Here is a 54886-nt window from a genome sequence, read left to right on the forward strand (position 1 = left end):
CCGCCGACTTGCCGATCCGCTACGCGCTGGCCGATGCCGGCAGCGCGACATTGACCACCCACGGCTTCAACCTGCTCTTCTCCCGCTTCGGCGTGATGTTCTTCGACGATCCCGTGGCCAGTTTCGCGCATATGCGGCGCTGGCTGCGTCCGGGCGGACGGATCGCCTTCGTCTGCTGGCGGGCGGCGGCGGACAGTGACTGGGTGCGCCTGCCGATGGGCGCGATCCGCGACATCGTGCCGCCGCTGGCCCCGCCCGATCCCGAAGCACCCGGCCCCTTCTCCTTTGGCGATCCGGCACGGGTAACGCGCATCCTGAGCGATGCCGGCTTTGCCGAAATCGACCTCACTGCGCTCGATGGCGTGATCCCCTTCGGCCAGGGCGCAAATCGCGAGGCAGCGCTGGACGATGCCCTCGCCATGGCGTTCGAGGTCGGCCCGCTCTCCCGCGCGCTGGCCGATCAGCCTGCCGATGTGCGGGATCGCGCCGCCCAGGCCGTGCGCAGCGCCTTCGCCGCGCGGCCCGGCGAGACCGCGATCCTGATCGATGGTGCCGCCTGGATCGTGACCGCCACCAATCCGGGCTAGAGTAGCCGCACCGGCCGGGATATAGGCGCGCCATGACCGAGCATCCCGCCTATCGCCAGATCGGCCTCATCGGCACCGGCCGGGTCGCGCGCGCGCTGGGGCTGGCACTGGCGCCGCACAGCGCTGCGCCGATCCTGGTGCAGGGTCGCAATCCGGATCATGCCGCCGCTGCGCTCGAGGCGATTGGCCGTGCGCAGGCCGTTGCCCTGTCAACTTCGCTGTCATCCAATTGCGACCTGATCCTGCTGGCGGTGGCGGACGACGCCCTGCCGGCGGTGATCGCGGATCTGGCCACTATGCCGCTGTCTGCCACCATCTGCCATGTCAGCGGGCGCAGCGGCGCGGCGCTGCTTGACCCGCTGCGAGCGCAGGGCGCGATCACCGCCGCCGTCCATCCGGCGATGACCTTCACCGGCGATCCGGCCGCCGAAGTCGCGCGGATGCAGGGCGCCCGCTTCGCCATCACCGGGGCTGATGCGCCTTCTATCGCGGCGGCGCGCAAGCTGGTCGCGCTGCTGGGCGGCGTGGCGGTCGAGGTCGCGGAAGAACATCGCGCGCTCTATCATGCCGCGCTCTGTCATGCGGCCAATCATCTGGTGACGCTGATCGCCGGTGCCTCCGACGCATTGACGGCGGCCGGCGTGGTAGAGCCCGGCGCGCTGCTGGCGCCGCTGGTCCGGGCCGCGCTCGACAACAGCCTGGATCGCGGGATCCATGCTCTGTCCGGCCCGCTGCTGCGCGGCGACCGACAGACGATCGGCAATCATCTGGCGGCGCTGACCGCACATGCGCCTGACCTGTTGCCGGCCTATCGCGCCATGGCGCTGGCGACGCTGGACGCGCTGGACCGGGACGAGGGCGCGCTGCGCGACGATCTTGGAGCGCTGGCCGATTAGATTGAATCGGCCAGCGCTCCAATTGTCTTTTGTTTTTCGCATTCTGCGAGCCATCGGCTGTTCCAGCCGATTTCAGAACGCTCTAGCTGGCAAAGCGGCTGTTGATCATCCGGGTGGTCGACCAGCCTCCATCCACCGCGATCACCTGGCCATTGATATATTCGCCTTTGTCGGAACAGAGGAAGGCGACGACATGGGCGACATCCTCCGGCGCGCAATCGCGGTAGAAGGGGGTCAGCCCCTGGTTGATCCGCTGGAAGGCGGGATAGTCCCAGGCGGCATCGGTCATCGGCGTGCGCATCACGGTCGGCGCGACGATGTTGGAACGGATGCCCTGTTCGCCATATTGCGCCGCCATCGTCTGGGTGAGGCCGGTCAGCCCCGCCTTGACCGCGCAGTAGATGCCCCCATCCATCCCGCCCATGATGCCGAAAGTCGACCCGATGGTGACGATCGCCGACCCCATGCCCATATGCGGCAGGACGGCCCGGCACAGGCGGAAGGGCGCGCGCAGCGACAGGCCGATCACTTCGTCCAGCATGGCGTCGCTGGTGTCATGCACCGGCGCCCACACCCCCGCGCCGGCATTGTTGACCAGATGATCGACCCGCCCGAACCGTGCCAGTGCCTCCGCCACGATCCTGTCCGGCGCATCCTCATCGCCAATGTCCGCCGCGACGAAGGCAAATGCGGCGTCCTGCGGCAGCGCAGCCGCCAGCGCCGCCAGCTTGTCCGCGCTGCGGCCGGTGCCCAGCACGGCCACGCCATCGGCGCACAGGGCGCGCACGATCGCCGCGCCAATGCCGCCTGCCGCGCCGGTGACGATCGCGACCTTCTGTTCCGTCATGCCGTCATCCTCTGCTGCTCGTGCGCCCGCGCTGCAATGTCCTCGGCTGCGACAAAGCCGAAGGTCAGCGCCGGACCGATCGTCGCGCCGGCACCGGGATAGCAGTCGCCAAAGGGACTCGCGGCGCAATTGCCGGCGGCATAGAGATGCGGGATCGGCCGACCGCCGCCATCCAGCACCCGCGCCTGTGCGTCGCAGCGCAGCCCGCCCTTGGTGCCCAGATCGCCATTGTCGATCGGCACGGCATAGAAGGGCGCGGTATCGATCGGCCCCAGATTGGTGTTGGGGGTGACGCCAGGATCGCCGAAGAAGCGATCATAGATATTGCCGCCCCGGCCAAATTCGGGATCGACGCCGGTCTGCGCATAGCCGTTCATCACCTGCACGGTTTCGCTGAGCGCCTGCGGCGCGACGCCGATCTTCCGCGCCAGTTCCTCGATCGATCCGGCGCGGAAGACATAATGGTCCCACCAATGGCCGGGGATGCGATGGTCGGGCGTATGGACCGTGGGCATCAGCCCGCCGGCGCTGAACTTCGCCCGGAACTTGGCGTCGAAGATCAGCCAGCAGGGCATGTTGGCGCCGGTCTTCAGCTGATCCGCCACCATCGCCTGACCGAACCGGTCATAGCCGGTCGCCTCATTAACGAAGCGCAGGCCCAGCCGGTTGACGCAGACGCTCCAGGGCCGGCCGACATCGAAAGCGGCCTGATGGATTTCGTGGAAATTGGCGGCGCCGGGTGCCGGCAGGGTCATGGTCGGAATCCACCAGCCCTGATCGGTATGGGCGACGGACGCCCCCACGGCCTCCGCCGCGATCAGCGCGTCGCCGCGATTGCCCTCCTCGGGCGTCGAGCTGTGGCGGGCGAGACCGGGGACCGGATAGAAACGCTCGCGCAGCGCCTGATTCCATTCAAAGCCGCCCGCCGCCAGCACCACGCCATGGTGCGCGGCGATCTGCTGCACCTGCCCGAAGCGGCGGACGGTGATGCCCGACACGCGGCCGTCGGCGCCGAGCGTAAGCCCCTCCATCGCGGTTTCCAGCCGCAGTTCGACACCGCGGGCGAAAACCTGCTTGTAGAGCGCGCCCATCAGGCCCGCCCCCTGGGTGAAGCGCCGATCCCGCGCCGACAGCCGCCGCGTGCCGATGTCGAGCCAGTAGCGGCCGATCATCTTTGCCGCCGTCCAGCGCCAGCCGCGCTGCTGCATCATCAGGGCGAAGGTCTGGCCAAGGTCCATCGCATAGCGGCGGAACAGCGTGAACCGGCCATATTGGGCGCGCATCAGCGGATAGCGATCATCACCCAATTGCCGCCCGTCGAAGGTGGGGCAGATGATGGAACGATCGGCCCGCGCGCCGGGTGCTTCGGGAAAATAATCGGGCCAGGCCGCCGCCATGACCGGCACGCCGCTGTCCTTGAGGAAGCGCAGCATTTCCGGCGCGTGGTCGACATAGGCGGCCAGCCGTTCCGCATCGACCGGCACGCCGATGACGCTGCGCAGATAGCGCAACGCCTCGGCCGCGCTGTCGCCCTGATCGCCGTCCAGCCCATGACCTGGCACCCACATCACCCCGCCCGAAGTGGCCGATGTGCCGCCGAACTGATGCGCCTTCTCCACGATCAGGACGGAGAGGCCGAGATCGGCACTGTGCAAGGCGGCCATGGCGCCGGCCGCGCCTGATCCGACGACGATGAGGTCGAAGCTCTCCATCATCAGAAGCTCGGCACCGCTTCGAGATGCGATCCGGGCGGGAAGCAGAAATATTCTAGGAAATGCCCCAGATCGGCGCGCGCATCGAAATAGGCATAGGTGCCGCCCATCGTGTCCCAGGCGATCGGCATCGCCCAGCGCGCTTTGGCCGCCGCGACGGCCGCGTCAAAGGCGGCGCGATCGCCGAAATGCCGGCCCTGATGATGATAATGAAGGCCAAAGCCCTCCGCCGGCAGGCCCCATTGATAGACGCTGATGTCGCCCGACAGGGGCTGGATGATCTCGAACTGCAGTTCATCCTTCGTCGCCAGCGCGAAATGGGCGATCGCCCGCCGGTCCTGCCCGGTGTCGAACAGCGCATCGGGCATTTCCATATAATGGCCGATGCCGTGCAGCCCGCCGATCTCGTCCATCGCCCGGCGCCAGTCGGTGGTCACATAGGCATGCTGATAATAGTCCCGGCGCACGGATCGCCCTCTCCCGCTCTGTTCTGCTGCCAGCCACTATCGAAGGCGGGGCAGGGAAGCGGAATGACCCGAGCGGCAGCGCCGCTTGCACCGGCACGCGCATCGGGTCACGGGCAATTGCCGTGCCAGCCACCCCATGATGAATGGGGCCATGACCATGTTGACCTTTACCGCTGTCGCCCATGTCGATGATGTGCCGCCGGGCACCACCAAGGCCGTCGCCGTCGATGGCGAGAGCATCCTCCTGTGCCACAGCAATGGCCGGCTGTTCGCGGTCGCCAATCGCTGCTCCCATGCCGACGAGCCGCTCGCCTGCGGCCGGGTGCGCGCGGGCTGGATCGCCTGCCCGGTCCATGGCGCACGCTTCGATCTGGAAACCGGCCGCGCCATGAACCCGCCGGCCAAGGCACCCATCAGGGTCTATGAATTGCGGATTGTGGACGACCGGATCGAGATCGCGCGCTAGTCCCTGCGCGGCTGCATCAGGGCCAGGAAATCCGCCAGCGCCAGCCGCGCATCGAGCTGGGTGAAGAGGCGGATCGACCGGCCGGGGATTTCCGCGCCATAGCGGGAATCGTCCAGCAGGCGCCGGCCGGCGATGATCGCGGAGGCACTGCTCTCCGCAGACACGGACGTCAGCAATACCATCGGACTGTCGCCCAGGGTGATGGCGCCGCCCAGCTGAACGAAAGGCGGCAGATCGGCATAGCGGCCATGGAGCCATGCGGTCGTGGGCGACATCGGCCGCAAGGTCGCCGTCATTTCCGCCACCGACATCTGTAGCTGGCGATAGGCGCCGGCCGCTATCTGCCAGATCGGCAGGCGGCTCCGTTCGATCACGGCGCGCGCCGCTTCCAGATCGGTGGACAGATTATATTCGCTGCCGCCCTGCGGATAATCAGCGCCGCCGATCCAGACCAGGGTCATGCGATCGGCGATCGCCGGCTCCAGCAGCATCGCCTGGGCGAGATTGGTGAGCGGCCCGCCACAGGTGAAGAAGAGCGGCAGCGGATCGTCCCGCATCGCCTCCGCCACGATCGCCCGTGCCGCCGCCGATGCCTGTGCCCCGGCGATGCCGAACTGCTCGCTGCCAGCGATCACCGGGCAAGGGTTCGTCAGACCCATGATCTTCATCAGGTCGATCGCCGCCTGTTTGCCCGCTGCGGCGGTCGCGCCGGCCGGCTGCCCGCCCAGCGCCGCCAGCTTCGCGTCGAGCGCCGATGTCGTGACCAGCACCGGCCGGGCCGCCTGCGTCGCCAGTTGATGCGCGAGCGCGATCAGGCCGTCGGGATCGCCGGCAAAATCATTGTCGATGATGATGCGCGCCTTGGGCGACTGCCGGATCACCGGCAGGGCAGATCGGGCGGCCGTGCCGATCATCAGGCTGGCGCCCGCTGCGATGAATCTACGCCGATCGATCGTTGTCCGCATGCCTCTCCCCTGTCTGGGCCGAGGGCTGGCATGGGGCGGCCAAAGGGTCAAATAGCGATTTACGGGTATCCCATAGGCCAGCGCTATGGATCGCTGAGCCGCGCGACCGCGACCGCGCGAATGTCGGTGGCCTTGGCCTTTTCATTGCCGGTCAGGGCGAAATCCGCCTCGTCCAGCAGCAGCACCCGGCGCGGCACCTTGAAGCTGGCCATGCGCGCCTTGAGATGAGCGATCAGGTCGCTTTCCGTCACCCGCGCGCCATCGACCGGGACGATGCAGGCAACCACCATCTCGCCCAGCAACTCGTCGGGCACGCCGACGGTCTGGCTGCGCTTGACGCCGGGGAAGGTGGCGATCGCCGCATCCACTTCCTCGGGCGCGACATTGGCGCCACCGGTCTTGATCATGTCGGTGAGGCGTCCTTCCCAGAAGAAGCGGCCCTGTTCGTCCACCCGCCCGCCGTCGCCGGTGCGGTAATAGCCCTCCGCATCGAAACAATCTTCCGGTGACTTGCCAAGGTAGCCCGACATCAGCGTCGGCCCCTTGATGCACATCTCCCCCGCCTGCCCCACCGGCAGGATCGCGCGGGTCAGCGGATCGACGATCTTGAGGCTGTTGCCCGGCAGCGGCGCGCCGGCACTGCCGCCATAATCGGCGTCGGACATGTCCGCGTCGAACGCCGTGCAGATCGTCATCGTCTCGGTCGTGCCAAAGGCCATGGGCGTGGTCCAGTCGGTATCGACCGTGGGATGTTCGCCGATCAGCTCACCCTTGGTCACATATTTGAGGCTGGAAAGATCCGCGCTGGCCCAATTGTCCGCCGCCTGGACCCGCGCCCATTGGTGCGGCCGTCCGGTGAGGAAGGTGACGCGCTCTTGCTCGATCACGTCGAGTGCGGCGGCGGCATCGAACACCGGTTGCAGCACCGCCGTCCCGCCGGTCGACAGCGCGGTGCCGATCACCAGGCTGATATTGCCCGACCAGAACAGGCCATTGCCGGTCCAGCTCACCACCGGCTCACGCATCGCGAAGACGCGCGGCCAGCGCCACCACTGGATGCAGAAGGCGCGCTGGGCATGGACGATGCCCTTGGGCAGGCTGGTGGTGCCGGACGAGAAGAAGATGCCGCCATGGTCGGACGGGGTGACGGTGGCGGCGCGCTGCGCCACCTGCGCATCGGGCACCGCCGCGCCGCTGGCGAGGAAAGCATCCCAGCCTTCATAGCCCGGCGCTGCCGGATTGGCATCGGTCACGCTGTCGAGCTGGACCAACCGATGGAGAAACGGCCCCTTGTCGATGCCGGCCAGCATGGCGGCAAAATCCTTCTTCATCACCCGCGTGTCGAAGAGGAGGATGCCGATCGCCGAAGCCTTGACCAGATGGCTCAATTCCTCCGCGCTCGAAAAGCTGCTGAGCGCCACGGTGACGCCCCCCGCCATCGCGATGCCGAAGACGCTGGCGAGATATTCGGGCCGGTTCGCCATCAGCACGCCGACCCGGCCATCCTTGCCAAGGCCGGCCGCAATCAGCGCCCTGGCCACCGCCACGGAGCGGGCATGGAGTTCGTCATAGCTCCAGCAGATGCGCCGATCCGCGATCCGCATGATGACCGCGTCGCGCGCGCCGTGCCGCGCCCGCACCGCATCGAGATAGGCGGGGATGGTCTGCACGCCCTGCCCCGACTCCTGCGCCAGCGGAGGACCATGGACCAGCGAAAGCGGCGCGCTCAATAGGGCAACTCCACCTGCGCCGTGCCCTTCAATATCTCCTCGCCATCCTGGGTGGTCATCACCGTGCGGACCTTGACCACCGGCATGCCGAAGGGGGAACGGTCAATCTTCTCCACCACCTCGCCATCGACCCAGGTGACGTCGCCCTCAAACGCGGGGGAGCGGAACTGGGTCTTGCTGTGCCAGACATAGCCGCCATGGCCGGCCCAATAGGCGACCGTGTCGAGATGCCAGGCATTCATCGACGCCCCATAGCCATAGGCGCCGCCCATGCCGACATTCTCCGCCTTCTCGGCATTGATATGGCCCGATGACGGGCCGTGATAGAGGCCGTCGCCCATGCGCGGGTCGATCTTGCGTGCGTCATGGTCATAGCTCATGTCGGCGCCAAAGCCGGCATCCTCGGTCGCCGGATCATGAATGCCTTCGGGCGCGTTCCACGCCCAGGTCCCCCAGATATTCTGGCGATGGGCGCGGCATTCATTGGCGAAGCTGACCACCGAATGCGGGCCGATCACCCGGCGCGGCAGCCGGTCGCCCACCTTTACATCTGCATAGGCGGGCGAATGGCCGTCCCGGTTGGACAGGATCCAGTCGTGGCGTGCCTTGTGAATCTCCGCCAGTTCCGCCTTGGTCCAGCGCCGGGGGCTGCGCTTCTCCTTGGCATAGATGCCGCGCCTGTTCGCTTCGTCGACCAGATAGCGGATCGCGGTCGCCTGTTCCTTGGCCACCAGCGCGCCATGCTGGTTGCGGTGGATGGTGTCGCCGCGCGCGAACATGGTCGGGCCGGCAAAGCCGGTGTCGGCAATCGAATAGCCGTCGAAGCGGCGGCTCTGCACCAGCTTGTCGCCGGGGCGGACCGGGGTGCCGTAGAACCACCATTCCTCGCCGGCGAAGATCAGGTGGGTGCCCGGCACCTTGCCGACGCAGGCGGGGTGGCAGCCATGGCCATAGTCCATCGCCACGGTGAAGCTCTGCGGCGCGACGATGCCGCCGAAGCGGGAGTCGCGGGCGAAATTCTCGTCCCAATGAATCGGATTGGGATAGTCCATCGCCTGCACCCAACGACGAATGTCGGTCGCGTTGCAGGGGTCCCACATCTCGGCGAAGATGACCGGCTTGCCGATCCATTGGTCGACGTCGCTGGTATCCAGCGTCAGCTTGCTGTCCTGCACATCCATATCGGCCATGATGTCCTACCCGATCACTTGCGGCGCGCCGGTGCCGAGATAGTCGGCCAGCACGCGGTGGAAATTGATGATCGCCCGTTCCTCGACCGGGCTGGGTCGCAACCCGTCGCAGCCGCGCGAGCGCAGGCCGCGCTGCACCGCCCCCATGTTGGAGAAATCCTGGCACAGCACCTTGCGCCAGCTCGCCTCGTCCATGTCGGGCTTGTGGAGATTGGCGGGACGCGGCTCGGTGCCTTCGGGGAAGCGTTCGAGCGTATAGACCTCGAAGATGCAGCTATCGGGATCATGGCCGTCGGGCCGTGCGCGATAGCAGAGCGCGAAGGTCGGTCCATGGATGATCACCGTATTGGGGAAGATGTGCCAGACATTGCCCGCCGCCGCGAAATGGGCCGGGTCGATGCGCGGCCAATTCACCCCGCGCTTGGCATCCTCCTCCACCGTGCGGCGCATCAGGTGCATCTGCACCTCGGCGGGCGGCGTGCCGTCGGGCAGTTCATCGACCAGCAGATTGGCGACCCGCACCATCGTCTCGGTGGTGGTGCCGTTCACCTCCTCCCAGAGCTGGTTGAGCGAATCCGCCAGCCCCTGGCGCATGTCCGCCGCGCCGGCCGCCCCAGCAGTCGCGCCGCCCGTGCCCTCGCGCGCCTGCGACCCGAACACGCCATGGATGCCGCGCCCATCGCTCCAGGTCGGCTTGGGCGAATATTTGGTCAGCTGCGGATGGGTGCCGGCAACATGATAGCCCTCGTTGAACGCCTCGATCGCGACCTTCCAGTTGCAGGGGAAATGCAGCCATTGGCGCCAGCGATAGCGCATCTGCTCCAGCTCGAACGGGTCGAGCATCGATGCCGCCGGCTCCAGATAGTCACGCAGCGGCGGCGCGTCCGGGTCCATGCAGACGAACACCCAGCCGCCCCATGTGTCGACGCGCACGTCGCGCAGGCGCAGGTCATCGGCCTTCAGGCAGTCGCCCCAGGCATCCTTGCGGACCACGCCGACATTGTTGCCGTCCAGATCCCAGCTCCAGGCATGGAAGGGGCAGACCAGCCGTTTCGCATGGCCGCACCCTTCGGTCAGTTGTCGGCCGCGATGGCGGCAGACGTTGAAATAGGCAGCGATCCGATCGGGCGCGGCGCGCACGACGATGATCGAGTCATCGACAATGTCGTAGGTGACATAGTCGCCGACCTCCGGAATTTCCTCTTCGCGACAGGCGACCTGCCAGACCTTGGGCCATAGTTTCGTGGCTTCGGCATCGGCATAGGATTGCGAGACATAGGCGTCATTGCCGATCAGCACCGGTGGCTCAGTGATGCTCCCTTGCATGGTCATGCGCCCCTGCCGCTCAATGCAGCGCAACCGGCGGCGGCGGCGCAGCCTCCGCGCGATAGTCGCTGGGGTTGCGGGCATAGACGCGCTTGAACATGCGGCTGAAATGGGCCGGGCTCTTGAAACCCACGGCGTAGGCGATCTCGCTGATCGAGATGCTGGCCGCGTCCGACCGCGCCATCCAGGCCCGCGCCTGTTCCAGCCGGCGCTGCCAGATCAGGTCGGAAAAGCTGGTGCCATTCTGCTTGAGCAGGGTGGTGAGATAGCGCGGCGAAATACCGCAACCCTTGGCCGTCATCGCGGCGGACAGGCCCGGATCGGACAGATGGACCTCGACAAAGCGGCGCACATCGGCAAAGCGTTTTTCCGCGACGGAGGGGCGCGGCGGCACCGCGCGCACATCGTGGCGCAGCCCCTGGCCGATCACCGCGAGCGCCGCTTCCACCAACGTCCGCGTGGTTTCCTCCGCCACATCCGCGTCGCGCTGGAACAGGCCGGCCAGGATGCCATCGGCGATCCCCAGTTCCGCCCGCTGCATCGGCAGCAATATGCCCGCCCCAGCATCGCAATCGACGAAGCCGCGCAGCACATGGGTCGGCACCGTCACATGCAGCACCTCATGCACGCCCTGCGCATCGGGCTGGCATTCGATCAGGAAGGGCGCGGTCGAGCGCGTCATCAGGAAATCGCCATATTGGGCGGCGCGGCTGCCAAGCTGGTTGGAAAAGACCAGTCGGCCACGCTTGACGAACCACAGGACGGTGAGGTCGGTGCCATCCTCGCGGATATGCTGGCGGGTGCGGCGGAAGAAGAGGCGGGTGGCCGATCGCAGCAGGATCGCCGCGCTGGGGCCGGCGGGCTTGCGCCGCGCCTCCACGTCGATGACGGAGCCTTCCTCCATCCAGTAATCGCCGCGATAATATTCCTGCTCGCGCTCGCCGCGAAACAGGTGCTGGCATTCGCGATAATTGCCCCGGTCGAGGGCGAAGAGCGTTTCGATCATCGCATCCGCTCCTTTCAGCGCTGAGCCCGACCGGCGCGGCTCAGCCGCCATTCCGGGGGATAGTTGAGGTCGTTATTCTTGACGGTGTGGGCGATGCCCTGGTCGAAGCCGCCAGCACCCAGATCGATGTCGGTCGGCCGGTCGCTCTTCATCAGCGGCAGCATGCCTTCCAGCCAGCCGGTGAGCAGGCTGCCCATATATTCGCCGCGATATTGCTTATAGGCCTCGATAAAGGTCTTCTGCGCGACCACCACGTCGAGCGGCCGGGTGCGGGCGCAGGCATCGGCATATTTGTCCGTCTCCGCCTCCAGCGCGTCGCGTGGCACGACGGCGTTGACGAAGTTGCAATCCATCATCTCGGCGGCGGTGAAAGGGCGGCCGGTGAACAGCATTTCGGAAAAGCGGCGAATGCCGACCATTTCCAGCCATTGCCACATGCGCGGCCCCCAGCCGGCATAGCGGAAGGAGGGATGGCCAAAGAGCGCGTCGTCGGACGAGACGATCAGGTCGGCATCGGCGCACTGGTAGAAATGCCAGCCATAGCAATAGCCCTTGGCCTCGACGATGCTGATCTTCTTGAATTCCTGCAGCGGGCGATTGCCGGCATAGCCCTTGGCATAATGGTCGGTCAGGCCATGGAGAAAGCGATAGGAGCCGGGCGGCGGATAGCGCACGTCGGGATCGTCAATCTCCAGGTCGGGCAGGAAATCATCATCCTCTCCCGGATGCAGATACATGTCGCCATGTTCGTTGATGTCGCCGCCCGATCCCAGATCCTGGCCGGCGCCGCGGATCACCAGCACCTTCACATCATCGTCGATATTCGCCTTGTGGACGATCTCGCCGAACAGCAGGCGCATGCCGATCGTCGTCGTGTTGGCCTTGCCCGGCCGGTCGAAAGTGACGGTCGCTATCTTGCGCGCCCGGTCCTTCTCATAATGCACGAACTGCGCCGCCTCGCGCTTGAGCGCTGCTGCGCTTGCCCTGGCCATGCCGCACTCTCCCATCTCTCTTATGCCCGGCAGGCTGGCATGGGGCGGCGATGGCGTATTGGCATTAGGCGCAGCTTTATCGATATGATACGCAGCAAAGCGACGACGAGGCAGACAGGCGCGCGATGGAGGAGCAGGATTTTTTCTTCGGGCTGGAAGGCCCGCTGGAGGCGGTGCCGGCCGCCGGCCAGATGCGCGCGGCCAATCTGCGCGGCTTTTCCGACTATGTCCGCGCGCGCGGTGGGGCGCCGCGCCGCATTCTCGCCCAGCATGGCCTAGACCCGATGGTGCTGGCCGATCCCGACAGCCATATCGCCTGCCAGCAGGTGGCGGCGATGTTCGAATATTGCAGCCTGCTGTTCGACGATCCGCTGTTCGGCCTGCACCTTGCCGCCACCCAGGATGCCGACATTTTCGGTAGCGTCACCGCCGTCTGCCGCGCCGCGCCGGACCTGCGCGCCGCGACCGCCAGCCTGATCCGCTATCTGCCGGTCGCCCATTCGCCCGAGGCGCAGCTGGAACTGGTGGAAGATGGCGGCATGGCCGAACTGCGCTGGGTGGTCGGCGCCGATCTCGGCTTCAACGACCAGGCCAATTATCAGGCGATGATGCTGATCCTGCTGCTGTTGCGGACCGTCAGCGGCCAGCGTTTCCGCGCCGCCTGGGTGCAATTTTCCGCCGATCCCAGCCCGCGCGAACTGATCGAGATAGAGGCGTTGCTGGGCACGGCCGTCCGCCCGCGCGGGCCGGGCAGCGCGATCGGCTTTTCCGCCGCCTTGCTCGACCTGCCGATCGCAACGGCCAATCGGCTGACCTATCGGCTGGTCGGCGGCTATCTGGGCCGGCTGCGCCTGTTCAACCATGCCGACATGGCGGAACGGGCGCGATCCTATGTGCGCGGCGCGTTGCCGGCGGGGACATGTGCGATCGAACGCTGCGCCGACCGGATGGGCCTGTCGGTGCGGACGCTGCAAAGCCGGCTTGCCGCCCATGGCCTGCATTTCAGCGATCTGGTCGAGGAACAGCGCGAGCAACTCGCCCGCATCTATCTGCGCCAAACGCCGATGCCGATCGACGAGGTGGCGGAGCGGCTGGGCTATGCCGAACAGACCAGCTTTGGCCGCGCCTTCAAACGCTGGACCGGGCAGACGCCACGGCAATTCCGACAAGGCTAGCGCAGCAGCCGCACCCAGGCATCGGACAGCGCCTCCAGACCGAAATTGTCGATCCGGTCGCCGGGGCGGATCGCGGTGGCGAGATCCAGTTGCCGCGCCAGCGCATCGGCCATCGCCGCCGCATCGGCCGGGTCAACCAGAAGGCCGCACCGTCCATCATCGAGCAGGTCGACGGCGTTGCCGGCGCTGCGCGACGCGACGATCGGCACATCCACGGCCATCGCCTCCAGCAACACATTGGGCGATCCTTCCCACCAACTGGGCAGGATGAAGGCATCGGCATGGGCCAGCCAGGGAAAGACATTGTCGACCGTGCCGGGCAGGTCGAGATCATCAGCTATACCGAGCGCCTTCGCCTGCGCGCGCAGGCTGTCGCAGGCGCGGTCGCGGCTTTCGCCCAGGATGATGAGGCGCGCGGGTCGCTCCCGCCGCAGGATCGCGAAGGCGGCAAGCAGAGTGACGAAATTCTTCTGCAGCGCCAGCCGGCCGATCGCCAGGATCACGGGCGACTGGCGGCCCATCCAGCGATGCGGCACTGGCCCGTCGGCCAGGAAGCGGGCGGCATCAGCATCGATGCCATTGGGGATCACCGCCACCTTGCCCGCCCGCGCCGCGCCGGCAAAGGCAGGCATATCCGCCAGGGTCGGCGACACCAGCACCAGATGATCGGCGTCGCGCGCCAGCAGCCGCGCCATCGCGGTGCGGCCAAGGCGCCCCAGCCCGCCCGACGGCGCACCGGCCGCATTGCGCATGAGATCGTTGCTGATGCGATAGATGCGCCGCACGTCGCGCAGCCCCTGGCTTGCCGCCCAGGCGGTGCCATGGCCATGATTGCCCGCCGAAATCAGCGTCGCTTGCCCCCGCGATCGCAGATGCCGCCGCAGCGCCGCGATCGCCTGCACCTTTTCGCGCGGACGCGACGGGTTCGGCCCGGCCAGCAGCGCATGATGCGGCACGCCGGTCACGCCCTCGCCACCCGGCAGCGCCGTCACCAGTTCGACCGCCAGACCGCGCGCCGCCAGTTCGGCGGCCAGGATGCGGACGTTGCGCACCACGCCGGTCGCGGCGAGCGCATGGACATAGAGGATGATCACGCCCGGCGCGCGTCGCGCTCGATCGCGCCGGCCGCCTGCCAGCGCTGCGGCGGCAGATGGCGCAGATGATGGCAGTAAAGCGCGCCCAGCCGGCTGTCGGCCAGCCCCCGGCCGCTCACCAGTTGCATGATGTCGGTGCCGGGGTTCCAGTTGCCCTCGACCAGCACCGGGCCGTCCGGCGTCAGGCCAATATCCCAGCCGATTACGGTAAAGCCTGATCGAAAGGCGAGATGCGCCCGCAGCGCGAGCGCCACGGCGGCATCCAGATCAGGCACCGGCCGGCCGCTAATGGGCGCACCGGTCAGCGGATGCCGGTCGCAGCGGATCGGCGCGCCGTCCGGCCCCGCCTTCCAAACGGGGCCGCAACACCCGTTGCCGTCGACCGACAGCACCAGATTGCCGGCATTGAAATTATCCACGGGTCGGCCACCACCGGCGGACAGGCGCAGCGCCAGCGCGCAGGCCTCGGGCGTGCCGACCTCGTCCAGACAGGTGACCACGCGCAAGGTCGGCAGCGCGCCCGGCGACATATCCGCCAGCGCGTCGTGGGTGGCCAGACAACGCTGGATCACCCCGCCGGCCGCCCAGAGCGCCAGCAGGCGCGCGCGCAGCGCGTCGTCGGCGATCGGCCCTTCGGCCCCTTCCCAGCGTCCGCCCTTCTTTTCGAAGCGCACCACGCCCTGCCCCTTGGAGCAGTAGCTGGGCTTGGCGATGATGACGCTCTGGCCATGCAGCCAGCTGGCGATATCGCTTGTCTCCAGCGCGAAACTGTCGGGCACCGGCAAGCCGGCGGCGGCGGCATGGCGGGCGAAAAGCTGCTTGTTCTTGAGCGGATTGGCCTCGGCCGGGAAGGCACCGGGATTGAGCAGCCGATGCAGCCCCTTGCGATCGCGCATGCTGAGCCCCTGCGCCCGCACCGTTTCGCACAGCAGGCGCCGTTCCGACGCCGCCCAGCCGCTGCGCCCGCTCGCCGCGATCAGCCGCGCAACCGTTCGCCGGCCCAGCGGCCAGTGGCGACGCAATCCGTCATGATAGGCCGCCAGCAGGACATTGCCGTCGGCCGGGGGCAACGCACGCAACGTGAACAAGGGTCAGGCCGCCTCGACCCGCGCCAGCCGCCGCTCCAGCAATTCGCTTGCCACGCCATGGCTGCGCGCATTGTCGACGTCGATCGCGACCGCGCCGTCGCTCAGGATCACCGGCGCGATCACCATGCGGAAGCGGCGGGAGAAACGCGCAAAGGCCTGGCCCAGTGTGCCGATGCCGAAGCGGAAACGGATCAGGTTGAGGAGGCCGAAGGCGCCGATGATCCGCATCGGATGCTTCACGAACTGCCCGCCCGAGCGGAAGGTCTCGGCCGCTGCCAGCGCCTTTGCATCCTTCAGCCAATAGGTGTTGCAGTTGGAAAATTCGTCGTCGGCGAAGCGATAGAATTTCCGCTGCCCCTGCGGATGCGCCGCCAGCACCGACGCGCGCCGGGTGAAGGCGACGCCGGCGTTCGCGCCCTGCGCGGCGCAACCGTCCAGCATCTCGGCCAGCGCATCGGGCGTCAGCAGCACATTGTCGGCGGTGGTGATGAGCAGCGGAAAGCGCGCGCCATCGGCGGCCGACAGCACGGAGTCGACCAGATTGGGCCGGGCAGGAATCGCAACCAGCCGCCCGGTATTCCGTAGTCCGCGCAGTTGCGGCAGCGCATCGAGCACCGCCACATCCTCAATCGCGACCCGGATTTCGCCGAGGCGCGGGCTGGCCGCCAGCGCCTCGATCACATGGACCAGCATCGGCTGGCCGACCACCGGGACCAGGCATTTATGGGTGACGCCCGCCGCCTGCGCGAGCGGATCGGTCGCTCCATCGCGCTTGCCGGCCAATACCAGTGCCGACGCTGTCCCCGGCATCAGGCAGCCTCCAGCACCGGCATTTCGGTCAGCAGGCCATGGCGGGCCAGGCTGTGCGCGACGATGGTTTCGACCAGGCTCTGATGATCGACGCCGATCGACGCGGCCGAGCGCGAGATCGTCTTCTTCGACCAGAGATTGCAGGACAGGTTCACTTCCATGAACAGCAGCTCGCCCGACGCCGGATCGTAGCGATACTCGAACCGGCCATAGTCGAACGGCCAGAGTTCGGGCAGCAGGCGGCGGGTCATATCCTCCAGCCGCGTCCGCAGGTCATGGTCCTCCACCAGGATCAGCGGATCATCGCCCGCATCGATCAGGCCGCGCTTCTCCTCATAGCTGCGTTCGCGATGCGGATCGGCCGGCACATACATCATCGGCGGGAGAATCCAGGGCTGGCCACCGCCGCCGCCGACGACCGGCACGGCCACGTCGAGCAAGGGCGCCCAGGCCTCGACCAGCACGTCATGGCCCAGGCCATGGAGATGATCGGCATGGGCATGGGCCTCCATCCAGTTGTCGACCATCGCGAGGCCCCAGGAGGCCGACGAGGCGTTGGGCTTCACCACCAGCCGTTCCGCCTGGAATTCCGGGCCGGCCGGCATGGCACCCCGACGCAGGATACGCGCCGGCATGGTCGGCACGCCATGGGCGCGGGCGATCAGCTTGGAAAGATATTTGTCGTCCGACACGCCACGGACGATCGGGCTTGCCCCCAGGAAAGGCACGCCGCGCCAGGACAGCAGGAGCGGCGCCAGCATCTCGCTATTCTGGAAGCCGCCGCGATTGAGCAGGGTGACGACGAAGTCGACATCCGGCTTGTCGAACAGCGCATCATAGCTGTCGGCGACCGCGACATGGAGGCCAATCGCCTCCAGCGTCGATCGCATCTCATGATGATAGACGGCATGATTGCCGTCCACGCTGTCGGCCCCGCCGCCCTTGCAGGCATGTTTGGCCAGGAACAGGAGGCGCAGCCGGGCCTTGTCGGCCGGGGAGATGCGCATGCAACGGTCGATCGGGTTCAGCATGGCGCCACAATAACGCCCGCCCGTTACGCTGGATTGACGGTGCGATGACGCCGGTTGGTCGATCCGGCGACAGGGTCGTTACGAAATGGCTTCAGTTTTCGGACAATGGCTCGAACAGGGCCGGGTAGCGCGCGCGCAGCGTCAGCAGCAGAATCACCAGCTTGCCATCCTGCAATTGCTGCGCCTCGAAGCGGCGCCACAGGTCGGCCAGCGGCAGTTCGTGGACCAGGATATTCTCCTGCTCCTCGACCAGGCCGCCGCCGTCGGCGACACGGTCCGCCGCGCGATAGGGCGCCAGGAAATAGTCGATCTTCTCGGTAACGACGCTGGGGATGCTCCAGATCTGGCCGACCGGCTCCATCATGTCGAGCGCCACGCCCGCTTCCTCCAGCGCTTCGCGCCGGGCGCAATCGGCCGGTTCATCCTCCAATATGCCGGCGATCGCCTCCAGCATGTCGGGCAGGCCGGCGAGCATCACCGGCGTGCGCGGCATCGATACGACCAGCGCGACCCGGCGGTTCGGATCATAAGGCAGCACCGCAACGGCACGGCGCATCTCCACCACATGGCGCTCGCACTCCACGCCGTCGTCCATCCGCAGCCGCACCAGCCGCAGGTTGAGCCAGCCTTCATACAGGGTGCGGCTCGACAGGATTTCGGTCACGCCGCGACCATCTGCACAGCCACCGCCTCGGCCACCTTGATGCCGTCGATCGCCGCCGACAGGATGCCGCCGGCATAGCCCGCGCCCTCGCCCGCCGGGTAGAGGCCGGCAACGTTGAGGCTCTGAAAATCCTTGCCGCGCGTGATGCGGATCGGCGAGGAGGTGCGGGTTTCCACGCCGGTCATCACCGCGTCGGGATCGTCATAGCGGGCGATCTGACGACCAAAGGCGGGCAGCGCCTCATGGAACGCCTCGATCACATAGTCGGGCAGGCAAAGCGACAGATCGGTCGGCGTGACCCCCGGCTTGTAGGAGGGCACGACCGATCCCAGCTGGGTCGAAGGCCGACGCGCGAGGAAGTCGCCGACCGTCTGCCCCGGCGCCCAGTAGGAAGAACCACCCGCGACATAGGCCAGGCTTTCCCAATGGCGCTGCAGTTCGATCCCGGCCAATGGCCCCTCGGGGAAATCGCGCGCCGGATCGATGCCGACGACCAGCCCCGAATTGGCGTTGAACTCGGCGCGGCTATACTGGCTCATGCCATTGGTGACGACGCGCCCTTCCTCCGAAGTGGCGGCGACCACCCGGCCACCCGGACACATGCAGAAGCTGTAGACGGTCCGGCCATTGGCGCAATGATGGGCGAGGCTATAGGCCGCCGCCCCAAGATCGGGATGGCCGGCGCAATTGCCATAGCGCGCCTTGTCGACCCAGCTTTGCGGATGCTCGATCCGCACACCGATCGAGAAGGGCTTGGGTTCGATATGCACGCCCTTGCCGTGCAACATCTCGAAGGTCGGGCGGGCACTGTGGCCCACCGCCATCACCACATGGTCGGCCTCGATCACGCTGCCGTCGTGCAGCACCAGCCCGCGCAACTTCTGCGTGCCGTCGCCCTGCCGTTCCAGCACCAGATCGTCGACGCGGTGCTGCCAGCGATATTCGCCGCCCAGCGACTCGATCTGCTTGCGCATCGCTTCGACCATCGAGACCAGGCGAAAAGTGCCGATATGGGGGTGCGCCTCCCACAAGATATCGTCGGGCGCGCCGGCAGCGACAAACTCCTCCAGCACCTTGCGGCCCAGGAAGCGGGGATCCTTCACCCGGCAATAGAGCTTGCCGTCGGAGAAAGTGCCGGCGCCGCCCTCGCCAAACTGGACGTTGGAATCGGGGTTGAGTTCGGCCCGGCGCCACAGGCCCCAGGTGTCCTTGGTCCGCTCGCGCACCACCTTGCCGCGATCCAGGATGATCGGCTTGAACCCCATCTGCGCCAGGATCAGGCCGGCGAACAGGCCGCACGGCCCGGCGCCGATCACCACCGGGCGCTTGCCCTGCCAGCCGTCGGGGACATGGGCGACGAACTTGTAGCTGGTGTCGGGCGTCGGCCGGACGTCATGGTCCTTGGCAAAGCGCTCCAGCACCGCGGCCTCGTCGGCCACCTCAATATCGAGCGTATAGACCAGCTGGATCGCGCTGCGACGACGTGCATCATTACCGCGCCGCACGACGCTGTGGCCAAGCAATTGCTGCGGCTCCAGCCCCAGGCGTTCGCAGATGGCGACGGGCATCGCCTCGGCCGGATGGTCGAGGGGCAATTTCAAACCGGAAAGACGGATCATGGCGCCGCCCATAGTCGCAAATCGCCCGAAATGCTATTCCCCGAGGCCGTGGCACGGCCGATCGTCCTGCGCACCTTCTAACCTTGACGTAAACGTAAAGCCGTCATAATCTTTGCTCATGAACACGCGCACCAGCATTGCCGGCATCGAGCTTCCCGATGACCGTGACCAGCAGAGCTACAGCATCACCGACCTCAGCGAGGAGTTCGGCGTCACCGCCCGTGCCCTGCGCTTCTATGAGGATGAAGGGCTGATCGCACCGGAGCGCCAGGGCCTGGCCCGCGTCTATTCGCGCCGCGACCGCGCCCGCCTTGCCTGGATCCTGCGCGGCAAGCGCGTGGGCTTCAGCCTCAACGATATTCGCGAGATGATCGACCTCTATGACGCCGACGAGGGGCATGAGGAACAGCGCCGCGTGACGATCGACAAGTGCCGCGCGCGCATCGACCTTCTGACCCGCCAGAAGGACGATATCGATGCCGCCATCGCCGAACTGGCGAGCTTCATCGGAACGATCGAGAAATAAGCCGGAGCCGCATCGTCGGCTCCCCCGCAGCAGAACAAAAACGCCTGGAGAAGATTCATGCCCAGCTACAACGCCCCTGTCCGCGACACCCGCTTCGTGCTCGACCATGTCGTCGGGCTGGAGCGCTACGCCAATCTGCCCGGTTTCGAGAATGCGACCCCCGATCTGGTCGAGGCGATCCTGACCGAAGGCGGCAAGATCGCGTCGGAAGTGCTGTTCCCGATCAACGCCGTGGGCGACAAGGAAGGCTGTACCCGTCATGCCGACGGCAGCGTCACCACGCCGACCGGCTTCAAGGCGGCCTATGACCAGTTTGTCGAGGGCGGCTGGACCACGCTGCACGCGCCGACCGAATTTGGCGGCCAGGGCCTGCCCAATGTCGTCGCCACCGCCGTCACCGAATATGTGCTGTCGGCCAACCAGGCGTTCGAAATGTATCATGGCCTGACCGCCGGCGCGATCGCCGCGCTGATCGCCAAGGGCAGCGACGAACAGAAGGCCACCTATCTGCCCAACATGGTGTCGGGCGTCTGGACCGGCACGATGAACCTGACCGAGCCCCATTCCGGCACTGACCTCGGCCTCATCAAGACCAAGGCCGTGCCTAATGGCGATGGCAGCTTCGCGATCAGCGGCACCAAGATCTTCATCTCGGCCGGCGAACATGACCTAGCGGAGAATATCATCCACCTCGTCCTCGCCAAGACGCCGGGTGCCCCCGACAGCAGCAAGGGCATCTCGCTGTTCGTCGTGCCCAAGTTCATCGTCAATGAAGACGGCTCGCTGGGCGACCGCAATGCCGTGTCCTGCGGTTCGCTCGAACATAAGATGGGCATCCACGGCAACGCCACCTGCGTCATGAACTATGACGGCGCCAAGGGCTGGCTGGTCGGCGAGGAGAATAAGGGTCTGGCCGCCATGTTCATCATGATGAACGCCGCGCGCCTGGGCGTCGGTCTGCAGGGGCTGGGCCAGGGCGAGATCGCGTTCCAGAACGCCGTCCATTATGCCAAGGACCGTCGCCAGGGCCGCGCGCTCACCGGCCCCAAGGAGCCGGAAGAAAAGGCCGACACGCTGTTCGTCCACCCCGATGTCCGCCGCATGCTGATGGAAGGCAAGGCGCTGACCGAGGGCCTGCGCGCGCTGATCCTGTGGGGGGCGCTGCAGCATGACCTGTCGCACAGCGCCGCGACCGAGGAAGAGCGCCAGGCGGCCGACGATCTGCTGCAACTGCTGACCCCGGTGATCAAGGGCTATGGCACCGACAAGGGCTTCGACGTTGCGGTGTCGAGCCAGCAGGTGTTCGGCGGCCATGGCTATATCTGGGAAAATGGCGTCGAGCAGTATGTCCGCGACGCCCGCATCGCCCAGATCTACGAAGGCACCAATGGCGTGCAGGCGATGGACCTGGTCGGCCGCAAGCTGCCGATGAATGGCGGCCGCGCGCTCCAGGCCTTCCTCAAGATCCTGGCCACCGAAATCGCCGAGGCCAAGACCAACGAGAAGCTGGCGAGCTTCGCCGATGCGCTCGAAAAGGCCAAGGGCCAGCTTGAAGCGGCGACCATGTGGCTGATGCAGAACGCGATGAAGAACCCCGACAATGCCGGGGCCGGCGCGCATCATTACATGCACATCCTGGGCATCGTCGCCACCGGCCTGATGTGGCTGCGCATGGCGAAGGCCGCCACCGGCCTGCTCGACGCGGGCGAGGGCGATGCCGGCTTCCTGGAAGCCAAGCTGGTCACCGCGCGCTTCTTTGCCGAACGCATCATGCCCGACGCCGGTTCGCTCCGTCGCAAGATCGAGGGCGGCGCCGACACGCTGATGGCGCTCGACCCGGACATGTTCCTGGCGGCCTAAACAGGCTTAGGGCGGCCAAACCGATACAATCGGATCGGCTGCCCTAAATTGTTTGTTTGTCGCGTTTTCCGAGCCAGCAGACAATTCTGTCTGCTTAGAAAGCGCATTAATCCCGCCCTGCCGCGCCTTCGGGCCGGGAGGGCGGGCATTCGCCGATGCGCCGGCCGTTGAGCAGATAGCGCGTCTCTTCGCGAACGCGCTCCATTTCGGTCGCTGCGAGCATCACCCCCTCGATTGTCTCGGCGGACAATATCGCACTCAGGCGCATGTCGGCGCTGCCATAGCGCGACGGACAGGAGCGGGTGACACTCAGCCGCCCCTCCTCCACCTCCATGCGCGCCAGCATGCAGCCCTTGAGCCCCTCGCGCTCGAAATGATCATCGACAAATTGTTGCAGCGTCTCCGCATCGCTGCGGCTGAGGCATAGCTGATAGCGATAGCCCGGCGGTGCCGGCGGCGGGCTGCTCTGCGGGCGGGCACCGATCACCTTCCACCCTACCATCTGGCTGAACATCCGTCCCTTCTCGATCTCCCACAGGCCCGGCCTGATCCGGTAGCGCGATCCGGTGACGAGGATGTCCGCATCCCGCTCGGCCGGCGGCAGGCTGATCTGCGGACCGGGCAGCGCGACCGAAGCCACCGGTTGTCGCGCCTGTTCCAGCGCCGCGGGACGAACGAGGACCACATCCTCCGCCTCCATATCCGCATCGACCAGCGCCGCGATCCGGTCGCTGACGCAGGCCTGCGCCTCGCGCCGTCGGCCATGGCCATCGGCCACGCACTGGCGCACGAATTCACACATCGCCTGATCGACCCGATCCTCGCCGCTGCTGCGCGTGATCGTGCAGCGGACGAGGTCGCGGCCGCGCACATCATAGTCGATACCGACCTTGCGCAGCTTGGCGGCGGTCACGACGATCGGATCGTCCGCACCGGCCGCGACGAGCGACGAGGACAGAAGCATCAACACGCCTGTCGCGATCGGTCGCATGTCCCGGCTCTCCTGCTCTATCCTCGGCCAAGGATCACCCGAAGCGCGCCGCCATGCAAGTCCGAACGAAGGCGCAACGATCCGCTCTGGCCCTGCCCCGTTTTCACCGATAGACAGGGACGATGGACAGCCCGCCGCCGGCTCAAGATGTGATCCCCCACCGCCCGGTGCGGACGCTGGGGCTGGCCGCCTGCATCGCGCTGGTCATGGGCAATATGATCGGATCGGGCGTGTTCCTGCTGCCGGCCGCACTCGCCCCCTTCGGCTGGGATGCGGTCGCCGCCTGGGTCTTCACCATCGCCGGCTCCTTGATCCTGGCCTTCGTGATCGCCCGGCTGACCGTCGCCATGCCCGATGCCAATGCCGCGCAGATGAGCGCGCGCGCCTATGGTCCGCTGGCCGGATTCGCGATCGGCTGGATCTACTGGCTGTCGATCATCATCACCAATGTCACGATCGCGGTCGCGGCCACCGCCAACCTGTCCAGCCTGCTGCCGGTGCTGAACCGGCCGGGCATGGGCGCGCTCTGCTCGATCGGCTTCATCTGGCTGACCACCGCGATCAACCTGCGCGGCGCCCATGCCGCCGGCACGGCGCAACTGGTGACGACGATCATCAAGGTCGTGCCCATCCTGGTCGTGCTGGTGCTGCTGGCTCTGACGATCGGACGCGGCACGGCGGAAATCGTGCCCTTCCCGGCCCAGGGTTTTACCGGGAGCGGCATCACGGCAGCGGCGGCACTGACGCTGTGGGCCCTGCTCGGTTTTGAATCGGCCTCGGTCGCGGCCGACAAGGTCAAGGATCCTGCCCGCACCGTGCCGCGCGCAACGATGATCGGCACGGCCGTCACCGGCCTGCTCTATCTGTTCGTCTGTTCCGGCATCGCCCTCACCCTGCCCGGCGCGGAAAGCCAGACCGGGTCGCCCTTCGGCGCCTATGTCACCCATTATTGGTCGGCCGGCCCCGCCAGCCTGATCGCGACCTTCGTCGTCATCAGTTGCCTTGGCGCGCTCAATGGCTGGACCCTGTTGCAGGGCGAAGTGCCACTGGCGATGGCGCGCGCCGGCGAACTGCCGGCCTGGCTGGCGGGCACGGATGCGCGCGGCACGCCGGTGCGCGGATTGATATTGTCGAGCATCCTTGCCAGCCTGCTGCTGGTCGCCAACAGTCTGCAGGGGCTGGTGGCATTGTTCACCGCCATGGCGCTGCTCGCGACATCGGCGACGCTGTGGCTCTATGTGGGTTGTGCGCTGGCCGCGCTGCGCTTGCGGATTGCCGTGCCAGCGGCGGCGATTGGCCTCGCCTATGCCTGCTGGACGTTATGGGGCGCCGGCCTCATTCCCAGCGGCGCCAGCTTCCTGCTGATGGCGGGCGGCCTGCCCTTCTACTGGTGGGCGCGGCGCACCAGCGCCACGCCCTGACCAGCCCTGTGGGGAGGATCAGTCTCCCCACAATTCCTTGAGCTTGCCGAAGAAGCCGCTCGATTGCGGGCATTCCTCGCCGGTCTCGGTCTCGCGGAAGGCTTCGAGCAGTTCGCGCTGCTTGGCCGTCAGCTTGGTCGGCGTCTCGACATCGACCTGGACGACCAGGTCGCCCTGACCGCGGCCGTTCAGCACCGGCATGCCGGCGCCGCGCTGCTTGATCTGCTTGCCCGACTGGATGCCGCTCGGGATCTTGATCTCGTGCCGCTGGCCATCGAGGCCCGGCACTTCGATCATCCCGCCCAGCGCCGCCGTCGTGATGCTGACCGGCACGCGACAGAATAGCGTGGTGCCATCCCGTTCGAAAATGCTGTGCCGCTTCACATGCAGGAAGATGTAGAGGTCACCCGCCGGCGCGCCACGCGCACCGGCCTCGCCCTCGCCCGACAGGCGAATGCGGGTGCCTTCGTCGACGCCCGCCGGGATATTGACCGACAGCGTCTTGGGCCGATCGACCCGGCCTTCGCCGCGACAGGATTTGCAGGGGCTTTCGATCACCTGGCCCGCGCCATGACAGCTGGGGCAGGTCCGCTCCACCACGAAGAATCCCTGCTGTGCCCGCACCTGGCCATGGCCATGGCAGGTGCCGCAGGTCTTGACCCCGGTGCCCGGCTGGGCGCCCGAACCGTCGCAGCTGTCGCAGGCGGCCGACACCTCGATCTCGATCTCGGTCTTCTTGCCATGATAGGCTTCGTCCAGCGTGATTTCGAGATCATAGCGCAGGTCCGCGCCGCGGCGCTGCTGCTGGCGTCCGCCACCGCCGCCGCCAAAGCCGGCCTGGCCAAAGATCGTCTCGAAAATATCGCCAAGGTCGGAGAAACCACCGGCGCCGCCGTGGAATCCGCCACCACCGCCGCCCTGTTGCTGCTGCTTGAACGCGGCATGACCGAACCGGTCATAGGCCGCCCGCTTCTGCGGATCCTTCAGGCAGTCATAGGCTTCGGAAACGGCCTTGAACTTGGCCTCGCTGTCGGTGCAGCCCCCGGTCTTGTCCGGGTGATATTTCATCGCCAGCTTGCGATAGGCGCTCTTGATCGCGGCCCCGTCGGCTGTGCGTTCTACTTCGAGCAGTTCGTAATAGTCGATTTCGGTCGTCATCTCGCCCTCGGCGCGCACGGTCCCCGGCCTCGCTCCGAACGGATGCACTGGTCAGAAACCAGCCTGTCCGCCCGAAGCGAAGTCGAGGAGCGTTTCATGGGGCTTACGCCTTGTTGTCGTCCACTTCGGAGAATTCGGCGTCGACGACGCCGTCATCGGCCTTCGGCGCTTCGGCCTCCGGCGAGGCTGCAGCAGCCTGCTCCTTCTCGTAGATCGCCTGGCCCAGTTTCATGGCAACGGTCGCGAGTTCCTGCGCCTTGGCCTTCATGGCTTCGGCGTCGCCGCCTTCGATCGCCGACTTGGTTTCGGCAATCGCGGCTTCGATCTCACCCTTCAGCGAAGCGTCGACCTTGTCGCCATGTTCGGCCAGTTGCGCCTCGGTCGTGTGGACCAGGCTTTCGGCGTTGTTCTTGGCTTCGGCCGCTTCACGACGCTTCTTGTCCTCTTCGGCGAAGCGCTCGGCATCCTTGACCATCTGGTCGATGTCGGAGTCGCTGAGGCCACCCGAGGCCTGGATGCGGATCTGCTGTTCCTTGCCGGTGCCCTTGTCCTTGGCGGACACGTTGACCAGTCCGTTGGCGTCGATGTCGAAGGTGACTTCGATCTGCGGCACGCCGCGCGGTGCCGGCGGGATGCCGACCAGGTCGAACTGGCCGAGCAGCTTGTTGTCCGCCGCCATTTCACGCTCGCCCTGGAACACGCGGATGGTCACCGCCTGCTGATTGTCGTCGGCGGTCGAATAGACCTGCGACTTCTTGGCAGGGATGGTGGTGTTGCGGTCGATCATGCGGGTGAACACGCCACCCAGCGTCTCGATGCCCAGCGACAGCGGGGTCACGTCGAGCAGCAGCACGTCCTTGACGTCGCCCTGCAGCACGCCGGCCTGAATGGCGGCGCCCATGGCGACGACTTCGTCCGGGTTCACGCCGGTGTGCGGTTCCTTGCCGAAGAATTCCTTCACGGCTTCGCGCACCTTGGGCATGCGGGTCATGCCGCCGACCAGAACGACTTCGCTGATCTCGCTGGCGGTCACGCCGGCGTCGGCCAGAGCCTTCTTGCAGGGTTCCATCGTGCGCTTGATGAGGTCGGCGACCAGGCGCTCCAGATCGGCGCGGGTGATCGTCTTCACCAGATGCTTGGGGCCATTCTGGTCGGCGGTGATGAAGGGCAGGTTGACTTCGGTCGACTGGGCCGAGGACAGCTCGATCTTCGCCTTTTCAGCGGCTTCCTTCAGACGCTGGAGGGCCAGCTTGTCCTTGGTGAGGTCGATGCTTTCCGCCTTCTTGAAGTCGGCAGCCAGATATTCGACCAGCTTGGCGTCGAAATCCTCGCCGCCCAGGAAGGTGTCGCCGTTGGTCGACTTCACTTCGAACACGCCATCGCCGATCTCCAGGATCGAGATGTCGAAGGTGCCGCCGCCAAGGTCATAGACGGCGATGGTCTTGCCGTCCTGCTTGTCGAGGCCATAGGCGAGCGCGGCCGCGGTCGGCTCGTTGATGATGCGCAGCACTTCGAGGCCCGCGATCTGGCCGGCGTCCTTGGTCGCCTGACGCTGGGCGTCGTTGAAGTAGGCGGGAACGGTGATGACCGCCTGCGTCACGGTTTCGCCCAGATAGCTCTCGGCGGTTTCCTTCATCTTCTGCAGGATGAAGGCGCTGATCTGCGACGGGCTATATTCCTCGCCACCGGCCTTGACCCAGGCGTCGCCATTCGGACCCTTCGCGATGTCATAGGGGACGAGTTCCATGTCCTTCTTGGTCATGGGATCGTCGAAGCGGCGGCCGATCAGGCGCTTCACCGCGAAAATCGTGTTGTCCGGATTGGTGACAGCCTGGCGCTTGGCCGGCTGGCCGATCAGGCGCTCGCCATCCTTGGCGAAGGCGACGATCGACGGCGTGGTGCGCGCACCTTCCGCATTCTCGATCACCTTGGGCTTGCCGCCGTCCATCACAGCGATACAGCTGTTGGTCGTGCCAAGGTCGATACCGATAACTTTTGCCATTTGTGTCCTCTTTGAACCCCAAAATAAATTCAGCGGTTGACGGCCCCATACCTCACGTAAGCGCCAAGGCAAGGCCGGTTTGCGCAAGGGATATAGGCGCGCTTTCGCTTGGCACAAGGATCAGGCGCGATTAGTCAGGCATTGACCGGAAACGAGACAGTCACGGAGCCCTGATCCATGCGTGCGCCCCTTGCCCTTATTGCCCTTGCCGCGCCGCTGGCCCTTGCCGGCTGTGGCGACCCTGCGCCCAGCTATGTCGACCAGGCCTGGGTCCGGCTGTCACCCAACAAGGATACGCCCTCGGCCGGCTATTTCGTGGCGCATGGCGGCGACGCCGGGGTGCAGTTGCGCGGAGTGATGACCGACTATGCGCTCAAGGTCGAGATGCATGAGAGCGTCGGCAAGGACGGCATGATGTCGATGCAGCCGATCGAAAGCGTCGATGTGCCGGCCAAGGGCACGGTCGCGTTCGCGCCGGGCGGCAAGCATCTGATGATCTGGGGCGTCAACGATACCGCGATCAGCCGGGGCAAGATGCAACTCACCTTCCTGATGTCGAACGGCGATCGGTTGCTGGTCGATGCGGTGATCCGCAAGCCCGACGGCAGCGCACCGGCGGCCCCTGCTGCGGGCAATGCGACGGAAGAGCATAAGGCGCATTGACCAGCCGTCCGCTGACATTTGAGGAGGCCGCGCTCGCCCGGACGATGTTCGGCGACGCGATCGCCTATGATCGGGTGCGCGTCCACAACCGGAAATGGTGGCCCTTCCAGCCGCGCGCGGTGACCATGGCGCCCGACGGCGACCTGTGGTTTCACCCCGAAGGTGGCCTATTCTGCGAGGATTTCTGCGCCAGCCCGCTCAGCCTGCAGGGCCTGTTCATCCATGAGATGACCCATGTCTGGCAGGCGCAGCGATCGGGCAAATATTGGCTGCCGCTGATGCGACACCCCTTTTGCCGCTATGACTATGCGATCGAGCCGGGCAAGCCGTTCGCCCGATATGGCATCGAGCAGCAGGCCGAGATCGTCCGCCATGCCTTCATCCTGCGCCAGGGTGGCCGGGTGGAAGGCAAGCCAGGGATCGCGGTTTATCGGGCGCTGTTGCCTTTTGCCATGACCTGATCGCTCCCCTCACCCCCCATGGCCGCTGCGGCAACCGTCGGGGACGACGCTGCGGCTGAGCGAGGCGGTGGAGAAGATATCGGCTTCGGGCAGGTTGTGGCTGTAGGTGAGGACCGCACTGGTCAGCCGCTCCGTCGCGTCGTCATTGGCGTCATGGATCGTCGCCGCGATGATCGCGCCGTCGTCGAGCACATCATAGGTGCGCAGATTGCCGTCATCGGCCACCGCGATGCGGGATACGGGGCCATAGCGACCGCCGGTCTCCCGCCCCAGAAATTCCTTGGCGACCAGCTTGCGATTGGCGTCGACGCCACAGGCGGCCGCCGCGAGTGACGGCGAAGTTGACACTTCACCAGTGCGCACGTCGAGATGCTGGGCCTCCCCCGTGGCGCAATTGGCAACGATCCGGTCGCGCGGGGTTTCGACCCGGTGACGGTCGCCCTGATGATATTCGGCCGCCCATTCCTTGAGCTGCACTTCCTCGCTGGGCGTCACCACATTCCAGGTGCAGACCGCATATGTCGCTTTCGTTGTCCGCGTCAGCGCGAGCACCGCGTCCACATCCTGGGGCGGGGCCGCAGCCGTCAGCAACAAGGGCAGCAGGATTATCCCCTGACGTCCAACAGGTTTCCGCATCGCCGGCACCTCCTTGATCGATCGGCACCCAAGCTAGAGCCTGATCGCGCGCTGGCAATGGGCAAAGAAAAAGGGCGGACCAGATGGCCCGCCCTGTTCAGATTTCCGGCATGATGCCAGAGGCTTAATATACGCGCGCCTTCGGCTTGATATACTCGGCCTCGTCGGTCATCGTGTAATCGTGGACCGGACGATAATCGAGCGTCACCTTGCCGCCCGAACCACCCCAGCCTTCGAACCAGCTGATGGTGTGCTTCATCCAGTTTTCGTCGTCGCGATTCGGGAAATCCTCATGCGCATGGGCGCCGCGCGATTCCTTGCGGGCCTCGGCGCCTTCCATCGTGCAGATGGCCTGGCTCATGAGATTGTCCAGTTCCAGCGTCTCGATCAGGTCGGTGTTCCAGATCAGCGAACGGTCGGCGATCTTGACGTCCTGAAGGCGCTTGTTGACCGCCTGCATCTTGACGACGCCGTCGGCCAGCAATTCGCTGTCGCGGAACACGGCGGCATGCTTCTGCATGGTGCGCTGCATGTCCATGCGGATGTCCGCCGTCGAGGTGGTGCCGTTGGCGTTGCGGTAGTGATCGAGGCGCGACAGCGCCAGATCGGCCGCATTGGCCGGCAGCGGCTTGTGCGGGGTGTTGGGCTTGAGATTGTCCTTGAGGAACAGGCCGGTTGCGCGGCCGAACACGACAAGGTCGATCAGCGAGTTGGAGCCAAGGCGGTTCGCGCCATGGACCGACACGCAGGCCGCTTCGCCGACCGCGAACAGGCCCGGCACCACGACTTCCGGATCGTCGCCGACCTTCGTCACCACCTGGCCATGATAGTTACAGGGGATGCCGCCCATATTGTAATGGACCGTCGGGGTCACCGGCAGCGGCTGGCGGGTCAGGTCGACACCGGCAAAGATCTTGCCGCTTTCGGTGATGCCCGGCAGGCGCTCGGCCAGAACCTTGGGGTCGATATGGTCCAGGTGTAGGAAGATATGATCCTTGTGCTCGCCGACGCCACGGCCCTCGCGCATTTCCATCGCCATCGAGCGCGACACGACGTCACGCGACGCCAGATCCTTCGCCGACGGGGCATAGCGTTCCATGAAACGCTCGCCTTCGGAATTGGTGAGGTAGCCGCCTTCGCCGCGCGCGCCTTCGGTGATCAGCACGCCCGCACCATAGATGCCGGTCGGGTGGAACTGGACGAATTCCAGATCCTGCAGCGGCAGGCCGGCGCGCAGCACCATGCCGCCGCCGTCGCCGGTGCAGCTATGGGCCGAAGTGGCCGAGAAATAGGCGCGGCCATAGCCACCGGTTGCCAGCACGACGGCATGGCTGCGGAAGCGGTGGATGCTGCCATCTTCCATGCAGATGGCGATGACGCCGCGGCATTCCTTGCCGTTCGGGCCATCTTCCATGATCAGGTCGATGGCAAAATATTCGATGTAGAAGTCGGCGTCATACTTCAGGCTCTGCTGGTAGAGAGCGTGCAGCATGGCGTGGCCGGTACGGTCGGCGGCGGCGCAAGTGCGCTGCACCGGCGGGCCGGCGCCCATATTCTGCATGTGGCCGCCGAACGGACGCTGATAGATGGTGCCGTCCTGGTTGCGGCTGAACGGCACGCCGGCATGTTCCAGCTCGATCACGGCCGCCGGCGCTTCGCGCACCATATATTCGATCGCGTCCTGGTCACCCAGCCAGTCCGACCCCTTGACGGTGTCGTACATGTGCCAGGTCCAGTGGTCGGGGCTGTTGTTGCCGAGCGAAGCGGCAATGCCGCCCTGCGCCGCCACGGTGTGGCTGCGGGTCGGGAACAGCTTGGTGATGCAGGCGGTCTTGAGACCCGCTTCGGCGCTGCCCATGGTGGCGCGCAGGCCCGAGCCGCCGGCACCCACGACGACGGTGTCGTAGGTATGGTCGATGATCTTGTAGGCTTCGCTCATTACTTGACGACCCCGATGAAGGCGATCTTGGCGATCGCGAAGACGCCCGCGGCAGCGCCGGCATAGGCATAGAAGTTCAGCAGCAGCATCGAGAAGAAGGCCAGGCCCTTGTCGTGGACATAGTCCTCCAGCATGACCTGCATGCCCAGACGCAGATGCATGAAGATGCTGACGACCATCAGCATCAGCGGCACGGCGACCAGCGGGTTGTGGATCCAGTTGACCACGCTCTCATAATCGAGGCCGGGCAGCGCGATCAGGCTGAAGAGCAGCCACAGCACCAGCAGCAGATTGCCGATGGCAGTGTAGCGCTGTGCCAGCCAGTGGTGCGCGCCATGCTTGGCCGAGCCAAGACCGCGGACGCGGCCGATTCCGGTTCCGGTACCCATCAGAATTTCCCCAGGCAGATCGCGGCCCAGAAGGCGGCGGTGGCGATCGTCGACAGCACGAAGGTCAGGATCGACCAGGTCTTGCTGGTCTTCAGGTCATAACCCGCACCCATGTCGAGCACGAAGTGACGCAGACCCGAGAAGAGGTGCTGGAAGAAGAACCAGGACAGGCCCGCCATGACCAGATAGCCGATCGGCGAGGTCGCGCAGGTGACGAAGGTGGCGTAAGCTTCCGGGCCGGTCGCGGCGGCCATCAGCCACCAGATGAGGCCAAGAGCACCGGCGGTGGCCAGGCCATTGCCCGTCACGCGGTGAATGATGGAGACGGCCATTGCCGGCCCCCATTTCCAGATCGTCAAATGCGGCGAGAGCGGCCGGCTTGTGGTTCGCGCCATGTCTACCCAGGTCCCTGCTATGTCCTTTGAGTCCGCTCCCCTTAGGAGCGAAGACGCCGAAGGGCAAGCCGCGCGGACCATGTCGATGCGCGCGCCCAAATAAGAAGTGATTAACCAAATGGCGCTATCACCGCCTGGTTCGTCCTGACACCTATTTGGGGTTCTGCAATCCATGACTTCCGCCACCACGCCCAGGAACGCCATCGCCCAGATGCTGGCCGAAGTGGACCCCCGCGGTGATCTGGCCCGTGGCATGGCCGAAATCGAGCAGCTGGTTGCCGATGATGCGGTCGTCGCGGCGCGCACCTTCTTCTCCACCTATATGGACAGTTCGGGCCTGCGAAACCGGTTGCAGCCCACGACGCTGGCGAAGATCGAGACCGCCGCGCATGAATATGTCCGCCAGAAGCTGCGCCATTACAGCGCCGGTGACTGGGCGCTGTCCTCCACCGCCTGCGTCCGCCACGCCCGCAAGCACGGCATTTCGGTGCGCGGCGTGCTGCTGCCCGTCGCCGCCGCCAACGAGAAACTGACCGATATCATCTGGGAACGCGCAGCCGACGACGCCACCCGGCGCCGGCTGGTCGACATCATGGCGCAGGTCGGCATGGTCGATGCCGGGCTGATGGCCAATGTGATCGCGATCGACGATGCCGAAAGCCAGCGCAATGCGCGCCAGCAGTTCGGCGTCCTGTTCGAACAGCGCATCATGGGCGAGATCGACGGCGCGTCGCAGCTGGGCGAATCGCTGCGCGAGCAGGCCAAGGATGCCTCCGCCGCGACCCGCGGCATGCTGGGCAAGGCGTCGGAAGTCGCCGCAGCCGCCGAACAATCCGCCCTTGCGATGCGCGAGGCTGCCCGCACCTCGGCCGGCCTGATCCGCGCCATCGAGGACGCGCGCACCGAAGTGGAAAGCGCCGCCGAAGTGGCACAGCGCGCCGCGTCGCAATCGGGCGACGCCGTTTCCATGTCGGCCACCCTGTCGGACCATGCCAAGTCGATCGAATCGATCCTGGGCCTGATCCGCGACATTGCCGGCCAGACCAACCTGCTGGCGCTCAACGCCACGATTGAGGCCGCCCGTGCCGGCGACGCCGGGCGCGGCTTTGCCGTGGTGGCGCAGGAAGTGAAGAGCCTGGCCAACCAGACCGCCCGCGCTACCGACGAGATTGCCGGCAAGATCGCCGCCATCCAGGCATCGACCCGCCAGTCGGTGGAGACCAACGAGCGCATCCGCGATACCGTGGGCGAAGTACAGGCCAGTGCCCAGCGCATCCGCCACGCCATGGATGCCCAGGCCCAGACCGTAACGATGATCACCGCCGCCGTCGACGAGACCGCGCTGGCGGCCGACTCGATGTCGACCACCATTTCGGCGATCCGCCAGGACACCGAAGTGGTCGCATCGGAAATCGACCAGCTGGAACGCGGCTTCATGAGCGTCGAGGGCAAGCTGTCCAGCCTGCGGCATGCCTCCAGCGACTTCGGCCGCCAGGTCGCCTGACCCTTTTCCTGCCGCTGCCGCTGGTCTAAAGGCGGCGGCATGAATGATGTCGCTGCGCCAGCCGCCCAGAGCTGGAAAGTCACCCTGCCCTGCACCCGCGCCGAAGCGGAGGCGCTGGACGGGGACATCGCCGCCTTCGCCCTGATGGAGCATCCGCCGGTGCTGATGACCAGCGAGGCGGAGCCGGACGACGAGAATAAGTGGCAGCTCGACGCCTATTTCGAGGGCAAGCCGAGCCCGGCGGCGATCAAGCTGCTCAAAACCCTGGTGCCCAGCGCATCGGGCATCAAGCCGCAGGTGGAAGCGCTGCCCGACGAGGATTGGGTGACGATGAGCCAGCAGGGGCTGGAGCCCGTCACCGCCGGCCGATTCCATGTGCGCAATGTCGCCAGCGATCCCGAACAGCCCGGCCATGTCAATTTCCTGATCGAGGCGAGTCGCGCCTTTGGCACCGGCCAGCATGAGACCACCGCCGGCTGCCTGGCGATGATCGACCGGATGCGCAGCGTCGGCATGCGCTTCCGCAATGTCGCCGATATCGGCACCGGCACCGGCCTGCTCGCCTTTGCCGCGATGACATTGTGGCCGCGCGCCCATGCGATTGCTTCCGACATCGATCCGGTGGCGGTCGACATCAGCCGCGAGAACGCCGTGGCGAACGGCATTGCCCTGGGCGGGGGCGCCGGCCAGTTGGCGCTCTGCACCGCTGCCGGCGTGGATCATCCCGCGCTGGTCGGGCGCGCGCCCTATGACCTGCTGATCGCCAATATCCTGGCCGGGCCGCTGATCGAACTGGCGCCATCGCTCTGCGCATTGGTGGAGGATGGCGGCACGATCGTGCTCGCCGGCCTGCTCAACGAACAGGCCGATGCGGTGATCGCCGCCTATCGCGCGCAGGGCATGCGCCTCGCCGAACGCAGCGATCGCGGCCATTGGCCGACTTTGCGCCTGCGCAAGCGCCCGCAGATCGGCTGGAAACGCCCCCGCCGCATCAATGCCGCCGCACGTGGCGAAGCCCCCGGCTTCGGCAGCATCTGACTTTTCGACTTATCCACAGGAGACGCTTTCATGGTCCTCACCCGTCAGACGATCATCCATGACGGTCCGGGCGGCCCGTTCGAAAGCGTCGCCGTGGTCGACGATGCCGCCGCCGGCCCGGTGCCGGGCATCCTGCTGGTGCCCAATGTCCTGGGCACCAAGGAAGCCGACTTCCTCTATGCGGAAAAGGTCGCGGCGCTGGGCTATGCGGTGCTGGTCGCCGACGTCTTTGGGCAGGGCAAGCGCACCACCCGCGAGGATCCCGATGCCGGGCGCTACATGAACGAACTCAACGCCGACCGCGCGCTGCTTCGTGAGCGGATGCTGAGCGGCCACGCGCTGCTCAAGGATATGCCGGCGGTCGATGCTGCCCGCACGGCCGCGATCGGCTTCTGCTTCGGCGGCAAATGCGTGCTCGACCTGGCCCGCGCGGGCGCCGACATTGCCGGCGGCGTCAGCTTCCACGGCGTCTATGAGGCACCGCCCTTCCCCAACGCCACGATCACCGCCAAGCTGCTGGTCTGCCATGGCTGGGAAGACCCGATCGCGCCGCCCGAGGCGACCATCGGCCTGGCGAAGGAGCTGACCGAGGCGGGCTGCGACTGGCAGATTCATGCCTATGGCCATACCGGCCACGCCTTCACCGACGAAAGCGTCCATATGCCCGAAAAGGGGCTGGCCTACAGCCCCGACGCCGACCGGCGCAGCTTCCGCGCGATGGTGAATTTCCTGGAGGAACTGTTCGGCTAAACCGCCAGCAGCTTTTCCACCGCTGCCGCGATCGCGAACAGGCGCTGGTCCTGCCCGGCCCGCGCCATCAGCATCAGGCCGACCGGCAGGCCGCCCTCGCGCGGCAGCGGCAGGGAAATGGCGCACAGGTCGAAGCTGTTGCCGAGGCCGGTGTTGCGCAGCAGCAGCCGGTTGCGGGCGACGAAGGCGTCGGCATTCGCCACCTCGGCCTCAGTCGGCGCGACGATCGGCGTGGTCGGCAGGGCGAGGATGTCCAGATCAGCTAGGCGCGCGTCCATCGACCGCACCAGCGCGGCGCGCTCCACCAGCATCTGCCGGTGGCGTTCGGGTGTCACGTCGCGGCCTGCCTGCATCCGCGCCAGCACGATCGGATCGAAATCCTGCGGACGGGTCGCGATTCGATCGCGATGGATGGCATAGGCCTCGACCGAGGCGATCGGCACCGGCGACTGGAGCGCCTGCATCGCGTCGAATTGCGGGAAAACCTCGTCACTGAGCGTCACGCCCGCCTGGCCCAGCCGGGCCAGCGCATCGGCGAAACGCGCCGCGACGGTCGCGTCCAGATCGGCCAGCGGCAGGCCCTGCGGAATGCCGGCGCGCAGCCCCTTGAGCGGCGCGAGGTCGAGCCGGCGGGGCGCCTCTCCCGCCAAGATCGCATCGGTGCGGAAACAGGCATCGACGCTGGTCGCGATCGGCCCGATCGAATCGAGCGTGGGCGACAGCGGAAAGGCGCCATCGGTCGGCACCCGCGCCTTGGTCGGCTTGTAGCCGACCACACCGCACAGCGCGGCGGGGATGCGGCAGGAGCCGCCGGTATCGGTGCCGATGGCGATCTCGCACATCTGATCGGCCGCCGCGACGCCGCCGCCGCTGGTCGATCCGCCCGGCACGCGGCCCCGGTCGGCCGGATTGCCCGGCGTGCCATAATGGGGATTCTCGCCGACGCCGGAAAAGGCGAATTCGACCATGTTGGTCTTGCCGACGATCACCGCGCCGGCCTGCTTGAGCCGGGCAACGACCGGCGCATCGACGGTGGCGGGCGGCGCATCGGCCAGGATCAGCGAACCGGCGCGGGTCGGTTCGCCCGCGACATCGAACAGATCCTTGATGCTGACAATGGCGCCGTCGATCGGCGAGAGCGGCGAACCGGCGCGGGCATCGGCCGCGTCCGCCGCCGCCCGCGCGCTGTCCGCATAGAGGGTAAGGTAGGTGCGCCTGCCCTCCCCCGCCGGGTCGGCGATGCGCGCGAGCGCTGCTTCCAGACGCTCGCGCGACGGGCGGGATTTGGCGATGGCCGGCGCGCCGACAGTGCCGAGCGCCATGGCGCCACCGGCGCCGTGCAGGATCGTCCGTCGCGTCACGCCGCCATGCTCCATCTATTGCCCCCCCGATCAGCCCGGTCAGATATCCTCGATCATCTCCGCCAGCACCGCCAGGCAATCCTTGCCGAGCTGCGCCGAACGGGCCGGCGACCAGCCGAAATCGGCGTCGGGCAGATCGTCATTATCCTTGAACGGCATTTCCAGCGTCATCGCGACCGCGCCGAAGCGTTCGGCCAGCTGGTTGGTCGACATGGCGAGATTGGCCTTGCCGTTGCCCGCCACCGGATAGCCGAGGCGCGTCTGGAAATCGGGCGTCCGGGCCGCCAGCGTGTCGCGATAGCGATGATAGAGCGAGAGTTGCCGGTCGGTGATCGAGGGAATGCCCTCAAAGCCCGCCAGGAACACCGCCGGGATCGCCTCGTCGCCATGCACGTCCATGGCGAAATCGACGCCCGTCTCGTCCATCGCGGCACGGACCAGATAGACTTCCGGGCTCTTCTCCATCGACGGCTCATGCCATTCGCGGTTGAGATTGATGCCCGCCGCATTGGTGCGGAGATGACCGCGCCGGCTGCCGTCGGGATTCATGTTGGGGACGATGTGGAAGGTCGCCTTCTGGCGCAGATAGCGCGCCACCGCATCCTCGTCGTCGGTCAGGCGCTCCAGCGCGCCTTCCATCCACCACTCGGCCATGCTTTCGCCGGGATGCTGGCGGGCATAGAGCCAGACATTCTTGGGGCCTTCGCCGACGCTCAGCATGTCGAGCGGCTGGCCATCCAGCGTCAGGCCCAGTTCGCGGTGCTCGACGCCCGGCTGGCAGGCGGCCCAGGCGACCAGATCATGATGGCGCTCCATCGAATAGGGCGCGAAATAGGCAAGCCAGACGGCATTGCTGTCGGGCGAGAGGCGGATCGTCAGCGTGCCGTCGGCATAATCGGTATCGGCCTGAAGCCAATTCTCGCGATCTTCGCTCATCCGCGCCTTGTAGCCCGGCCAGCCGTCGGGATAGGCCGAGCCGGCGCAGTTCACGATCGCCAGTTCCACCTCCCGTCCGGCGGCGCCCGCCAGACGGAAATGGAACCATTGATAGAAGTCGCTGTCCTTGTCCTTGACGATTTCCAGCTCGGCGCGGACGCCGTCGGGAGTGTCGGTGATGGAGAGGACGCGGATGTTGCCGCTGTCGAAGGCGCTCGAAATGGAGATGGTCATTTGACCGTTATAGTGCGCCCGGATTCGCCCGGATAGCCCCCGAGGAGGGCGGCGGCGAGCTTTTGCGCGACGGCGCGCGGCTGCGACTCGGGCGTACCTTCACGCGATTCGGTCGAGGCGCGGCCTTCCCAGATGGCGGCCTGATCGCTGCGACGGCGAATCTGGATCTGCAATTCGGTGGAGACGATATCCTTGGGCTTTCCCGACAGGTTGATGCCGACGCCCAGACCGAGGCCGGAATAGCCGCCGCTGCCCAGCGCCCCGCCAACGCCGACGCTGACCGGCTTGTCATTGCGCGCGGTGCCGGTCGGGCGGAAGCTGCGGCGGAAGCCTACCAGCGCGACATAGTCGCTGCCCGCATCGCCCGCATTGGTGAAGCCGACACGCTGCAGTTCCTGGCTCACCGCGCCGGCATAGGTACGGAATTCCAGGCCAACGTCCGGATTGCCGGGGATTTCCTGCACCGCGATCGATCCGGTCTGTGCCGGGCTGCCATTGTGGAATCGCGTCACCTCCACCGACGGCACCGTCGCGCAGGCGGCGAGCGACAGGGCAAGGCAGGAGGAGAGGATGATCTGTTTCAACATGCGATTGCACTCCAACGGGACTATGTCCAACACGCCGCCGACATAGCATTCCCTTCCAACGGGTGAAGCCATGACTTGGCTGCATGCAGGATGAACGGTGGCAAAAGGCGGTGGCCTGCGCTTGACTTTCGGCCGCCTCCCCCATAGGGGCTGCGCTTCGATTTTTCCAATCAGACATGATTCCAGAAGGCTGACAATGAAGATCCGCAACTCGCTCAAGTCGCTCAAGGGCCGCCACCGGGACAACCGCGTGATCCGTCGTCGTGGCCGGACCTACGTCATCAACAAGACCAACCGTCGCTTCAAGGCCCGCCAGGGCTAAAAGCGCGGACGGATCGGCTCGCCGATCCTCCGGACCTTCCAAAGGTCTTATTGAGCGCCCGATCCCATGGATCGGGCGCTCAACGTGTTGGCGCAGCATTTTCACGCGAATCGATTCGGCTACCCAATAAAAAGGCGCGGCAACCCGGATGGCCGCCGCGCCGAATCGGTCGAAAAAGGCGAATCAGGCCAGCATGGTCGGCTCTTCGTCACGCCCCTTGAGTTCGTCGCCACGCACGGTCGCGACATGCAGGACGTTGGTCGAGCCGGGCGTACCAAAGGGGACACCCGCCAGCACCACGATCTTGCCACCCTTGACCGTCATGTCATGGCGCAGCGCCATGCGGCGCGCCTTGCCGATCATTTCCTCGAAGGTGCCGATATCCTTGGTGCGGATCGCATGGACGCCCCAGGTCAGGCCCAACTTGCGCGCGGTATCGGATCGCGGCGTCAGCGCCAGGATCGGTGCGGACGGCCGCTCGCGCGCCACGCGGCGCACGGTGCTGCCCGAGGAAGTGAAGCAGGTGATGACGCTGGCACCGACGACCGGCACGATGCCGGCGGCAGCCTCCGCCAGGGCGTCGGCGGTGGTCGGGTCGGGCCGGGTCTCGGTGAAGTGCAGACGGGCGAAATAGCCCGGATCGCGCTCCACGCTATGGGCGATGCTGTCCATCATCGACACTGCCTCGACCGGCCAGTCGCCCGCCGCCGTTTCGGCCGACAACATGATCGCATCGGCGCCGTCATAGACCGCGGTCGCCACGTCCGACACTTCGGCGCGGGTCGGGGTCGGCGCCTTGATCATTGATTCGAGCATCTGGGTCGCAACCACAACCGGACGGCCCATGCGGCGCGCGGTGGCGACGATCTGCTTCTGCAGCGGCGGCACCGCCTGCGGCGGCAATTCCACGCCCAGATCGCCGCGCGCGACCATCACGCCGTCGGCCATCTCGATAATCTCTTCCAGCCGCTGCACGGCCGAGGGCTTCTCGATCTTGGCCATCAGCGCGCCATGGCCACCCATCAGCTTGCGCGCCTCGGCCAGATCCTCGGGCCGCTGGACGAAGCTCAGGGCGATCCAGTCGCAGCCCTGATCGACCGCGAAGCTGAGGTCACGGCGATCCTTGTCGGTCAGCGCCGGCACCGGCACGACCACGTCAGGCACATTCACGCCCTTGCGGTTCGACAGCGTCCCGCCGATTTCGACGATGGTGTCGATTCGCGTGTCCGTGACCGCCTTCACCCGCAGCACCAGCTTGCCGTCATCCAGCAGCAGCCGGGTCTCGGGGACCAGCGCGGCATAGATTTCGGGGTGCGGCAGGTTCACGCGCTCGACGGTGCCCGGCGTGTCGTCCCGATCGAGGACGAAGGCCGCGCCGGTTTCCAGCACCACCAGCCCCTTCTCGAACGTGCCCACGCGCAGCTTGGGGCCCTGAAGGTCGGCCAGGATCGTGGTCGGCCGGGAAAATTCCTTTTCCAGCTCGCGGATCGTGGCGATGCGGGCGGCATGATCCTCATGCGCGCCATGGCTCATATTGACTCGAAAGGCGTCGGCACCCGCGACAAACAATGCGCGGATCATCTCTGCGCTCTCGCTGGCGGGACCGAGGGTCGCGAGAATGCGAACCTTGCGCGAGCGGGGCGATAGTCGTGTCATGTCTTCTCCTGGCCGTATTGATCGCCTCTGGCTTGCCAGGGCGTCGTTATCGATTATCCGTGCTGCACGACAGGATGATGTAGATTAAGCGAAAGGTTCCGCCTGTGTCCGCTACCATACTCAGTGACGCCGTCGCTGCAACCGCCTTCCGTCGGCTGATCGCGCATTTGCAGCATCGGACCGACGTGCAGAATATCGATCTGATGGGCACGGCCGGCTTCTGCCGCAACTGTCTGGCCGACTGGATTGCAGAGGCCGACGGCGATCTGACCCGCAACGACGCCCGCGCAATCGTCCACGGCATGCCCTTTGCCGAATGGAAGGCCCGCCATCAGGGCGAGGCGACGCCCGAGCAGATCGCGAAGATGCAGGAGAGCGTGGCGAAGAACGCGGACAATCACTAAGCTTTGGCACCAGGCTCCGGGCGACCCTGCCGGATCAGCCTGGAGTGCATTGCGCGACCCGGCATTTCTCAATTAGAGCCTGATTCACGGTATCGGCGGACGCGCAAAGCGCTTCCACCTCGCCCGATCAGGCTCTAGGAGCGTCCACCAACCGATTCACACTGACACGGAGATTCCCATGAGCGAGGGCAATATCGCAGCCGACCAGCTGCGCCTTCTGATCGAGCGCATCGAGCGCCTGGAAGAAGAAAAGAAGGGCATCGGCGACGACATCAAGGACGTCTATCTGGAAGCCAAGGCAACCGGCTACGACCCCAAGATCATGCGCCAGATCATCCGCCTGCGTAAGATGCAGCCGCATGACCGCCAGGAAATGGAAGCGATCCTGCAGACCTATCTGTCCGCGCTGGGCATGGAATAAGGCGGTCCACGCCTTATTCCCGACCGGTGCAAGCCACCGGACCTTGCCGAGGGGTGCTGTCGACCTACATCTGGTCCAGCCCCCTCGCGCCAGGGGCGCAACCAAAGTGAGAGGACGCCCCCTATGACCGACATCATCGTCAGCACCACCAGCCGCCTGGAAGGCCGTCCCGCCCAGGATTATCTGGGCATCGTCACCGGCGAAGTGATTGTCGGCGCCAACCTCTTCCGCGACCTGTTCGCCAGCGTGCGCGACATCGTCGGCGGCCGATCGGGCGCCTATGAGGATGTGCTGCAGCGCGCTCGGGGCGAAGCGATCGAGGAGATGAAGGGCAATGCCCGCAAGCTCGGCGCCAATGCCGTCATCGGCGTCGACCTCGACTATGAGGTGATCGGCGCCAATGGATCGATGCTGATGGTCTCCGCCTCGGGCACCGCGATCCGCTACTGATCGCACCGCCCCCGCTATCCTCTAGCGTTGCAGGATGGCGACGCGCTCGCTAGAGAGCGCGCTTCGGTTTCACAGAAAATGTCAGGAGAAGGCCGTGGCCGGCCATTCCAAATTCAAGAACATCATGCATCGCAAGGGTGCGCAGGACAAGAAGCGCTCGTCGATGTTCTCCAAGCTGTCGCGCGAAATCACCGTCGCGGCCAAGATGGGCATGCCCGATCCGGACATGAACCCGCGCCTGCGCCTGGCGGTCAACGCCGCGAAGGCCCAGTCGATGCCCAAGGACAATATCCAGCGCGCGATCGACAAGGCGATCGGCGGCGACATGGAGAATTACGAGGAAATCCGCTATGAGGGCTATGGCCCCGGCGGCGTCGCCATCATCGTCGAGGCACTGACCGACAATCGCAATCGCACCGCGACCAATGTCCGCACCGCCTTCGCCAAGAATGGCGGCAACCTCGGCGCATCGGGCGCGGTGAGCCATGGCTTCGACCGCCTGGGCCTCATCACCTATCCCGCCAGCGCCGGCGATGCCGACGCCGTGTTCGAAGCCGCGCTGGAGGCCGGTGCGGACGATGTCTCGTCGAACGAAGACGAGCATGAAATCTGGACCGCGATGGACGCGCTGCACGAAGTCGCCAAGGCGCTGGAAGCCAAGCTGGGTCCGGCAGAGGGCGCCAAGCTCGCCTGGAAGCCGCAGACCACGCTGGAAGTCGACGAAGCCAATGCCGCAACGCTGTTGAAGCTGGTCGACACGCTGGAAGATGATGACGACGTCCAGACCGTCTGGGGCAATTATGAAGTCTCCGACGCCGTGATGGAGAAGCTGGGCTAAGATGCCCGGCTCCCGTTCGCTTCGGGCGAGATCGCGCAGCGCCGATGCGCGCCGGTCTTGCCCGATGCGGACGATCCTGCACCCATGATCATACTTGGCCTCGACCCCGGCCTCGGCACCACCGGCTGGGGCCTGATCGCCGCCGATGGTAATCGCCTGACCCATGTCGGCAACGGCCAGATCAAGACCGACAGCGCGATGTCGCTGGCGACGCGGCTGATGGCCCTCGATCTGGCGCTGACCGACCTGATCCTGGAACATCGGCCCGATGGCGCCGCGGTCGAGGAGGTGTTCGTCAACGTCAATCCGCAATCGACGCTGAAGCTGGGCCAGGCGCGCGGCGTCATCCTGCTGAATGCCGCGCGTTCCGGCATGGAAGTGGGTGAATATGCCGCCCGCCTCGTCAAGAAATCGGTCGTCGGCGTCGGCAACGCGTCGAAGGACCAGGTCCATGCCATGGTCCAGCGGCTGCTGCCCGGCGCCAAGATCGTCGGGTCGGACGCAGCCGACGCCCTTGCGGTGGCGATCACCCATGCCCATCATCTGGCGAGCGCCCGGCGGATGCCCGCGCGCTGACCTGCCATCGGAGACCATCGCGACCATGACCGACCTGCCCCACGCCCGCTACATCATCGTCCCGCATGACGGCGCGTGGAAGATCAACCTCAACAACAGCTATTACGGCCCCTTCGCGACGCAGCAGGCCGCGATCGACAGCGCCACCGAAACGGCGAAGAAGGCAGCGGCAGGCGGCTATCCCGCATCGGTCCTGCTGATGAACGGCACCGCGTTCGACACGGCCTGGACCAGCATCGAAAACGACGACACCTGATTTTTACATATTTCGGGAACTCTTCGTCCCTTTCCGCATTTATCGACACCAGCATAAGCGGGCGCAGGGATGAGCAAGAAGATTCTGATCGTCGAGGACGAGATTTTCGTCGCGTTGGAAATCGAACAGATTGTGCAGGATGCCGGCTTCGATGTCGGCGGCATCGCGGCCGACCGCGAGGCGGCGATGGCCGCCGCCGAATCCTGCGACATCGCCCTGGTCGACCTCAACCTGCGTGATGGCCCCACCGGCCCTGCCATCGGCATGGAACTGGCCAGCCGCTTCGGCATCAAGGTCATCTATGTGACCGCCAATCCAGCGCAGATCGGCACGGCTTCCGTTGCTGCGCTGGGCGTCGTCACCAAGCCCTTCCGCGCACAGAGCATTGCCCAGACCGTGCGCCTGGCCGCCACCGAAGCAGCCGACCTCACCACAGCGGAAATTGCCGGCTTTACGCCCTTCCCGCCGCAGCGCGGTGCATCGAGCGTCGCGGTATCCGCAGGCTGAGCCGAAGCCCTTCGGGGCACCATTGCCGTTCGAGTTGACCACCCAGCTGACGCTCGACGCTGAGCGCGATCAGGCGACTGCCAAAGCCTTCGCTGGCGATCGGCGCCACACTCGGTCCGCCCTCTTCGCGCCAGTCGAGCAGGATATCCTCATCCTGCGTCACCACATGCAGCGCGATGAAGCCATCAGGCGTCGATAGCGCGCCATATTTGGCGGCATTGGTCGCCAGTTCATGAAACAGCAGCGCCAGCGGCGTCGCCGAGCGATCATCGATCGGCGGATTGTCGCCCGACAATTGCAGTCGTTCCCGGCCGCCATAGGGCGCGAAAATCTCCTCCAGCACGCCATGCAGCGATGCCTGCTCCTCCGCCATGCTGACGCCGCCGCCATGGGTCCGGACGAAGTCATGCGCCCGCCCCAGCGCCAGGATGCGATCGCGCAGGTCGTCCGCCCCTTCCTGCATGCCCGGTCGCTCGCGCGCGGACAGGCCGATGAGGCCGGCAATGACGGAGAAGATATTCTTGATCCGGTGCGACAGTTCATGCGCGATCATCTCGCGCTCTTCGAGCATCAGCTTCTGTTCGTGAATCTCGGTGCAGGTGCCGATCCAGCGGATGATCTGCCCCTGCGCATCGCGGATCGGCAGGGCGCGGCCCAGCGTCCAGCGATAGAGGCCGTCGCGGTGCCGCAGCCGATATTCGATTTCATAGGGATCGCCGCTCGCCAGCGAATGGCGCCATTTCTCCCAGGCCTTGGGCTGGTCATCGACATGGAACATGCCGTTCCAGGCATCGCCATCGGTCGATCCGGCCGGCACGCCGGTATATTCATACCAGCGCGCATTATAATAATCATGATAGCCGTCGGGCAGGGTCGACCAGACCATTTGCGGCATGGTGTCGGCCAGGGTGCGGAACATGCGATCGCTATCCGCCACCGCTGCCGCGTCGAGCCGCTGCTGGGCGATCACGTCGCGATCGCGGCGGCGCCCTTCCAGTTCCACCATCACCTGCCGCGCCAGCAGCGACAGCCCCTGGCGCTGCAGCGGGGTCAGGTCATCGCGCGGCACGGTGTCGATGACGCAGAGCGCACCCAGCGGCTCGCCATCGCCGCCAACCAGCGGCGCACCGGCATAGAAGCGGATATGCGGCGCGCCGGTGACCAGCGCATTGTCGATGAAACGCGCATCCTGCGTCGCGTCGGGCACGACGAAGATCTTGTCGCCCAGCATGGCAAGGGCGCAGAAGGATACGTCACGCGGCGTCTCCTCCGCATCCAGCCCGACCCGCGCCAGAAAGCGCTGCCTTACATCCTCGACAATGCTGACGAGCGCGATCGGCGCCCCGCATAGTTGCGCGGCGAAGCTGGTGATATCGTCAAGGGTACGGAAACCGCCGGCGTCGAGATCATAAAGCGCCAGCAGCGCCGCCCGATCCGTTGCCAGGCCGCGTCCGTCAGCCATCGCTGACCCGCTCGATGTCGGCGCCGACGGCCGAGAGCTTTTCCTCCAGCCGCTCATAACCGCGATCCAGATGATAGACGCGGCTGACGATGGTCTCGCCTTCGGCGGCAAGGCCGGCTAGGATCAGGCTCATCGATGCGCGCAGATCGGTCGCCATCACCGGCGCACCAACCAGCTTGTCGACGCCGCGTACGACCGCAGTGCGGCCGTTGACACTGATGTCGGCACCCATGCGCGCCAGTTCAGGAACATGCATGTAGCGATTCTCGAAGATCGTCTCGGTCAGGACCGACGCGCCCTCCGCCTTGGTCAGCATCGCCATGAACTGCGCCTGCATGTCGGTCGGGAAGGCCGGGAAAGGCGCGGTCGACAGCGTCAGCGGCTTGAGCTTGCCGTCGGACGAAACGCGGATGCCGTCGCGATGCTCATCGACCTGCACGCCAGCGTCGCGCAGCGCGGCCAGGATGGCGTGCATGTCGTCGGCATTGGCGCCGATCAGGTCAAGCGAACCGCCGGTGATCGCCGCAGCGCAGGCATAGCTGCCCGCCTCGATACGGTCGGGCATGACGCTGTAGGTCGCGCCGTGAAGACGATCGCGGCCATGGATCACCAGCTTGTCGGTGCCCACACCCTCGATATCGGCGCCCATTGCGATCAGCAGCTTGCAGAGATCGACGATCTCCGGCTCGCGCGCGGCATTTTCCAGGATGCAGGTGCCCTTGGCGAGCGAGGCCGCCATCAGCGCATTTTCAGTCGCACCGACCGACACCACCGGGAAGGTATAGATGCCACCGGGCAGGCCGCCATCGGGCAGGCTGGCGCGGACATAGCCGGCCGCGATCTCGATGATCGCGCCGAAGGCTTCCAATGCCTTGAGGTGCAGGTCGATCGGGCGGTTGCCGATCGCGCAGCCGCCGGGCAGCGACACCCGTGCCTCGCCGGCGCGGGCGAGCAGCGGCCCGAGCACCAGGATCGACGCGCGCATCTTGCGCACGATGTCATAGGGCGCCTCGGTCGAGGTCACGCGGCCGGCACGCATCGTCATGACGCGGCCGAAATCCTCCGGACGGGCGCCTTCGATCATGGTCGACACGCCAAGCTGGTTGAGCAGATGGCCGAAGCTGTCGACGTCGGCCAGGCGCGGCAGATTGCGCAGCGCGACGGGCTCGTCGGTCAGCAACGCGCAGGGCAGCAGCGTCAGGGCAGCGTTCTTAGCGCCGGAGATGGGAAGGCGGCCGTTGAGTTGCTTGCCGCCGCGAATGTGAATGCGGTCCATTGGCTAGGTTTCATAGCGTCTATTGCGCGCCGTGCAAGGCGCGCGCGCGGTCGTTCGGCGTGAAAAACGGGCAGGGACGGGCGCGACGGAAGACTATTTTCGCGGATCGCCGCAACCTTGATCGAGTTTAGTGCGCCTTACCGAAATGCAGCCAAAAGGAGGTTGGGGCGTTCTGCCATCGTAACAACAATTTCAAGAAGAAGGTGTATTGGTGGCGACGAGCTGTTTCGCGGAAAGACTGGCCAAGACGGTTCCCCTGTCCGACGCAGAAAAAGCAGCATTGGCTCGGCTGGAAGAAAATCCCCGCAAGATCAAGCGCGGGGCCATGATCCAGCGCGTCAACGAGACGATCACTGAGTTGTTCGTGCTGCGCGAAGGTCGGGTCATGAGCTATGTCATTCTGCCCGATGGCAGCCGCCAGATATTGCGCGTCTACTTCCCCGGCGATTTCATCGGTTCGGCCAGCACCATCTACAGCAAGGCCCCGGAATCACTGGTCGCCCTGTCGGACGCGATCGTCTGCCCGTTCGACAAGCATGCGCTGCGCCGGCTGCTGGAGGAATATCCGCGCGTCGCCGCCCTGCTGTTCCTGCTGTCCAATGCGGAGCGGGTGGCGATGACCGACCGGCTTGCCTCGCTGGGCCGCACATCGGCCAGGGCGCGGGTCGCCTCCTTCCTGCTCGACATGTTCGATCGGCTGCGCGTGACCGACGACAGCATCACCGACAGTTTCGACCTGAAGCTGACGCAGGAGGAGATTGGCGACGCGATCGGCCTGACATCCGTCCATGTGAACCGGATGATCCGGCAGATGGAGCAGGAAAAGCTGATCAGCCGTGCCAATGGCCGGATCACGCTGGTCGACATGGCCCGGCTGGAAGAAATCGGCCATTATACCAACCGGCACAAGCATATGGACCTGGACTGGCTGCCCGCAATGAGCTGACGCGCCGCGCGTCAGGCCAGCAGTTCGACATCCCAATAGAGCCAGTCGTGCCAGCTTTCGTGGAGATAGCCGGGCGGGAAAGCGCGGCCATGTTCCTGCAGCTGCCAGCTGGTCGGCCGGATCGGCTGGACATGCAATTGCATGCCCGCTTCGCGCGGCGTGCGCCCGCCCTTCTTGAGATTGCAGGGCGAACAGGCGGTCGCGACATTTTCCCAGGTGGTGCGGCCACCCGCGCGGCGCGGCACGACATGGTCGAAGGTCAGATCGTGCGTCGTGCCGCAATATTGGCAGCTGAAACGATCGCGCAGGAACAGGTTGAACCGGGTGAAGGCCGGATGCTCCGAGGGCCGCACATATTGCTTGAGCGCGATGACCGAGGGAATGCGCATCTGCAGGCTGGGGCTGTGGACTTCCCGCTCATAGGAAGAGACGATGTCCACCCGCTCCAGAAAAATCGCCTTGATGGCGGTCTGCCAGGGCCACAGGCTCAGGGGATAATAGCTGAGCGGGGTATAGTCCGCATTCAAAACCAGCGCCGGGCAGTTTTCCGGATGCCGTATCAGGTCGGGATGGTACATAGTCGCCTCTACCCCCTTGCCGACGCCGCTGATCGACCAACAACGTGACAAGAGCATGACAGCATTAACGAATATCCGCCGTCAAGAGCCTGTATGACTCAATCCACCGCACCACAGCATCTTGTGAGTCGTTTCGCGCCAAGCCCCACCGGTCGATTGCATGTCGGCCATGGCTGGTCGGCGCTGATGGCGATGGACCTGGCACGGGCCGCGGGTGGCACCTTTCGCCTGCGGATCGAGGATATCGACGGCACCCGCAGCCGGCCCGAACATGTCGACGGGATTGTCGAGGATCTGCGCTGGCTGGGCGTGGCATGGGATGGGGAGATCATCTTCCAGTCGCAGCACCTGGCCGACTATGACGCAGCGCTCGACCAGTTGCGCGCGATGGACCTGCTCTATCCTTGCTTCTGCACGCGCGCCGATATCCAGGCGAGCCTGACCGCGCCGCATGGCCCGGAAGGCCCGGTCTATCCCGGCACCTGTCGCGCCCTGCCGATCGCCGTGCGCGCGGAGCGCATCGCGGCGGGCATGCCCCATGCCTGGCGGATCGACATGCAGGCGGCGGTCGCACGGACGGGGCCACTCCGCTGGACCGCCCTGCCCTATCCGCCCGATCCCAACGCGGCGCCATGCGAAATAGCAGCCGATCCGGCGGCGGCGGGCGATGTCGTGCTGGCGCGCAAGGATGCGCCGGCCAGCTATCATCTGTCCTGCACGCTGGACGATGCGGCGATGGGCGTCACCCATGTGCTGCGCGGCAATGACCTGCGCGCCGCGACCGACATCCATCGCCTGCTGCAGGCGCTGCTCGACCTGCCAAGCCCCGCCTATATCCACCACCCGCTGCTGCTGGGCGCCGATGGCAAGCGGCTGGCGAAGCGGGACGGCGCGATCGCGCTCGCCGAACTGCGCGGCGCCGGCATGGACCCGCAGCGCCTGGCCGATGATCTGCGCGCCGGGCGCTTTCCGGTTGGCATCACCGCCGGAGCGGCCTAGCATCCCCCCATGACTACCGTGCTCGTCATCGCCCTGATCCTTGCCATGGCCGCGACCCTGTTCGCGCTTGTCCGCGGCATCATCGCCTTCCTCCAGGCGACGAAGGAGGAACTGAACCTGCCGGAGGGGGCGCCGCGCCCGTCCAGCCTGAAGCAGAACCGGATGATGATGAACCGCATCCTGTTCCAGGCCGGCGCCGTCATCATCATCGCCCTGTTGCTGATGATGAAGGGCAACGGCTGAGGGCTGATGGTCAAGCTCAACAAGATCTACACCCGCACCGGGGACGCGGGCACCACCGGCTTGGTCGATGGGTCGCGCCTGCCCAAACATGCGCCGCGCATGCAGGCGGTGGGCGACGTGGACGAGGCGAACAGCGCGATCGGCCTCGCCATCCTGGCGATCGGCGACAGGCCCGAAGCGGCCTGGCTGACCACCATCCAGAACGACCTGTTCGATCTGGGCGCGGACCTCGCCACCCCGATCCCGGACGGCGCGGACGAGCCCTGGGCGCTGCGCATCATTGCCAGCCAGGTCGCGCGACTGGAGCAGCAGATCGACGACATGAACGCCGATCTGGCTCCGCTCGACAGCTTCATCCTGCCGGGCGGCAGTCCGGCCGCCGCCGCGGTCCATCTCGCCCGTGCGATCACCCGCCGGGCCGAGCGCAGCGCGACGGCCGCCGCCATCGATGTCGCGCTCAATCCGCAGGCGCTGGCCTATCTCAACCGCCTGTCCGACCTGCTGTTCGTGCTTGCCCGCCGGCTGAACGACAATGGTGCCCGCGACGTCAAATGGGTGCCGGGCGCGTCAAGACAGGTCTGATTTCAACGGCCTGACTACCATCGGCCACGCTTTGTCTTGCAGCGCAACATTAACCCTATTCATTCAGAGCGCGTTTAGCCAATTCTCCAAATTTGCGGGTTATTCGCAATTAGTGAGAGGGCCAAGATGCAATTCTATCTGGCAACATCCTTCATCTTTCCGCGCAGCCTGCGCCTGCGCCTGTTCGCACTCTGTTTCGTCGCGACCCATCTGCCGCTGATCGGCTATATCAGCTGGGGCATGGCCACCGGCCGGATCGCACTGGCCGAGTTCCTGCTGCTGCTTGGCGCCACGCTGGTCGGCACGATCATGGCACTGATGGGGATCGGCGCGCTGCTGAGCCCGATCCATGCGCTGGCCGATACGTTGCGCCCCGACAGTCCGGAAGCGCCGGTCCTGCCTGAAGTCGGCGACGTGATCCGCACCCTCTATGCCGGCGTCCACCGCGCCGCGACATCGACCCGCGCGCAGATGGACGAATTGCAGGTGGCGGCGCATGAAGATCCGCTGACCGGCATCGCCAACCGGCGCGGCCTGCTGGCGCAGATCGACGAGCTGCCGGTCGAAAAGCGCCAGGGCTGCATCGCGATCATCGACATCGATCATTTCAAGCAGGTCAATGACCGGCTGGGCCATGACGAGGGCGACCGGGTGCTGCGCGATTTCGCCACCCGCCTGTCGGCCCAGATCCGGCGCATCGACATGGTCGCGCGCTGGGGCGGCGAGGAATTCGCCGTCTTCTTCCAGCATTGCATCGAGGATGAAGCGAGCTGGTCGCTGGCTCGCCTGGCCGAACAGATTCGCGAGCATCCGCTGGGCGATGTCGATGGCCGACCGATCACCTTTTCCGCCGGCATCTGTCGCTGGAAGGGCGAGGAGATGGACGAGGTGCTGCGCCTTGCCGACCAGGCGCTGTACGAAGCCAAGGCCAATGGCCGCAACCAGCTGCGCCGTGCCCGGCCGGAGCGCACCGCCGCCTGATTCTGCGCCGCAGCGGGCCGGCAAGGAACCGACCTGCCCGGTCATGCGCTTACCCCTTGCGAGAGCGGTGCAACCGTATCGAAAGGGGCGTGCATGGCCAAAATCTGGATCCAGCCCGGACAGGACGCGCTGGCGGAACGCTATCGCGCCGTCCGCGCCCTGACGCAGGCGCTGGCAGCGCCCCTGTCCGACGCGGATGCCACGGTGCAGTCGATGCCCGACGCATCGCCCGCCAAATGGCATCTGGCCCATGTCAGCTGGTTCTTCGAAACCTTCGTCCTGCGCGATCATGTCGAGGGCTATCGCCCCTTCGACGACCGCTTCGCCTATCTGTTCAACAGCTATTATGAGGCGGAAGGCCCCCGCCATGCCCGGCCGATGCGGGGCATGCTGACCCGGCCGAGCCTGAACGAGGTGCGCGCCTATCGCGCCCATGTCGATGCAGCGCTGCTGGCCGCCATGCCACATCTGCCGGAGGCCGCCTGCACGCTGGTGACGCTGGGGCTGCAGCATGAGCAGCAGCATCAGGAATTGCTGCTGACGGACCTGCAGCATCTTTTTTCGCTCAATCCCATCGCGCCCGCCCTGTTCGATGCACCCAGGGCGATGCCCGCGCCGGTGCCCGGACCGCTGCACTGGATCGAGGGGCGCGAGGGGCTGGTCGAGATCGGCGACGACGGCAAGGCCGGTTTCGCCTTCGATTGCGAGGGGCCGCGCCACAAGGTCTTCCTGCGCCCCCATGCCCTGGCCCACCGGCCGATCACCAATGGCGAATGGATCAGCTTCATCGAGGATGGCGGCTATCGTGATCCGGCGCTGTGGCTGTCGGATGGCTGGGCCTGGGTCCAGGCGGAAGGGATAGAGGCGCCGCTCTACTGGCAGCGCAGCGAGAAGGGCTGGACCCGTTTCGGCCTGGACGGACGCCAGCCGGTCAATCCCGCCGCCCCGGCCTGCCATATCAGCCTGTATGAGGCAGATGCCTATGCCAGTTGGGCGGGCGCGCGCCTGCCGACCGAGGCGGAATGGGAAAGCGCGGCGCTCAACATCGCGCCGACCAGTGGCGAGCAACTGGACGGCGCCGCCTGCCCCCGCCCCCGCGCCGCCGAAGACGGCACCAGCCTGACCCAGATGTTCGGCGATGTGTGGGAATGGACCGGCAGCGCCTATCGCCCCTATCCCGGCTTTCGCACCGCCCCCGGTGCGGTCGGCGAATATAATGGCAAGTTCATGTCCGGACAGTTCGTGCTGAAGGGCGGCAGCTGCGCCACCCCGCGCGGCCATGTCCGCGCCAGTTACCGCAATTTCTTCCACCCCCATCAACGCTGGCAGTTCACGGGACTGCGGCTGGCCAAGGATCTGTAAGCCCCATGCTGCTGACACATGACATGCCCGCCGCCCGCACCATCGACCCGGCATTCCGCCGCGACATATTGGCCGGCCTTGCCCGATCCCCCAAGGCGACCCCGCCCATCTGGTTCTATGATCGGCGCGGATCGGAATTGTTCGAGGATATTACCGACCTGCCCGAATATTATCCGACCCGCACCGAAACCGCGCTGCTGGCCGGCCATGGCGATGATTTCGCCGCCGCGATCGGCCCCGGTCGGGCGGTTATGGAATTCGGCGCGGGCAGCGCGCGCAAGACGCCGCATCTGCTGCGCGCGATCAATCCCGCCGCCTATGTGCCGATCGACATCAGCGGCGATTTCCTGCGCGCCAGCAGCGCCGAACTGGCGAGCGCCTTTCCCGGCCTGCCGGTGCTGCCGCTGGTCGGCGACTTCACCGGCGCTTTGGCCCTGCCCGATGCGATCGACGGACTGCCGCGGCTCGGCTTCTTCCCCGGCTCGACGATCGGCAACAGCGAACCCGACACCGCCGTCGACCTGCTGCGCGCGATGCGCAGGTTGTTGGGTGACGAGGCAATGCTGCTGATCGGCATGGACCGGATCAAGGATCGCGACCGACTGATCGCCGCCTATGACGATGAAGCCGGTGTCACCGCCGCCTTCAACCGCAATCTGCTGGTGCGGATCAACCGCGAACTGGAGGGCGACCTGCCGGTCGAGGCCTTTGCCCATCGCGCCATCTGGAATGACGAGAAGGCGCGGATCGAGATGCATCTGGAAGCGACCGAACCGCTGCATTTCCATGTCGCGGGCCAATGTTTCCACATGAAGGCCGGCGAGACGATTCACACCGAGAGCAGCCATAAATATGGTGCGCGCGACGAACGGCTGCTGCTGCGCGCGGGCGGGTGGGAACCCACGGCCGAATGGATGGACCCGGACGGCCTGTTCGCGCTGGTGCTGGCGAAGGCGGGATAGAATCTGCCGGGGAATTTCACGCGACAGTCGAAGTTCACAGTGTCGTAGGGCTGATTTCGGCCAAATGCCCCGGCTATGCGCCTGCAACGCGCCGGTGAAGCGACAGGGACGCGACAATCGGGTCAGGGCGACGCGCCTTCGACGCGACACGGACGCGACAGCGAAGCGACACCGGGCGGCTGAAGCGCCATGGTGCGGGGTGGGAATGGAGCGCGGCTTCCATTGCCGATGATAAATCAGAGAAAGGCTGAGTAGGAAAGCGAGGGCGAAACTCTTGCTGCGGCCCGGCAACTGGCATCGGAGCCGAAGATGCGATATGATAAAATCATATCGGAATGGAGGCAGGCATGGCCGCGAAAGCAATCACCGTGACGCTGGGCGAAATGACATCCCATGCCGAGCGCCATCTGGCATCCGGCCGCTATGCATCCATGAGTGAAGTCATGCGCGCCGGTCTGCGCGCGCTGGATCGGGAAGAGGCTGTGCTGGACGAACTGGTGCGCGTCCGCGTGGCAGAAGCGCTGGCCGACCCTCGCCCCCCGATGCCGCTCGACAAGGCATTTGCGCAGGTCAGGGCCGCGATCGACGAGGCATGAGCCATCATGTCCAATTGTCGGCATTGGCGATCGAGGATCTGATTGCGATCCACCATTGGGTGCGTGCGGAAGCCGACCTGGCCACGGCCGACCGCTATCTGGCCCGGATCGAGGAGCGCGTTGCCGCACTGTCCGACTTCCCCGATCGCGGATCTCCGCGCGATGATCTGATCACGGGCCTGAGGACGTTGACCTTCGAGCGCCGGCTATTGATCGCCTATCATGTGGACGGAGAGATGGTCACCGTCCAGCGCGTCATCCATGCGGTGCGCGATCTGGGACCGATGCTTCAGACACCCTGAAGCCGCCCCCAGCCTATTCCGTCGCGAGCAGCAGGTCGCGCAGGTCGTGCAGGCTGGGCAGGACCGCGCTGGCCGCCAGGACCAGTTCCTCGGTCGGCGGCAGGAGGTCGGGGACCATCACCGTCGCCATGCCCGCCGCCACGCCGGCGCGGACGCCGGCATGGCTGTCCTCCACCGCGACGCAATCGGCCGGATCGACGCCCAGCCGCTCAGCCGCCAGCAGATAGGGCTGCGGGTCGGGCTTGGGGCGGTCGACGTCATTGCGGGTGACGACGGTCTGGAAATAAGGAAGCAGCCCGGCCTTCTCCAGCCGCTGCTGGGCATAGGGAGCCATGGTCGAAGTCGCGATCGCCATCGGAATGCCGGCGCTGGCCAGATGATCCAATATGACCTCCGCGCCCGGCCGCAGCGGAATGCCGGCCTCCAGCGCGGCGACGAACAGCGCGTCGCTGTCGGCATAGAATTGATCGACCGGAAAGTCCGGCCCCATGCGGTCGGCCAGCATCCGCAGATTCTCGTCGCGATGGATACCGACCATCGACAGCAGCATCTCGTCCGACATCGGCCAGCCCATCGCCGCGCCGGTGCGGGCGAAGGCGTCGCGATGCGCGGCCTCCGTATCCAGCAGCGTGCCGTCCATGTCGAAGATGA

The 54886-nt window shown here is 66.1% G+C and carries 59 protein-coding genes (2 of these 59 cut by a window edge); 29 read left to right on the forward strand and 30 right to left on the reverse strand.

The features are described 5' to 3' along the window. Together BRX37_RS04405 and BRX37_RS04410 are read left to right on the forward strand one after the other, a co-directional pair. Positions 1–587, forward strand: the 3' portion of a protein-coding gene (locus BRX37_RS04405) for a class I SAM-dependent methyltransferase (protein ID WP_125985680.1). Its footprint begins 274 nt before the window's first position; only the last 587 of its 861 coding nucleotides appear in the window; its start codon lies beyond the left edge, outside the window; the stop codon is at positions 585–587. A gap of 32 nt (positions 588–619) precedes the next feature. Further along, positions 620–1483 (forward strand): Rossmann-like and DUF2520 domain-containing protein, encoded by an 864-nt coding sequence (locus BRX37_RS04410; RefSeq protein ID WP_125985681.1) that lies wholly within the window; start codon positions 620–622, stop codon positions 1481–1483. 82 nt (positions 1484–1565) lie between these two features. Here BRX37_RS04410 and BRX37_RS04415 read toward each other — a convergent pair whose 3' ends face one another. From BRX37_RS04415 to BRX37_RS04425, 3 genes are read right to left on the reverse strand one after another with little or no spacing between them, the layout of a single operon-like run. Beyond that, positions 1566–2330, reverse strand: coding sequence for an SDR family NAD(P)-dependent oxidoreductase (locus BRX37_RS04415; RefSeq protein WP_125985682.1), 765 nt, complete (start codon positions 2328–2330; stop codon positions 1566–1568). Next, on the reverse strand, positions 2327–4045 hold the full coding sequence (locus BRX37_RS04420) for an FAD-dependent oxidoreductase (RefSeq protein WP_125985683.1): 1719 nt from the start codon (positions 4043–4045) through the stop codon (positions 2327–2329). The genes BRX37_RS04415 and BRX37_RS04420 overlap by 4 nt, the downstream gene beginning before the upstream one ends. Beyond that, positions 4045–4509, reverse strand: coding sequence for a VOC family protein (locus BRX37_RS04425; protein WP_125985684.1), 465 nt, complete (start codon positions 4507–4509; stop codon positions 4045–4047). The genes BRX37_RS04420 and BRX37_RS04425 overlap by 1 nt, the downstream gene beginning before the upstream one ends. A 151-nt stretch (positions 4510–4660) precedes the next feature. On the opposite strand from BRX37_RS04425, the gene BRX37_RS04430 reads away from it, so the two are divergent. Beyond that, positions 4661–4975, forward strand: a complete 315-nt coding sequence (locus tag BRX37_RS04430) for a Rieske (2Fe-2S) protein (protein ID WP_235654655.1) — start codon at positions 4661–4663, stop codon at positions 4973–4975. On the opposite strand, the gene BRX37_RS04435 is transcribed toward BRX37_RS04430, so the two are convergent. The 6 genes from BRX37_RS04435 to BRX37_RS04460 form a co-directional block, all read right to left on the reverse strand. Further along, the gene (locus BRX37_RS04435; protein WP_125985685.1) at positions 4972–5940 is read right to left on the reverse strand and encodes a nucleoside hydrolase; all 969 of its coding nucleotides are present in this window, start codon (positions 5938–5940) and stop codon (positions 4972–4974) included. The two genes, BRX37_RS04430 and BRX37_RS04435, sit on opposite strands and share 4 nt — an antisense overlap. Positions 5941–6023: 83 nt before the next feature. Further along, the gene (locus BRX37_RS04440; RefSeq protein ID WP_125985686.1) at positions 6024–7670 is read right to left on the reverse strand and encodes a class I adenylate-forming enzyme family protein; all 1647 of its coding nucleotides are present in this window, start codon (positions 7668–7670) and stop codon (positions 6024–6026) included. Then, positions 7667–8860, reverse strand: a complete 1194-nt coding sequence (locus BRX37_RS04445) for an FAS1-like dehydratase domain-containing protein (protein ID WP_125985687.1) — start codon at positions 8858–8860, stop codon at positions 7667–7669. Before BRX37_RS04445 ends, BRX37_RS04440 begins: the two co-directional genes overlap by 4 nt. A gap of 6 nt (positions 8861–8866) precedes the next feature. Continuing rightward, on the reverse strand, positions 8867–10192 hold the full coding sequence (locus BRX37_RS04450; protein WP_125985688.1) for an aromatic ring-hydroxylating oxygenase subunit alpha: 1326 nt from the start codon (positions 10190–10192) through the stop codon (positions 8867–8869). Between the two features lie 13 nt (positions 10193–10205). Continuing rightward, positions 10206–11192, reverse strand: a complete 987-nt coding sequence (locus tag BRX37_RS04455) for a helix-turn-helix transcriptional regulator (RefSeq protein ID WP_125985689.1) — start codon at positions 11190–11192, stop codon at positions 10206–10208. 14 nt (positions 11193–11206) lie between these two features. Further along, a complete protein-coding gene (locus BRX37_RS04460) occupies positions 11207–12184 on the reverse strand; it encodes an enoyl-CoA hydratase/isomerase family protein (protein WP_037515860.1) in 978 nt (325 codons plus the stop codon). A gap of 125 nt (positions 12185–12309) precedes the next feature. Between BRX37_RS04460 and BRX37_RS04465 the strand changes: the two genes are divergently transcribed. Continuing rightward, on the forward strand, positions 12310–13359 hold the full coding sequence (locus BRX37_RS04465) for an AraC family transcriptional regulator (RefSeq protein WP_125985690.1): 1050 nt from the start codon (positions 12310–12312) through the stop codon (positions 13357–13359). Here the strand turns inward: BRX37_RS04465 and BRX37_RS04470 are convergent. From BRX37_RS04470 to BRX37_RS04495, 6 genes are all read right to left on the reverse strand, one after another. Continuing rightward, positions 13356–14453 carry a glycosyltransferase gene (locus BRX37_RS04470; protein ID WP_125985691.1) on the reverse strand — a complete coding sequence of 366 codons (1098 nt, stop codon included), beginning with the start codon at positions 14451–14453 and terminating at the stop codon, positions 13356–13358. The two genes, BRX37_RS04465 and BRX37_RS04470, sit on opposite strands and share 4 nt — an antisense overlap. After that, positions 14450–15541 carry a sugar-transfer associated ATP-grasp domain-containing protein gene (locus BRX37_RS04475; protein WP_125985692.1) on the reverse strand — a complete coding sequence of 364 codons (1092 nt, stop codon included), beginning with the start codon at positions 15539–15541 and terminating at the stop codon, positions 14450–14452. Before BRX37_RS04475 ends, BRX37_RS04470 begins: the two co-directional genes overlap by 4 nt. A 3-nt stretch (positions 15542–15544) precedes the next feature. Beyond that, positions 15545–16351, reverse strand: coding sequence for an NTP transferase domain-containing protein (locus tag BRX37_RS04480; protein WP_125985693.1), 807 nt, complete (start codon positions 16349–16351; stop codon positions 15545–15547). Next, a complete protein-coding gene (locus BRX37_RS04485) occupies positions 16351–17382 on the reverse strand; it encodes a D-alanine--D-alanine ligase family protein (protein ID WP_125985694.1) in 1032 nt (343 codons plus the stop codon). The genes BRX37_RS04480 and BRX37_RS04485 overlap by 1 nt, the downstream gene beginning before the upstream one ends. Before the next feature lie 91 nt (positions 17383–17473). Further along, positions 17474–18046, reverse strand: coding sequence for an NUDIX domain-containing protein (locus BRX37_RS04490; protein WP_125985695.1), 573 nt, complete (start codon positions 18044–18046; stop codon positions 17474–17476). Continuing rightward, a complete protein-coding gene (locus tag BRX37_RS04495; RefSeq protein WP_069336534.1) occupies positions 18043–19665 on the reverse strand; it encodes an NAD(P)/FAD-dependent oxidoreductase in 1623 nt (540 codons plus the stop codon). The genes BRX37_RS04490 and BRX37_RS04495 overlap by 4 nt, the downstream gene beginning before the upstream one ends. 118 nt (positions 19666–19783) lie before the next feature. Here BRX37_RS04495 and BRX37_RS04500 point away from each other — a divergent pair, with 118 nt between their 5' ends. Beyond that, positions 19784–20191: a MerR family transcriptional regulator gene (locus BRX37_RS04500; RefSeq protein ID WP_004210206.1), complete on the forward strand. Its 408-nt coding sequence runs from the start codon at positions 19784–19786 to the stop codon at positions 20189–20191. A 57-nt stretch (positions 20192–20248) separates the two neighbouring features. Further along, complete coding sequence (locus tag BRX37_RS04505) at positions 20249–22051, forward strand: acyl-CoA dehydrogenase C-terminal domain-containing protein (protein ID WP_048936367.1); 1803 nt, start codon at positions 20249–20251, stop codon at positions 22049–22051. Positions 22052–22157: 106 nt separating this feature from the next. On the opposite strand, the gene BRX37_RS04510 is transcribed toward BRX37_RS04505, so the two are convergent. Then, positions 22158–23042 carry a DUF3617 domain-containing protein gene (locus tag BRX37_RS04510; RefSeq protein WP_125985696.1) on the reverse strand — a complete coding sequence of 295 codons (885 nt, stop codon included), beginning with the start codon at positions 23040–23042 and terminating at the stop codon, positions 22158–22160. 122 nt (positions 23043–23164) lie between these two features. Between BRX37_RS04510 and BRX37_RS04515 the strand changes: the two genes are divergently transcribed. Then, positions 23165–24463, forward strand: a complete 1299-nt coding sequence (locus BRX37_RS04515) for an APC family permease (protein ID WP_125985697.1) — start codon at positions 23165–23167, stop codon at positions 24461–24463. 18 nt (positions 24464–24481) lie between these two features. Here BRX37_RS04515 and dnaJ read toward each other — a convergent pair whose 3' ends face one another. Both dnaJ and dnaK read right to left on the reverse strand, forming a co-directional pair. Next, entirely contained in the window at positions 24482–25621 is a 1140-nt protein-coding gene (gene dnaJ, locus BRX37_RS04520) for a molecular chaperone DnaJ (RefSeq protein ID WP_125985698.1), read from the reverse strand. A gap of 103 nt (positions 25622–25724) precedes the next feature. After that, positions 25725–27623: a molecular chaperone DnaK gene (gene dnaK, locus BRX37_RS04525; protein ID WP_004210200.1), complete on the reverse strand. Its 1899-nt coding sequence runs from the start codon at positions 27621–27623 to the stop codon at positions 25725–25727. A gap of 177 nt (positions 27624–27800) precedes the next feature. On the opposite strand from dnaK, the gene BRX37_RS04530 reads away from it, so the two are divergent. Next, positions 27801–28286, forward strand: coding sequence for a copper chaperone PCu(A)C (locus tag BRX37_RS04530; protein ID WP_037506266.1), 486 nt, complete (start codon positions 27801–27803; stop codon positions 28284–28286). After that, complete coding sequence (locus tag BRX37_RS04535) at positions 28283–28747, forward strand: vgr related protein (RefSeq protein ID WP_125985699.1); 465 nt, start codon at positions 28283–28285, stop codon at positions 28745–28747. Before BRX37_RS04530 ends, BRX37_RS04535 begins: the two co-directional genes overlap by 4 nt. Positions 28748–28756: 9 nt before the next feature. Here the strand turns inward: BRX37_RS04535 and BRX37_RS04540 are convergent, their stop codons facing one another. The 4 genes from BRX37_RS04540 to sdhC all read right to left on the reverse strand — a co-directional run bounded on the left by BRX37_RS04540 (position 28757) and on the right by sdhC (position 32043). Continuing rightward, on the reverse strand, positions 28757–29383 hold the full coding sequence (locus BRX37_RS04540) for a hypothetical protein (protein ID WP_125985700.1): 627 nt from the start codon (positions 29381–29383) through the stop codon (positions 28757–28759). A 124-nt stretch (positions 29384–29507) separates the two neighbouring features. Next, a complete protein-coding gene (gene sdhA, locus BRX37_RS04545; RefSeq protein ID WP_010339302.1) occupies positions 29508–31322 on the reverse strand; it encodes a succinate dehydrogenase flavoprotein subunit in 1815 nt (604 codons plus the stop codon). After that, positions 31322–31711, reverse strand: a complete 390-nt coding sequence (gene sdhD / locus BRX37_RS04550; protein WP_004210192.1) for a succinate dehydrogenase, hydrophobic membrane anchor protein — start codon at positions 31709–31711, stop codon at positions 31322–31324. The genes sdhA and sdhD overlap by 1 nt, the downstream gene beginning before the upstream one ends. Beyond that, entirely contained in the window at positions 31711–32043 is a 333-nt protein-coding gene (sdhC, locus tag BRX37_RS04555) for a succinate dehydrogenase, cytochrome b556 subunit (RefSeq protein WP_004210189.1), read from the reverse strand. The genes sdhD and sdhC overlap by 1 nt, the downstream gene beginning before the upstream one ends. A gap of 274 nt (positions 32044–32317) precedes the next feature. On the opposite strand from sdhC, the gene BRX37_RS04560 reads away from it, so the two are divergent. From BRX37_RS04560 to BRX37_RS04570, 3 genes are read left to right on the forward strand one after another with little or no spacing between them, the layout of a single operon-like run. Further along, positions 32318–33610, forward strand: a complete 1293-nt coding sequence (locus tag BRX37_RS04560) for a methyl-accepting chemotaxis protein (RefSeq protein WP_004210187.1) — start codon at positions 32318–32320, stop codon at positions 33608–33610. A gap of 39 nt (positions 33611–33649) precedes the next feature. Continuing rightward, entirely contained in the window at positions 33650–34648 is a 999-nt protein-coding gene (locus tag BRX37_RS04565; RefSeq protein ID WP_004210185.1) for a 50S ribosomal protein L11 methyltransferase, read from the forward strand. 30 nt (positions 34649–34678) lie between these two features. Further along, positions 34679–35398, forward strand: coding sequence for a dienelactone hydrolase family protein (locus BRX37_RS04570; RefSeq protein WP_125985701.1), 720 nt, complete (start codon positions 34679–34681; stop codon positions 35396–35398). Here the strand turns inward: BRX37_RS04570 and BRX37_RS04575 are convergent. Genes BRX37_RS04575 through BRX37_RS04585 form a run of 3 tightly spaced genes read right to left on the reverse strand, consistent with a single transcriptional unit; the run spans position 35395 to position 38516 of the window. Next, on the reverse strand, positions 35395–36759 hold the full coding sequence (locus tag BRX37_RS04575; protein WP_318276600.1) for an amidase: 1365 nt from the start codon (positions 36757–36759) through the stop codon (positions 35395–35397). The two genes, BRX37_RS04570 and BRX37_RS04575, sit on opposite strands and share 4 nt — an antisense overlap. A gap of 39 nt (positions 36760–36798) precedes the next feature. Further along, entirely contained in the window at positions 36799–37929 is a 1131-nt protein-coding gene (locus BRX37_RS04580; RefSeq protein ID WP_125985703.1) for a M14 family metallopeptidase, read from the reverse strand. After that, entirely contained in the window at positions 37926–38516 is a 591-nt protein-coding gene (locus BRX37_RS04585; protein WP_004210178.1) for a DUF4136 domain-containing protein, read from the reverse strand. The genes BRX37_RS04580 and BRX37_RS04585 overlap by 4 nt, the downstream gene beginning before the upstream one ends. 196 nt (positions 38517–38712) lie before the next feature. Here BRX37_RS04585 and ykgO point away from each other — a divergent pair, with 196 nt between their 5' ends. After that, positions 38713–38838, forward strand: coding sequence for a type B 50S ribosomal protein L36 (gene ykgO / locus BRX37_RS04590; RefSeq protein WP_004210176.1), 126 nt, complete (start codon positions 38713–38715; stop codon positions 38836–38838). Between the two features lie 183 nt (positions 38839–39021). Here the strand turns inward: ykgO and pyk are convergent, their stop codons facing one another. Beyond that, positions 39022–40494: a pyruvate kinase gene (gene pyk / locus BRX37_RS04595; RefSeq protein WP_125985704.1), complete on the reverse strand. Its 1473-nt coding sequence runs from the start codon at positions 40492–40494 to the stop codon at positions 39022–39024. Between the two features lie 104 nt (positions 40495–40598). On the opposite strand from pyk, the gene BRX37_RS04600 reads away from it, so the two are divergent. The 7 genes from BRX37_RS04600 to BRX37_RS04630 all read left to right on the forward strand — a co-directional run bounded on the left by BRX37_RS04600 (position 40599) and on the right by BRX37_RS04630 (position 43946). Beyond that, entirely contained in the window at positions 40599–40898 is a 300-nt protein-coding gene (locus BRX37_RS04600; protein WP_125985705.1) for a DUF1244 domain-containing protein, read from the forward strand. A 178-nt stretch (positions 40899–41076) separates the two neighbouring features. Further along, complete coding sequence (locus BRX37_RS04605; protein ID WP_004210171.1) at positions 41077–41319, forward strand: DUF2312 domain-containing protein; 243 nt, start codon at positions 41077–41079, stop codon at positions 41317–41319. Between the two features lie 123 nt (positions 41320–41442). Further along, entirely contained in the window at positions 41443–41769 is a 327-nt protein-coding gene (locus tag BRX37_RS04610; RefSeq protein ID WP_206434114.1) for a YbjQ family protein, read from the forward strand. A gap of 94 nt (positions 41770–41863) precedes the next feature. Beyond that, positions 41864–42607 carry a YebC/PmpR family DNA-binding transcriptional regulator gene (locus BRX37_RS04615; protein WP_004210169.1) on the forward strand — a complete coding sequence of 248 codons (744 nt, stop codon included), beginning with the start codon at positions 41864–41866 and terminating at the stop codon, positions 42605–42607. Positions 42608–42691: 84 nt separating this feature from the next. Further along, on the forward strand, positions 42692–43183 hold the full coding sequence (gene ruvC, locus BRX37_RS04620) for a crossover junction endodeoxyribonuclease RuvC (protein ID WP_004210168.1): 492 nt from the start codon (positions 42692–42694) through the stop codon (positions 43181–43183). A 25-nt stretch (positions 43184–43208) separates the two neighbouring features. Beyond that, positions 43209–43439 (forward strand): DUF2188 domain-containing protein, encoded by a 231-nt coding sequence (locus BRX37_RS04625; RefSeq protein ID WP_004210167.1) that lies wholly within the window; start codon positions 43209–43211, stop codon positions 43437–43439. 69 nt (positions 43440–43508) lie between these two features. Further along, positions 43509–43946 (forward strand): response regulator, encoded by a 438-nt coding sequence (locus tag BRX37_RS04630; protein ID WP_125985706.1) that lies wholly within the window; start codon positions 43509–43511, stop codon positions 43944–43946. Here the strand turns inward: BRX37_RS04630 and BRX37_RS04635 are convergent. Beyond that, the gene (locus BRX37_RS04635; RefSeq protein WP_125985707.1) at positions 43891–45408 is read right to left on the reverse strand and encodes a PAS domain-containing protein; all 1518 of its coding nucleotides are present in this window, start codon (positions 45406–45408) and stop codon (positions 43891–43893) included. The two genes, BRX37_RS04630 and BRX37_RS04635, sit on opposite strands and share 56 nt — an antisense overlap. Next, positions 45401–46684 (reverse strand): UDP-N-acetylglucosamine 1-carboxyvinyltransferase, encoded by a 1284-nt coding sequence (murA, locus tag BRX37_RS04640; protein ID WP_004210161.1) that lies wholly within the window; start codon positions 46682–46684, stop codon positions 45401–45403. The genes BRX37_RS04635 and murA overlap by 8 nt, the downstream gene beginning before the upstream one ends. 208 nt (positions 46685–46892) lie before the next feature. Between murA and BRX37_RS04645 the strand changes: the two genes are divergently transcribed. Then, the gene (locus BRX37_RS04645; protein ID WP_004210159.1) at positions 46893–47630 is read left to right on the forward strand and encodes a Crp/Fnr family transcriptional regulator; all 738 of its coding nucleotides are present in this window, start codon (positions 46893–46895) and stop codon (positions 47628–47630) included. A gap of 11 nt (positions 47631–47641) precedes the next feature. Here the strand turns inward: BRX37_RS04645 and BRX37_RS04650 are convergent, their stop codons facing one another. Continuing rightward, positions 47642–48208, reverse strand: coding sequence for an HNH endonuclease (locus BRX37_RS04650; protein ID WP_037506283.1), 567 nt, complete (start codon positions 48206–48208; stop codon positions 47642–47644). A 93-nt stretch (positions 48209–48301) separates the two neighbouring features. Here BRX37_RS04650 and gluQRS point away from each other — a divergent pair, with 93 nt between their 5' ends. The 8 genes from gluQRS (at position 48302) to BRX37_RS04690 (ending at position 54235) form a co-directional block, all read left to right on the forward strand. Beyond that, a complete protein-coding gene (gene gluQRS, locus BRX37_RS04655; RefSeq protein WP_164522408.1) occupies positions 48302–49207 on the forward strand; it encodes a tRNA glutamyl-Q(34) synthetase GluQRS in 906 nt (301 codons plus the stop codon). Positions 49208–49216: 9 nt separating this feature from the next. Continuing rightward, positions 49217–49450 carry a twin transmembrane helix small protein gene (locus BRX37_RS04660; protein WP_004210155.1) on the forward strand — a complete coding sequence of 78 codons (234 nt, stop codon included), beginning with the start codon at positions 49217–49219 and terminating at the stop codon, positions 49448–49450. A gap of 6 nt (positions 49451–49456) precedes the next feature. Then, positions 49457–50032 (forward strand): cob(I)yrinic acid a,c-diamide adenosyltransferase, encoded by a 576-nt coding sequence (locus BRX37_RS04665; protein ID WP_125985708.1) that lies wholly within the window; start codon positions 49457–49459, stop codon positions 50030–50032. 126 nt (positions 50033–50158) lie between these two features. Then, positions 50159–51013, forward strand: a complete 855-nt coding sequence (locus tag BRX37_RS04670; RefSeq protein ID WP_004210153.1) for a GGDEF domain-containing protein — start codon at positions 50159–50161, stop codon at positions 51011–51013. Positions 51014–51106: 93 nt separating this feature from the next. Further along, a complete protein-coding gene (gene egtB / locus BRX37_RS04675) occupies positions 51107–52375 on the forward strand; it encodes an ergothioneine biosynthesis protein EgtB (protein WP_125985709.1) in 1269 nt (422 codons plus the stop codon). 5 nt (positions 52376–52380) lie between these two features. Next, a complete protein-coding gene (gene egtD, locus BRX37_RS04680; RefSeq protein WP_125985710.1) occupies positions 52381–53337 on the forward strand; it encodes an L-histidine N(alpha)-methyltransferase in 957 nt (318 codons plus the stop codon). Between the two features lie 347 nt (positions 53338–53684). Further along, positions 53685–53933 carry a ribbon-helix-helix domain-containing protein gene (locus BRX37_RS04685; protein WP_235654653.1) on the forward strand — a complete coding sequence of 83 codons (249 nt, stop codon included), beginning with the start codon at positions 53685–53687 and terminating at the stop codon, positions 53931–53933. Beyond that, positions 53930–54235: a type II toxin-antitoxin system RelE/ParE family toxin gene (locus BRX37_RS04690; protein WP_125985711.1), complete on the forward strand. Its 306-nt coding sequence runs from the start codon at positions 53930–53932 to the stop codon at positions 54233–54235. Before BRX37_RS04685 ends, BRX37_RS04690 begins: the two co-directional genes overlap by 4 nt. Before the next feature lie 13 nt (positions 54236–54248). Here BRX37_RS04690 and BRX37_RS04695 read toward each other — a convergent pair whose 3' ends face one another. Next, positions 54249–54886, reverse strand: partial view of an HAD family hydrolase gene (locus BRX37_RS04695; RefSeq protein ID WP_164522409.1) — the 3' portion only. It continues 73 nt past the right edge of the window; only the last 638 of its 711 coding nucleotides appear in the window; its start codon lies beyond the right edge, outside the window; its stop codon occupies positions 54249–54251.

The sequence above is a fragment of the Sphingomonas sp. S-NIH.Pt3_0716 genome (assembly GCF_003950715.1).
Lineage (GTDB): Bacteria > Pseudomonadota > Alphaproteobacteria > Sphingomonadales > Sphingomonadaceae > Sphingobium > Sphingobium yanoikuyae_A.

Bases quoted from the DNA above. Each gene is read 5' to 3' on its own strand.
- BRX37_RS04410 (WP_125985681.1), top strand. From the start codon at position 620: ATGACCGAGCATCCCGCCTATCGCCAGATCGGCCTCATCGGCACCGGC.
- BRX37_RS04415 (WP_125985682.1), bottom strand. From the start codon at position 2,330: ATGACGGAACAGAAGGTCGCGATCGTCACCGGCGCGGCAGGCGGCATT.
- BRX37_RS04420 (WP_125985683.1), bottom strand. From the start codon at position 4,045: ATGATGGAGAGCTTCGACCTCATCGTCGTCGGATCAGGCGCGGCCGGC.
- BRX37_RS04430 (WP_235654655.1), top strand. From the start codon at position 4,661: ATGACCATGTTGACCTTTACCGCTGTCGCCCATGTCGATGATGTGCCG.
- BRX37_RS04435 (WP_125985685.1), bottom strand. From the start codon at position 5,940: ATGCGGACAACGATCGATCGGCGTAGATTCATCGCAGCGGGCGCCAGC.
- BRX37_RS04445 (WP_125985687.1), bottom strand. From the start codon at position 8,860: ATGGCCGATATGGATGTGCAGGACAGCAAGCTGACGCTGGATACCAGC.
- BRX37_RS04450 (WP_125985688.1), bottom strand. From the start codon at position 10,192: ATGACCATGCAAGGGAGCATCACTGAGCCACCGGTGCTGATCGGCAAT.
- BRX37_RS04455 (WP_125985689.1), bottom strand. From the start codon at position 11,192: ATGATCGAAACGCTCTTCGCCCTCGACCGGGGCAATTATCGCGAATGC.
- BRX37_RS04460 (WP_037515860.1), bottom strand. From the start codon at position 12,184: ATGGCCAGGGCAAGCGCAGCAGCGCTCAAGCGCGAGGCGGCGCAGTTC.
- BRX37_RS04465 (WP_125985690.1), top strand. From the start codon at position 12,310: ATGGAGGAGCAGGATTTTTTCTTCGGGCTGGAAGGCCCGCTGGAGGCG.
- BRX37_RS04480 (WP_125985693.1), bottom strand. From the start codon at position 16,351: ATGCCGGGGACAGCGTCGGCACTGGTATTGGCCGGCAAGCGCGATGGA.
- BRX37_RS04485 (WP_125985694.1), bottom strand. From the start codon at position 17,382: ATGCTGAACCCGATCGACCGTTGCATGCGCATCTCCCCGGCCGACAAG.
- BRX37_RS04495 (WP_069336534.1), bottom strand. From the start codon at position 19,665: ATGATCCGTCTTTCCGGTTTGAAATTGCCCCTCGACCATCCGGCCGAG.
- BRX37_RS04500 (WP_004210206.1), top strand. From the start codon at position 19,784: ATGAACACGCGCACCAGCATTGCCGGCATCGAGCTTCCCGATGACCGT.
- BRX37_RS04505 (WP_048936367.1), top strand. From the start codon at position 20,249: ATGCCCAGCTACAACGCCCCTGTCCGCGACACCCGCTTCGTGCTCGAC.
- BRX37_RS04510 (WP_125985696.1), bottom strand. From the start codon at position 23,042: ATGCGACCGATCGCGACAGGCGTGTTGATGCTTCTGTCCTCGTCGCTC.
- BRX37_RS04515 (WP_125985697.1), top strand. From the start codon at position 23,165: ATGGACAGCCCGCCGCCGGCTCAAGATGTGATCCCCCACCGCCCGGTG.
- dnaJ (WP_125985698.1), bottom strand. From the start codon at position 25,621: ATGACGACCGAAATCGACTATTACGAACTGCTCGAAGTAGAACGCACA.
- dnaK (WP_004210200.1), bottom strand. From the start codon at position 27,623: ATGGCAAAAGTTATCGGTATCGACCTTGGCACGACCAACAGCTGTATC.
- BRX37_RS04530 (WP_037506266.1), top strand. From the start codon at position 27,801: ATGCGTGCGCCCCTTGCCCTTATTGCCCTTGCCGCGCCGCTGGCCCTT.
- BRX37_RS04540 (WP_125985700.1), bottom strand. From the start codon at position 29,383: ATGCGGAAACCTGTTGGACGTCAGGGGATAATCCTGCTGCCCTTGTTG.
- sdhA (WP_010339302.1), bottom strand. From the start codon at position 31,322: ATGAGCGAAGCCTACAAGATCATCGACCATACCTACGACACCGTCGTC.
- sdhD (WP_004210192.1), bottom strand. From the start codon at position 31,711: ATGGGTACCGGAACCGGAATCGGCCGCGTCCGCGGTCTTGGCTCGGCC.
- sdhC (WP_004210189.1), bottom strand. From the start codon at position 32,043: ATGGCCGTCTCCATCATTCACCGCGTGACGGGCAATGGCCTGGCCACC.
- BRX37_RS04560 (WP_004210187.1), top strand. From the start codon at position 32,318: ATGCTGGCCGAAGTGGACCCCCGCGGTGATCTGGCCCGTGGCATGGCC.
- BRX37_RS04565 (WP_004210185.1), top strand. From the start codon at position 33,650: ATGAATGATGTCGCTGCGCCAGCCGCCCAGAGCTGGAAAGTCACCCTG.
- BRX37_RS04570 (WP_125985701.1), top strand. From the start codon at position 34,679: ATGGTCCTCACCCGTCAGACGATCATCCATGACGGTCCGGGCGGCCCG.
- BRX37_RS04580 (WP_125985703.1), bottom strand. From the start codon at position 37,929: ATGACCATCTCCATTTCGAGCGCCTTCGACAGCGGCAACATCCGCGTC.
- BRX37_RS04585 (WP_004210178.1), bottom strand. From the start codon at position 38,516: ATGTTGAAACAGATCATCCTCTCCTCCTGCCTTGCCCTGTCGCTCGCC.
- ykgO (WP_004210176.1), top strand. From the start codon at position 38,713: ATGAAGATCCGCAACTCGCTCAAGTCGCTCAAGGGCCGCCACCGGGAC.
- pyk (WP_125985704.1), bottom strand. From the start codon at position 40,494: ATGACACGACTATCGCCCCGCTCGCGCAAGGTTCGCATTCTCGCGACC.
- BRX37_RS04605 (WP_004210171.1), top strand. From the start codon at position 41,077: ATGAGCGAGGGCAATATCGCAGCCGACCAGCTGCGCCTTCTGATCGAG.
- BRX37_RS04610 (WP_206434114.1), top strand. From the start codon at position 41,443: ATGACCGACATCATCGTCAGCACCACCAGCCGCCTGGAAGGCCGTCCC.
- ruvC (WP_004210168.1), top strand. From the start codon at position 42,692: ATGATCATACTTGGCCTCGACCCCGGCCTCGGCACCACCGGCTGGGGC.
- BRX37_RS04625 (WP_004210167.1), top strand. From the start codon at position 43,209: ATGACCGACCTGCCCCACGCCCGCTACATCATCGTCCCGCATGACGGC.
- BRX37_RS04630 (WP_125985706.1), top strand. From the start codon at position 43,509: ATGAGCAAGAAGATTCTGATCGTCGAGGACGAGATTTTCGTCGCGTTG.
- BRX37_RS04635 (WP_125985707.1), bottom strand. From the start codon at position 45,408: ATGGCTGACGGACGCGGCCTGGCAACGGATCGGGCGGCGCTGCTGGCG.
- murA (WP_004210161.1), bottom strand. From the start codon at position 46,684: ATGGACCGCATTCACATTCGCGGCGGCAAGCAACTCAACGGCCGCCTT.
- BRX37_RS04650 (WP_037506283.1), bottom strand. From the start codon at position 48,208: ATGTACCATCCCGACCTGATACGGCATCCGGAAAACTGCCCGGCGCTG.
- gluQRS (WP_164522408.1), top strand. From the start codon at position 48,302: ATGACTCAATCCACCGCACCACAGCATCTTGTGAGTCGTTTCGCGCCA.
- BRX37_RS04660 (WP_004210155.1), top strand. From the start codon at position 49,217: ATGACTACCGTGCTCGTCATCGCCCTGATCCTTGCCATGGCCGCGACC.
- BRX37_RS04665 (WP_125985708.1), top strand. From the start codon at position 49,457: ATGGTCAAGCTCAACAAGATCTACACCCGCACCGGGGACGCGGGCACC.
- BRX37_RS04670 (WP_004210153.1), top strand. From the start codon at position 50,159: ATGCAATTCTATCTGGCAACATCCTTCATCTTTCCGCGCAGCCTGCGC.
- egtB (WP_125985709.1), top strand. From the start codon at position 51,107: ATGGCCAAAATCTGGATCCAGCCCGGACAGGACGCGCTGGCGGAACGC.
- egtD (WP_125985710.1), top strand. From the start codon at position 52,381: ATGCTGCTGACACATGACATGCCCGCCGCCCGCACCATCGACCCGGCA.
- BRX37_RS04685 (WP_235654653.1), top strand. From the start codon at position 53,685: ATGGCCGCGAAAGCAATCACCGTGACGCTGGGCGAAATGACATCCCAT.
- BRX37_RS04690 (WP_125985711.1), top strand. From the start codon at position 53,930: ATGAGCCATCATGTCCAATTGTCGGCATTGGCGATCGAGGATCTGATT.